Origin of the sequence: Tessaracoccus rhinocerotis, from assembly GCF_007197885.1 — a bacterium.
Taxonomy (GTDB): Bacteria; Actinomycetota; Actinomycetes; order Propionibacteriales; family Propionibacteriaceae; genus Arachnia; species Arachnia rhinocerotis.
Genome location: NZ_VKKG01000001.1, coordinates 791,208 through 848,052 on the forward strand (window position 1 = coordinate 791,208; position 56,845 = coordinate 848,052).

The 56,845-nt window shown below is 70.6% G+C and carries 48 protein-coding genes and 1 pseudogene (2 of these 49 only partly in view); 21 read left to right on the forward strand and 28 right to left on the reverse strand.

Annotation, left to right across the window (positions count from 1 at the left end):
• The 10 genes from FOJ82_RS03840 to FOJ82_RS03885 all read left to right on the forward strand — a co-directional run.
• Window positions 1-1,029: the end of an NADP-dependent isocitrate dehydrogenase gene (locus tag FOJ82_RS03840; RefSeq protein WP_143937093.1), read on the forward strand. It extends 1,185 nt beyond the left edge of the window; only the last 1,029 of its 2,214 coding nucleotides appear in the window; its start codon lies beyond the left edge, outside the window; its stop codon occupies window positions 1,027-1,029.
• 223 nt (window positions 1,030-1,252) lie between these two features.
• Window positions 1,253-3,790 (forward strand): glycogen/starch/alpha-glucan phosphorylase, encoded by a 2,538-nt coding sequence (locus FOJ82_RS03845; protein WP_221933007.1) that lies wholly within the window; start codon window positions 1,253-1,255, stop codon window positions 3,788-3,790.
• Between the two features lie 37 nt (window positions 3,791-3,827).
• The gene (locus FOJ82_RS03850) at window positions 3,828-4,634 is read left to right on the forward strand and encodes an SDR family NAD(P)-dependent oxidoreductase (RefSeq protein WP_143937094.1); all 807 of its coding nucleotides are present in this window, start codon (window positions 3,828-3,830) and stop codon (window positions 4,632-4,634) included.
• Complete coding sequence (locus tag FOJ82_RS03855; RefSeq protein ID WP_143937095.1) at window positions 4,627-5,817, forward strand: AMP-binding protein; 1,191 nt, start codon at window positions 4,627-4,629, stop codon at window positions 5,815-5,817. The genes FOJ82_RS03850 and FOJ82_RS03855 overlap by 8 nt, the downstream gene beginning before the upstream one ends.
• Before the next feature lie 40 nt (window positions 5,818-5,857).
• Window positions 5,858-6,262, forward strand: a complete 405-nt coding sequence (locus FOJ82_RS03860) for a YciI family protein (protein WP_143937096.1) — start codon at window positions 5,858-5,860, stop codon at window positions 6,260-6,262.
• A gap of 1 nt (window position 6,263) precedes the next feature.
• Window positions 6,264-7,097: a DUF6596 domain-containing protein gene (locus FOJ82_RS03865; RefSeq protein ID WP_143937097.1), complete on the forward strand. Its 834-nt coding sequence runs from the start codon at window positions 6,264-6,266 to the stop codon at window positions 7,095-7,097.
• 9 nt (window positions 7,098-7,106) lie between these two features.
• Window positions 7,107-7,517, forward strand: a complete 411-nt coding sequence (locus FOJ82_RS03870) for a hypothetical protein (RefSeq protein ID WP_143937098.1) — start codon at window positions 7,107-7,109, stop codon at window positions 7,515-7,517.
• A 115-nt stretch (window positions 7,518-7,632) separates the two neighbouring features.
• Window positions 7,633-10,002 (forward strand): ABC transporter permease, encoded by a 2,370-nt coding sequence (locus tag FOJ82_RS03875; RefSeq protein ID WP_185975604.1) that lies wholly within the window; start codon window positions 7,633-7,635, stop codon window positions 10,000-10,002.
• A gap of 4 nt (window positions 10,003-10,006) precedes the next feature.
• The gene (locus FOJ82_RS03880; RefSeq protein ID WP_143937100.1) at window positions 10,007-10,741 is read left to right on the forward strand and encodes an ABC transporter ATP-binding protein; all 735 of its coding nucleotides are present in this window, start codon (window positions 10,007-10,009) and stop codon (window positions 10,739-10,741) included.
• Window positions 10,742-10,772: 31 nt separating this feature from the next.
• The gene (locus tag FOJ82_RS03885) at window positions 10,773-11,267 is read left to right on the forward strand and encodes a GNAT family N-acetyltransferase (protein WP_143937101.1); all 495 of its coding nucleotides are present in this window, start codon (window positions 10,773-10,775) and stop codon (window positions 11,265-11,267) included.
• A gap of 6 nt (window positions 11,268-11,273) precedes the next feature.
• Here FOJ82_RS03885 and purM read toward each other — a convergent pair whose 3' ends face one another.
• From purM to FOJ82_RS03900, 3 genes are all read right to left on the reverse strand, one after another.
• Window positions 11,274-12,314 carry a phosphoribosylformylglycinamidine cyclo-ligase gene (gene purM, locus FOJ82_RS03890; protein WP_143937102.1) on the reverse strand — a complete coding sequence of 347 codons (1,041 nt, stop codon included), beginning with the start codon at window positions 12,312-12,314 and terminating at the stop codon, window positions 11,274-11,276.
• Complete coding sequence (purF, locus tag FOJ82_RS03895) at window positions 12,311-13,774, reverse strand: amidophosphoribosyltransferase (RefSeq protein ID WP_143937103.1); 1,464 nt, start codon at window positions 13,772-13,774, stop codon at window positions 12,311-12,313. The genes purM and purF overlap by 4 nt, the downstream gene beginning before the upstream one ends.
• Before the next feature lie 68 nt (window positions 13,775-13,842).
• On the reverse strand, window positions 13,843-15,177 hold the full coding sequence (locus FOJ82_RS03900) for a dipeptidase (protein ID WP_143937104.1): 1,335 nt from the start codon (window positions 15,175-15,177) through the stop codon (window positions 13,843-13,845).
• Between the two features lie 130 nt (window positions 15,178-15,307).
• Between FOJ82_RS03900 and FOJ82_RS03905 the strand changes: the two genes are divergently transcribed.
• Together FOJ82_RS03905 and FOJ82_RS03910 are read left to right on the forward strand one after the other, a co-directional pair.
• On the forward strand, window positions 15,308-16,303 hold the full coding sequence (locus FOJ82_RS03905) for a LacI family DNA-binding transcriptional regulator (RefSeq protein ID WP_143937105.1): 996 nt from the start codon (window positions 15,308-15,310) through the stop codon (window positions 16,301-16,303).
• Window positions 16,300-17,913, forward strand: coding sequence for a glycoside hydrolase family 13 protein (locus tag FOJ82_RS03910; RefSeq protein ID WP_143937106.1), 1,614 nt, complete (start codon window positions 16,300-16,302; stop codon window positions 17,911-17,913). The genes FOJ82_RS03905 and FOJ82_RS03910 overlap by 4 nt, the downstream gene beginning before the upstream one ends.
• Here FOJ82_RS03910 and FOJ82_RS03915 read toward each other — a convergent pair.
• Window positions 17,906-19,402 carry a DHA2 family efflux MFS transporter permease subunit gene (locus FOJ82_RS03915; RefSeq protein WP_143937107.1) on the reverse strand — a complete coding sequence of 499 codons (1,497 nt, stop codon included), beginning with the start codon at window positions 19,400-19,402 and terminating at the stop codon, window positions 17,906-17,908. The genes FOJ82_RS03910 and FOJ82_RS03915 overlap by 8 nt on opposite strands.
• 68 nt (window positions 19,403-19,470) lie before the next feature.
• On the opposite strand from FOJ82_RS03915, the gene FOJ82_RS03920 reads away from it, so the two are divergent.
• Window positions 19,471-21,387, forward strand: coding sequence for an LTA synthase family protein (locus tag FOJ82_RS03920; RefSeq protein WP_143937108.1), 1,917 nt, complete (start codon window positions 19,471-19,473; stop codon window positions 21,385-21,387).
• A gap of 6 nt (window positions 21,388-21,393) precedes the next feature.
• On the opposite strand, the gene FOJ82_RS03925 is transcribed toward FOJ82_RS03920, so the two are convergent.
• Window positions 21,394-22,656 (reverse strand): MFS transporter, encoded by a 1,263-nt coding sequence (locus FOJ82_RS03925; protein WP_143937109.1) that lies wholly within the window; start codon window positions 22,654-22,656, stop codon window positions 21,394-21,396.
• A gap of 46 nt (window positions 22,657-22,702) precedes the next feature.
• On the reverse strand, window positions 22,703-23,881 hold the full coding sequence (gene xylA, locus FOJ82_RS03930) for a xylose isomerase (RefSeq protein WP_143937110.1): 1,179 nt from the start codon (window positions 23,879-23,881) through the stop codon (window positions 22,703-22,705).
• Window positions 23,882-23,949: 68 nt separating this feature from the next.
• Here xylA and FOJ82_RS03935 point away from each other — a divergent pair, with 68 nt between their 5' ends.
• Window positions 23,950-25,221 carry an ROK family protein gene (locus FOJ82_RS03935; RefSeq protein WP_143937111.1) on the forward strand — a complete coding sequence of 424 codons (1,272 nt, stop codon included), beginning with the start codon at window positions 23,950-23,952 and terminating at the stop codon, window positions 25,219-25,221.
• A 4-nt stretch (window positions 25,222-25,225) separates the two neighbouring features.
• Here FOJ82_RS03935 and FOJ82_RS03940 read toward each other — a convergent pair whose 3' ends face one another.
• Genes FOJ82_RS03940 through FOJ82_RS03955 form a run of 4 tightly spaced genes read right to left on the reverse strand, consistent with a single transcriptional unit; the run spans window position 25,226 to window position 29,352 of the window.
• Window positions 25,226-26,095 (reverse strand): SDR family NAD(P)-dependent oxidoreductase, encoded by an 870-nt coding sequence (locus tag FOJ82_RS03940; RefSeq protein WP_143937112.1) that lies wholly within the window; start codon window positions 26,093-26,095, stop codon window positions 25,226-25,228.
• Window positions 26,092-27,432 carry a flavin-containing monooxygenase gene (locus FOJ82_RS03945; protein WP_221933008.1) on the reverse strand — a complete coding sequence of 447 codons (1,341 nt, stop codon included), beginning with the start codon at window positions 27,430-27,432 and terminating at the stop codon, window positions 26,092-26,094. Before FOJ82_RS03945 ends, FOJ82_RS03940 begins: the two co-directional genes overlap by 4 nt.
• A gap of 40 nt (window positions 27,433-27,472) precedes the next feature.
• On the reverse strand, window positions 27,473-28,348 hold the full coding sequence (locus FOJ82_RS03950) for a diacylglycerol kinase catalytic domain-containing protein (RefSeq protein ID WP_143937113.1): 876 nt from the start codon (window positions 28,346-28,348) through the stop codon (window positions 27,473-27,475).
• Window positions 28,345-29,352: an SPFH domain-containing protein gene (locus FOJ82_RS03955; protein WP_143937114.1), complete on the reverse strand. Its 1,008-nt coding sequence runs from the start codon at window positions 29,350-29,352 to the stop codon at window positions 28,345-28,347. Before FOJ82_RS03955 ends, FOJ82_RS03950 begins: the two co-directional genes overlap by 4 nt.
• A 108-nt stretch (window positions 29,353-29,460) precedes the next feature.
• Here FOJ82_RS03955 and FOJ82_RS03960 point away from each other — a divergent pair, with 108 nt between their 5' ends.
• The gene (locus tag FOJ82_RS03960) at window positions 29,461-30,966 is read left to right on the forward strand and encodes a class I SAM-dependent methyltransferase (RefSeq protein ID WP_185975605.1); all 1,506 of its coding nucleotides are present in this window, start codon (window positions 29,461-29,463) and stop codon (window positions 30,964-30,966) included.
• 9 nt (window positions 30,967-30,975) lie between these two features.
• Here FOJ82_RS03960 and purL read toward each other — a convergent pair whose 3' ends face one another.
• From purL to pepN, 3 genes are all read right to left on the reverse strand, one after another.
• Entirely contained in the window at window positions 30,976-33,234 is a 2,259-nt protein-coding gene (gene purL, locus FOJ82_RS03965; protein ID WP_143937116.1) for a phosphoribosylformylglycinamidine synthase subunit PurL, read from the reverse strand.
• 195 nt (window positions 33,235-33,429) lie between these two features.
• Window positions 33,430-34,239 carry a DUF1206 domain-containing protein gene (locus FOJ82_RS03970; RefSeq protein WP_143937117.1) on the reverse strand — a complete coding sequence of 270 codons (810 nt, stop codon included), beginning with the start codon at window positions 34,237-34,239 and terminating at the stop codon, window positions 33,430-33,432.
• Window positions 34,240-34,274: 35 nt separating this feature from the next.
• The gene (gene pepN / locus FOJ82_RS03975; protein ID WP_221933009.1) at window positions 34,275-36,755 is read right to left on the reverse strand and encodes an aminopeptidase N; all 2,481 of its coding nucleotides are present in this window, start codon (window positions 36,753-36,755) and stop codon (window positions 34,275-34,277) included.
• An 89-nt stretch (window positions 36,756-36,844) separates the two neighbouring features.
• On the opposite strand from pepN, the gene FOJ82_RS03980 reads away from it, so the two are divergent.
• Window positions 36,845-37,591, forward strand: coding sequence for a glutamine amidotransferase (locus tag FOJ82_RS03980; protein WP_143937119.1), 747 nt, complete (start codon window positions 36,845-36,847; stop codon window positions 37,589-37,591).
• Between the two features lie 3 nt (window positions 37,592-37,594).
• Here FOJ82_RS03980 and purQ read toward each other — a convergent pair whose 3' ends face one another.
• From purQ to trxA, 4 genes are all read right to left on the reverse strand, one after another.
• Window positions 37,595-38,269: a phosphoribosylformylglycinamidine synthase subunit PurQ gene (gene purQ, locus FOJ82_RS03985; protein WP_143937120.1), complete on the reverse strand. Its 675-nt coding sequence runs from the start codon at window positions 38,267-38,269 to the stop codon at window positions 37,595-37,597.
• Window positions 38,269-38,508, reverse strand: a complete 240-nt coding sequence (gene purS, locus FOJ82_RS03990; protein ID WP_143937121.1) for a phosphoribosylformylglycinamidine synthase subunit PurS — start codon at window positions 38,506-38,508, stop codon at window positions 38,269-38,271. Before purS ends, purQ begins: the two co-directional genes overlap by 1 nt.
• Window positions 38,509-38,877: 369 nt before the next feature.
• Window positions 38,878-40,599: an FAD-dependent oxidoreductase gene (locus tag FOJ82_RS03995; RefSeq protein ID WP_143937122.1), complete on the reverse strand. Its 1,722-nt coding sequence runs from the start codon at window positions 40,597-40,599 to the stop codon at window positions 38,878-38,880.
• On the reverse strand, window positions 40,596-40,973 hold the full coding sequence (trxA, locus tag FOJ82_RS04000) for a thioredoxin (RefSeq protein WP_143937123.1): 378 nt from the start codon (window positions 40,971-40,973) through the stop codon (window positions 40,596-40,598). The genes FOJ82_RS03995 and trxA overlap by 4 nt, the downstream gene beginning before the upstream one ends.
• An 87-nt stretch (window positions 40,974-41,060) precedes the next feature.
• Between trxA and FOJ82_RS04005 the strand changes: the two genes are divergently transcribed.
• Complete coding sequence (locus tag FOJ82_RS04005; RefSeq protein WP_143937124.1) at window positions 41,061-41,336, forward strand: metal-sensitive transcriptional regulator; 276 nt, start codon at window positions 41,061-41,063, stop codon at window positions 41,334-41,336.
• A 7-nt stretch (window positions 41,337-41,343) separates the two neighbouring features.
• On the opposite strand, the pseudogene FOJ82_RS04010 reads toward FOJ82_RS04005, so the two are convergent.
• The 3 genes and pseudogenes from FOJ82_RS04010 to FOJ82_RS04020 form a co-directional block, all read right to left on the reverse strand.
• Window positions 41,344-42,204, reverse strand: a pseudogene (locus FOJ82_RS04010) (phosphoribosylaminoimidazolesuccinocarboxamide synthase); the annotation flags it as partial.
• Complete coding sequence (gene purB / locus FOJ82_RS04015) at window positions 42,204-43,634, reverse strand: adenylosuccinate lyase (protein WP_143937126.1); 1,431 nt, start codon at window positions 43,632-43,634, stop codon at window positions 42,204-42,206. The gene purB and the pseudogene FOJ82_RS04010, both read right to left, overlap by 1 nt.
• Window positions 43,635-43,644: 10 nt before the next feature.
• Window positions 43,645-44,040 carry a YchJ family protein gene (locus FOJ82_RS04020; protein WP_143937127.1) on the reverse strand — a complete coding sequence of 132 codons (396 nt, stop codon included), beginning with the start codon at window positions 44,038-44,040 and terminating at the stop codon, window positions 43,645-43,647.
• A 67-nt stretch (window positions 44,041-44,107) separates the two neighbouring features.
• On the opposite strand from FOJ82_RS04020, the gene FOJ82_RS04025 reads away from it, so the two are divergent.
• A complete protein-coding gene (locus FOJ82_RS04025; protein ID WP_143937128.1) occupies window positions 44,108-44,605 on the forward strand; it encodes a TspO/MBR family protein in 498 nt (165 codons plus the stop codon).
• A 4-nt stretch (window positions 44,606-44,609) separates the two neighbouring features.
• Here FOJ82_RS04025 and purD read toward each other — a convergent pair whose 3' ends face one another.
• Complete coding sequence (gene purD, locus FOJ82_RS04030) at window positions 44,610-45,836, reverse strand: phosphoribosylamine--glycine ligase (protein ID WP_143937129.1); 1,227 nt, start codon at window positions 45,834-45,836, stop codon at window positions 44,610-44,612.
• 88 nt (window positions 45,837-45,924) lie between these two features.
• Here purD and FOJ82_RS04035 point away from each other — a divergent pair, with 88 nt between their 5' ends.
• Both FOJ82_RS04035 and FOJ82_RS04040 read left to right on the forward strand, forming a co-directional pair.
• Entirely contained in the window at window positions 45,925-46,503 is a 579-nt protein-coding gene (locus tag FOJ82_RS04035) for a maltokinase N-terminal cap-like domain-containing protein (protein WP_143937130.1), read from the forward strand.
• 85 nt (window positions 46,504-46,588) lie between these two features.
• Entirely contained in the window at window positions 46,589-47,116 is a 528-nt protein-coding gene (locus FOJ82_RS04040; RefSeq protein WP_143937131.1) for a hypothetical protein, read from the forward strand.
• A 1-nt stretch (window position 47,117) separates the two neighbouring features.
• On the opposite strand, the gene FOJ82_RS04045 is transcribed toward FOJ82_RS04040, so the two are convergent.
• The 4 genes from FOJ82_RS04045 to FOJ82_RS04060 all read right to left on the reverse strand — a co-directional run bounded on the left by FOJ82_RS04045 (window position 47,118) and on the right by FOJ82_RS04060 (window position 51,810).
• Window positions 47,118-47,906: a maleylpyruvate isomerase family mycothiol-dependent enzyme gene (locus FOJ82_RS04045; RefSeq protein WP_143937132.1), complete on the reverse strand. Its 789-nt coding sequence runs from the start codon at window positions 47,904-47,906 to the stop codon at window positions 47,118-47,120.
• Window positions 47,907-47,924: 18 nt separating this feature from the next.
• Window positions 47,925-49,697 (reverse strand): serine hydrolase domain-containing protein, encoded by a 1,773-nt coding sequence (locus tag FOJ82_RS04050; protein ID WP_143937133.1) that lies wholly within the window; start codon window positions 49,695-49,697, stop codon window positions 47,925-47,927.
• Window positions 49,697-50,998: an exo-beta-N-acetylmuramidase NamZ family protein gene (locus FOJ82_RS04055; protein WP_143937134.1), complete on the reverse strand. Its 1,302-nt coding sequence runs from the start codon at window positions 50,996-50,998 to the stop codon at window positions 49,697-49,699. Before FOJ82_RS04055 ends, FOJ82_RS04050 begins: the two co-directional genes overlap by 1 nt.
• Before the next feature lie 191 nt (window positions 50,999-51,189).
• The gene (locus tag FOJ82_RS04060; protein ID WP_143937135.1) at window positions 51,190-51,810 is read right to left on the reverse strand and encodes a dihydrofolate reductase family protein; all 621 of its coding nucleotides are present in this window, start codon (window positions 51,808-51,810) and stop codon (window positions 51,190-51,192) included.
• Between the two features lie 66 nt (window positions 51,811-51,876).
• Between FOJ82_RS04060 and FOJ82_RS04065 the strand changes: the two genes are divergently transcribed.
• On the forward strand, window positions 51,877-52,716 hold the full coding sequence (locus FOJ82_RS04065; protein ID WP_143937136.1) for a CPBP family glutamic-type intramembrane protease: 840 nt from the start codon (window positions 51,877-51,879) through the stop codon (window positions 52,714-52,716).
• On the opposite strand, the gene FOJ82_RS04070 is transcribed toward FOJ82_RS04065, so the two are convergent.
• From FOJ82_RS04070 to FOJ82_RS04080, 3 genes are all read right to left on the reverse strand, one after another.
• Complete coding sequence (locus FOJ82_RS04070) at window positions 52,710-56,336, reverse strand: hydantoinase B/oxoprolinase family protein (protein WP_143937137.1); 3,627 nt, start codon at window positions 56,334-56,336, stop codon at window positions 52,710-52,712. The two genes, FOJ82_RS04065 and FOJ82_RS04070, sit on opposite strands and share 7 nt — an antisense overlap.
• A 25-nt stretch (window positions 56,337-56,361) precedes the next feature.
• On the reverse strand, window positions 56,362-56,580 hold the full coding sequence (locus FOJ82_RS04075; protein WP_143937138.1) for a dodecin: 219 nt from the start codon (window positions 56,578-56,580) through the stop codon (window positions 56,362-56,364).
• A 76-nt stretch (window positions 56,581-56,656) separates the two neighbouring features.
• Window positions 56,657-56,845 carry the 3' end of a VOC family protein gene (locus FOJ82_RS04080; protein ID WP_143937139.1) on the reverse strand. The gene runs 207 nt beyond the window's last position, so the window shows 189 of its 396 coding nt (coding positions 208-396); its start codon lies off the right edge, out of view; the stop codon is at window positions 56,657-56,659.

Here is a 56,845-nt window from a genome sequence, read left to right on the forward strand (position 1 = left end):
GACCCGACCACCATGGGGTCGGTCGCCAACGTTGGCCTGATGGCGCAGAAGGCCGAGGAGTACGGCAGCCACGACAAGACCTTCGAGGTTCCCGCCGCTGGCAAGGTCCAGGTGGTCGACTCCGCGGGCAACGTCCTGCTCAGCCACGAGGTGCACGAGGGTGACATCTGGCGCGCCTGCCAGACCAAGGACGCCCCCGTTGCCGACTGGGTGAAGCTGGCCGTCAACAGGGCCCGCGCCACCGGCTGGCCGGCCGTGTTCTGGCTCGACCAGACGCGTGCACACGACCGCAACGTGCTGGAGAAGGTGAAGACCTACCTGGCCGACCACGACACCGACGGCCTGGAGATCCACGTCAAGAACCCGGTGGACGCGACCACCTACAGTCTCGAGCGCATCCGCCGCGGGGAGAACACCATCTCCGTGACCGGCAACGTGCTGCGTGACTACCTGACCGACCTGTTCCCAATCCTCGAGCTGGGAACGTCGGCCAAGATGCTGTCGGTGGTTCCCCTGATGGCGGGTGGCGGCCTGTTCGAGACCGGCGCGGGCGGTTCCGCCCCGAAGCACGTCCAGCAGCTCGTGAGCGAGAACTACCTGCGCTGGGACTCCCTCGGTGAGTTCCTCGCCCTGGCCGCCTCGTTCGAGCACCTCGCGGGCACGGAGGACAACGCCAAGGCCCAGGTCCTTGCCGACACCCTGGATCGCGCCACCGGCACGTTCCTTGACAATGACAAGTCCCCCACCCGTCGCCTCGGCGGCATCGACAACCGCGGCTCGCACTACTACCTGGCCCGGTACTGGGCACAGGAACTGGCAGCCCAGGCCGAGGACGCGGAACTTGCCGACGCGTTCAAGGACGTGGCCCAGAAGCTGGCGGACAACGAGACCGCGATCGTGGACGAGCTCCTCGCCGTCCAGGGCTCTCCCGCCGAGATCGGCGGCTACTACCGCCCCGACCCAACCCTGGCCGGAACCGTGATGCGTCCGTCGAAGACCCTCAACGAGATCATCGACGCGATCAACTGATCCGGACACGACGACGGCGCCGCACCTCCGGGTGCGGCGCCGTCGCTGCTGTTCAAGGCGGGCGGGATCAGCCGAAGACCCGCTTCAGCCAGCCCTTGGAGCCACCCTGCACGGGCGCGGTCTCGACGGGACCGGCGGCGAGGCCAACCCTGCGTCGCCGCAACTTGCAGCAATTTTCGGGGGCGGCGGTGGCAATCTTTGCAAGTTGGCATAGTCTGGGCCCATGCCTGAGTCCCTGAACACCGACTCCGTGGCCAACCCCACGGATCGAATGCCTGTCTCCGTCCCGAACGGCAACGACCCGATCGCCGTGATCGCCGACGACCCACGCCACAGCGTGTCCGGTTTCACCACGGAGTTCATCCGCGAACTCCACAACCGCCAGGGCGTCAGCCTGCGGGACGCGAGCCTGCACGACAAGTTCCAGGCCACCGCCAGTGCCGTGCGCCACTACATGGTCGACGAGTGGCTGGAGACCAAGGACAAGAACGCCGCGGCGAAGCAGAAGACCGTCGGCTACCTCTCGGCCGAGTACCTCCTCGGCCCGCAGCTGGACAACGCCCTGCTGGCCACCGACCTGACCGAGATCGTCGAGGAGTCCCTCGCGCAGCACGGCATCGACCTCGCACAGGTCCGCGAGCAGGAGGTCGAGCCGGGCCTCGGCAACGGCGGCCTCGGTCGCCTCGCCGCCTGCTTCATCGACTCCCTCGCCACGATGGACGTCCCGTGCATCGGCTACGGCATCCGCTACGAGTACGGCATCTTCCGCCAGACTTTCGTCGACGGGCACCAGGTGGAGGAGGCCGACAAGTGGCTCGCCCTCGAGTCCCCGTGGGAGTTCGTGCACCCGGAGAACGCCGTCCAGGTGAACTTCGCCGGCCACACCGAGACCTGGACCGACGAGACCGGTCGTGAGCGCACCCGCTGGGTCCCGGGCTGGGGCGTCCAGGGCCTCCCCTACAACTACCTAGTGCCCGGCTACGGCACGCGCCGCGTGAACACGCTGCGGCTGTGGGGTGCACGCGCCAACAACCAGTTCGACCTCAAGACGTTCAACCAGGGCGACTACGTCGAGGCCGTCCGGGCGCAGACCTTCGCCGAGAACATCTCCAAGGTGCTCTACCCCGAGGACTCGACCCCGCAGGGCAAGGAGTTGAGGCTGCAGCAGCAGTACTTCTTCGTCGCGTGCTCGCTGCGTGACTTCATCGAGAACGAACTCGAGCCCGGGTTCGACCTGCACCGCCTCGGTGAGCGGATCATCTTCCAGCTCAACGACACCCACCCCGTCATCGCCGTGCCCGAGCTGATGCGCATCCTGATCGACGAGAAGGGCTTCGAGTGGGATGAGGCGTGGGAGGTCACCAAGTCCTGCTTCGCCTACACCTGCCACACGCTCCTCCCCGAGGCGCTCGAGGTCTGGCCGACGGAGCTGCTGGGACGCCTGCTCCCCCGCCACATGCAGATCATCAACCTCATCAACGTCTCCTTCATGGCCGAGGTGCGCGCCACGTTCCCCGGCGACGAGGAGCGCGCACTGCGCATGTCCATCGTCACCGAGCACCCCGTCCAGTCGGTCCGGATGGCCCACCTGGCCACCGTCGCCGGCTCGAAGGTGAACGGGGTCGCCGCGCTCCACAGCCAACTGCTGCGCGACAAGGTGCTCCCCGACTTCTCCGCCCTGTGGCCTGAGAAGTTCACCAACGTCACCAACGGCGTCACCCCCCGGCGTTTCGTGCGCCAGTCCAACCCGGGCCTGTCCGCACTGGTCACCAGCCGGATCGGCGGCGGCTGGGTCAAGCACCTCGACCAGTTCGACGGCCTCGAGCCGTTGGCCGACGACGCCGGCTTCCGCGAGGAGTTCCGAGCCGTCAAGGCCGCCAACAAGGAGCGCCTCCGGGAGGTGCTCCACAAGCGCGACGGCATCGACCTGCCCGAGGGCCACCTGTTGGACGTCATGGTCAAACGCCTCCACGAGTACAAGCGCCAGACCCTGAAGCTGCTGCACGTGGTCTCCCTGTACGAGCAGGTGCTCTCCGGCAAGCGCAAGGTCGAGGACCTGACACCCCGCACCGTCGTCTTCGGCGCCAAGGCCGCCCCCGGCTACCGTCTGGCCAAGGACATCATCCACCTCATCAACTCGGTGGCCGCCGTCGTGAACCGGGACCCGCGCCTTGAGGGACGTCTGGGGATCGCCTTCCCGGCGAACTACAACGTCACGCTGGCCGAGAAGCTGATCCCTGCCGCGGACCTGTCCGAGCAGATCTCGCTCGCCGGCATGGAGGCCTCCGGCACCGGCAACATGAAGTTCGCCCTCAACGGCGCGCTCACCATCGGCACGGACGACGGCGCCAACGTCGAGATCCGCGGCCTGGTGGGTGACGACAACTTCTTCCTGTTCGGCATGGACGAGCCCGCCGCGGCCGCGCTGCGCGAGCAGGGCTACCGTCCGCGCTCGATCTACGAGTCCGACGAGACGCTGCGCGCCACGATCGACCTGATCGAGTCCGGCATCTTCTCCGGCGGCCGTGGCGGCGCGTTCGGCTCCGTCACCTCTGCCCTGCTGGACGAGGACCGCTTCATGGCGTTCGCAGACTTCGCCAGCTACCTGGAGGCGCAGGAGGCCGTCGAGGCCAAGTACGCCGACCAGGAGGCCTGGACCCGCTCGGCGATCCTGAACGTGGCCCGCACCGGCTACTTCAGCTCCGACCGCTCGATGCGCGACTACCTCGACCGCATCTGGCACGCCGGGCCCGTCGTCTGATCGACTGCCCGCGCGGGCCCCTCGCTACGCTTCGGTCATGGACTTGATCAGGCAGGCGCGTGCTCGGCTGGCCGCACGGCTGGTCGTCGTCACGGGCGCGTCGTCGGGGATCGGGCGCGCGTTCGTCGAGGCGATGGCGCCGTCCGGTGCACGGTTCGTGCTGGTGGCCCGGCGCCGGGAACTCCTCGAGCAACTGGCCGACCACGTGCGCGACTCCGGCTCGCACGCGATGGTGCAGGCCCTCGACCTGCGCGACGTCGAGGCCGGTCGCGCCGCCGCGGAGGAGGTACTTGCCCACCACGGCATACCCGAGGTGCTGTTCAGCAACGCGGGCCACTCCATCGCGCGCGGGCTCCGCGGCCTGGTGGCCAGGCCGGACTCGGTGACGCGCTCCGTCGCGGCCAACTTCACCGGCCCGGTGTGCCACGCCCTACCCCTTCTGGGGGCGATGTGCACCCGGGGCGGCGGCCACTTCATCGCCACGACCACGGTCGACGCCCGCACCTCGGTGCCAGGCTGGTCGCCGAACGTCGCCTCGAAGGCCGGCTGGGACGCCTGGGCCCGCAGCGTCGCCCCCGAACTGCGCAGTGACGGGGTGGCGACGTCGCTGCTGGCGTTCCCGCTGGTCGCGACGCCGATGCTGCCGCCGGCCCGACGTGCGCGAGCACGTTGCGCGATGAGCCCCGAGGCGGCGGCCGAATGGGTGGCGCGGGCGGTGGTGACCCGGCAGGCTCGGGTGGCTCCATGGTGGCTGCGTCCCCACGAACTGCTCCACGCCGCCGCACCGGTCCTCACCGCCCGGGTGACCGCACCCTTTTCGATGCGGCTCGTGGACCGTGGCTGACTGGCTCCGGGGTTCCTGGCGGCCGACGGGGGTGGCGCTCCTGCGGATCGTTCGCGCGCAGCTGGACGCACGAGGCTCCGACCCGGCGTTCACCGACGAGATGGGGACACTGACTCGCCGGGCGCTCTGGGACGCGGTCCTGCGCCGACGGCGGGAGCTGCGCGGACACCGCGCCGTCCCACTCGTGGTGGACGGTGCCGAACCGCGCGCGGTGGTCATCGATGCCCTGGCGGGGATGTGCGCCGGGCGGACCGTGGTCGTCGTGTCCCCGCGCGCCGGCGCTCGGGCGCTGCGGCAGGCGCATGCGACCTGCGGAGGCCGCGTCGGTGTCTTCTTCACCACTTCCGGGACCACGGGAGCGGCTCGCGTGGTCCGCTCCCGCCGCGGCCCACGGGCCCTGGGCCAAAGTGTGGGACTGCTCGGGATGTTGCCCCGGTTCGACAGGCCGGTGGTGGCGTGCCTCGCCCCCGTCGGCCACGGCCACGGCTTCAGCACCTTCGCGGTTACCATGGCCCTCGGCGGCCACTTCGTGTCACTCGGGTCGGATCCGGCGGCCGAGCTGCCACGACTGGGACCGGTGGACGTCCTCACGGGTGTCCCCACGCAGTTGTCCGAGCTGGCCGCAGCCCTCCCCCGGCCCGTCCCGGTCGGTCTCGTCCTCAGCGGCTCTGACCGGCTCGTCGAGCGCGAGCTCGTGGAGAGGGCGTTCGCGGCTCCCGTGGTCGACGCCTACGGCGCCACCGAGACGGGCACCATCACGCTGGACGGCCGACCCCTGCCGGGCGTCCGGATCCGGGTGGAGGCGGGTCGGCTGCTCGTGCGCTCCCCGATGCTCGGTCCGGGTGTGTTCTCCGCCGACCGCGGGGAGCTCATCGACGGGCGCGTCCACGTCACCGGCCGCGCCGACGGGGTGCGCGTCACGGGAGGCGAGAACACGAGCCCGGAGGCGGTGCGGGAGTGGCTGCTGGCTGCTCCCGGAGTGCAGGCCGTCACGCTCGAGGAGCACCCCGACGTTCGCTTCGGTACCCGCCCGGCGGCCGTGGTGACGGCGTCGCTGCCCATCGACGGCGAGCAGTTGCGCCGCGGCATCCGCCAGGAGTTCGGTGCGGCGGCGACGCCGGCGGCGGTGGCGGTCACGGTCGTCGGTGTCGAGAACCGGGCACCGGCTGCGACCCAGTGGTGAGAGCGACCACAATGGTCGCACCAGCACAAGGAGAACCACCATGAAGTACCTACTGCTGAAGCACTACCGGGGCGCCCCGACCGCACCGAACGACGTCCCCATGGACAGGTGGTCGCCGCAGGAGGTGACCGCCCACATGACCTACATGTCGGACTTCGCGGACAAGTACCGGGCCACCGGGGAGTACCTCGACGGTCAGGCCCTCTCGCAGGAGGGCACGTGGGTCCGCTCCGACGGCGAGGGCCGGCCGCCTGTGACCGACGGCCCGTTCGCGGAGACCAAGGACCTGATCGCGGGTTGGATGGTCATCGAGGTCGACTCCCACGAGCGAGCACTGGAGCTGGCCGGCGAGCTCTCGGCGGCTCCCGGCGCGGGCGGCCGCCCGATCAACGAGTGGCTGGAGCTGCGTCCCTTCCTCACCGCTCCTCCCACCATCTCGGAGTGACGTGGACGAGGAGCTGCTCCGGCGCCTGACGCCTGAGGTGCTCGGAGTCCTCTGCCGACGCGGTGCGGATTTCGCGTCGGCGGAGGACGCCGTCCAGGAGGCGCTGCTGGACGCGTGGCGGACCTGGCCGTCGGAGCCACCGCGCGACCCGAAGGGCTGGCTGGTCACCACGGCCTGGCGTCGTCACCTCGACGCCGTCCGGGCCGACACCTCACGCCGCCGCCGCGAGGACGTCGTCGGCGCCGAGGCGATCCGGCTGACGCGCGCGCTCGCGGCCCTCGACGACCACCCCGAGACCGGCGGGCTGCTGGCGCTGATGTTGCTGCACCACGCGCGCCGCGCATCCCGTTGGACGCCGGAGGGCGCCCTGGTGCCCCTGGCGGAACAGGACCGGAGCCTGTGGGACACGGCGTTGGTCGCGGAGGGCGTGGCGGTGCTGCAGGCCGCCCTCGCCCGGGACCGGCTCGGGGAGTTCCAGGCGCAGGCCGCCATCGCCGCGCTCCACGCAGACGCCCGCACGGCGCAGGAGACGGACTGGGTGCAGGTGGTCGAGTGGTACGACGAGCTGGTCCGGCTCACCGACAGCCCGGTGGTCAGGCTCAACCGGGCGGTCGCCGTCGGGCAGGCTGACGGTCCGGGTGCGGGGCTGCGAGCACTGGCCGAGCTGGATCCGGCCCTGCCCCGGTACGACGCCGTCGCCGCCCATCTCCACGAGCGCAACGGGGACCCTCTCCGGGCAGCTACCCTCTACTCCGAGGCGGCCCTGCGGTCCAACAACCCCGCCGAGCGGGACCACCTGATGCGGCAGGCGGCGCGGCTCAACTCGGCGACATAGGCTTGGTCCATGATCGACCTCTCCCTGGCACTGCAGCTCCGGGAGGCGGGCCTCGAATGGCGGCCCGCCCCGGGGGACCGATTCGTCGTCACGGCGACGGAGATGATCGATGACCTGCTCTACCTCTCCGACATGGTGATCCAGCCCCGGGAGCTCGAGACCGGGACGATCTTCGCCTTCAACGGGACCACCGAGTGGGCGCTCGACTCCGTGGCGCAGGAGCGCACGGTGTGGCTCCCCCACGAGGGGCAGCTCCGGACGGCGTTGGGGGACGCCTTCGGCTCGCTCACGCGCTCCGACGGGTACACCGTCGGCGCGGTGGTGGACGGCCGCGAGGTCCAGTTCCACGACCACGACCCCGAGAACGCCTACGCCCGGGCCTTGGTGGCAGTACTGGGGTCGAGGGTGGAGGCACCCTAGGGGCCGGCACGGGGGCGGCTCCGGGCAGCGCCCGATACCCCTGCGACATCGGTCTCCATAGGTTGGTGCTGGCCGCTCAACTCGGTCTGTCAACCGGAGGAGAACCATGCCTGGCGTGCGGGAACTGCGAGCACTGACGTGGCGTTCACTCCGGCGCAACCGGGCGTCGGCCGCGATCCTGGTGGGCTTCATGGCGCTCGCGACGATGCTCGCGGCCTCAGCCGCGGCCCTCGTCGTCACGGCCACCGGAGCGAGCGAGTCGCTGATGCGGCAGGCCCGCACCCCCCATTTCCTGCAGATGCACGCCGGTGACGTCGACCTCGTCAGGATGGCGGCCTTCGCAATGTCCAACCCGTTGGTCGAGCAGTGGGCCGTCAGCGAGATCCTCAACGTCGACGGCGCCGCCGTCAGGATAGTCGGCGACGGCGTGGACACCACGCTGGCCGAGGCCCTGCAGGACAACTCCTTCGTCACCCAGAACGCCGGCTTCGACCTCCTGCTCGACACCGACGGCGAGGTCATCGCGCCCACGCCCGGGACGGTGTGGCTGCCGTTGTTCTACTTCGCGGAACTGGACCTGGCCGTCGGCAACGTGCTCTGGGTGACGGGCCCGGGCGGCCGCACCCAACTGGAAGTAGCCGGCTTCCTGCGGGACTCGCAGATGAACTCCTCCTACGCCTCCTCCAAGCGGCTGCTGGTCTCCGCCGGGGACCTCGAGCGCGTGCGCTCCACGGTCGCCGACGCGGGCGCCGTCGAGCACCTGGTGCAGTTCCGTCTCACCGACCCGGCCGCCGCCACGCAGTTCGAGGAGCAGTACCGCGCCGCCGGGCTGGAGGCGAGCGGCCCGACGGTGACCTGGGCGCTGTTCGTGCTGGTCAACTCCATCTCCGAGGGTGTGACAGCCGCGATCGCGATCCTGGTGACGGTCCTGCTGGTGGGGATCGCGCTGCTGTGCGTGCGTTTCACCCTGCTGACCACCATCGAGCAGGACCACCGCCAGATCGGCACCCTGATGGCTATCGGCACGCGTCGGCGCGACCTGCGGCGGCTCTACTCCCGCCGCTATCTGGCGATGGCCCTGGCCGGCGCCGTCGTCGGCCTCCTCGGGGCGCTCGGCCTGAGCCGGGTCCTGCTGGCGCGTGTGGAACTGTTCCTCGGCCCCTCCGGCCGGGAACTGCCGGCGATCGCGCTCGGGGTGGCACTGGCGGCACTGCTGGTGTGCGTCGTCGTGCTCTCGGTGCACCGCACACTGCGCGCGCTGGAGCGGATCTCGCCTGTGCGGGCCCTGCGCACCGACGGCGCCGCACCGGCCGGGGTGCCCCGCCGGCCACCCCGCTGGCTCTCCGTCGCCGACGGTGCGCTCGGGACGAACACGACGCTCGGACTCGGCGACCTGTGGCGCCGACCGGGACTATACGTGGTGCCCCTGGTGGTGCACACCCTGGCCGTCTTCGTCCTCGTGGTCCCACAGAACCTCTACACCACGGTGACTTCCCCCGGCTTCGTCACCAGCATGGGCGCCGGCGTCAGCGACATGCTGGTCGGCGTCCGCCCACCGGTCGAGGTGGAGCGCGCCGCCGAGCTGGCCGAAGAGCTCGCCGCCGACCCGCGGGTGGAGCGCCACACCATGCTCGTGACCGCCGCCTACTCGACGACAACCGTCGAGGGCACCCGCGCCAGCCTGCGGATCGAGTCCGGCGACCTGGGCATGTTCCCCATCTCCTACACGCGTGGGCGGGCGCCCGTCGAACCCGGACAGCTGGCAGTTTCCGCGCTCCAGGCGGACGCGCTGGGAGTCGACCTGGGCGACGTCGTCGTGGCCGAGCCGGTGGGCGGTGGCGAACCACTGGAGTTGGCGGTGGTGGGCGTGTACCAGGACATCACCAACGGCGGCCGCACGGCCAAGATGGTCATGCCCCACACCAGCTCCGAGGTGATGTGGAGCACCCTGCAGGCTGACTTCACACCCGGCTTCCACGTCGGCGCCGCGATCAGCGGCTACGCGGCCACCAATCCGGACGTGCGTGTCAGTTCGGTTCGTGACCACGTCGCCGCCTCACTCGGGGGCACGGTCGACGCACTCGGCTCCGCGGCCGTGGCCGCGGTTCTCGTCGGGCTGGCGGTCGCGGCTCTCGTGACTGCCCTGTTCATGCGGTTGCTGGTGGCCAGGGATGCAGCCCGCACGGCCACGCTCCGGGCGCTCGGGTTCAGGGACCACCAGATCCGACGCCAGAGCCTGGTGCGCTCGACCAGCGTCCTGGTGGCCGGCGTCCTGCTGGGTACCCTGCTGGCCCACGTCGTCGGAGGCCCTCTGGCCGGGTTCCTGCTCGCCCCCGCCGGCCTGACCGAGCTCACCCTCGGCACCAACCCCTGGCTCGCCCACGTGGCCAGCCCCGCTGCACTGCTGCTGGTGGTCGTGGGGACCACCCTCGCGAGCACCCGATCCGGCGTCGAGGACTCGATCGCCCTCACCACCAAGGAGTGACCCCGTGTCCACCGCACTGCTCAACGCCTCCGGGCTCCACAAGTCCTACGCCGAGACCCCCGTGCTGCACGGCGTCGACCTCCGGGTCGACGACGGCGAGTTCGTTGCCGTCATGGGCCCGTCCGGCTCCGGCAAGTCGACGCTGTTGCACTGCATCGCGGGCCTCGACGAGCTCGATGCCGGGGCCGTGTGGCTCGACGAGACCGATCTGACGGAGCTGGCCCGCGACCAGCTCGCCGATGCCCGTCGCGAACGGATGGGCTTCGTGTTCCAGCAACCGACCCTGCTGCGCGACCTGTCGCTCCTGGACAACATCGTGCTCACCAGCTCGCTCGACGGCATCGGGACGAGCAGGCAGCGCCGGGAGCGGGCCGAGGCGCTGCTGTCCCGGGCGGGGATCGGGGATCTCGGCGCGAGGATGCCGACGGAGGTCTCCGGTGGGGAGCTGCAACGCGCCGGCATCTGCCGGGCCATGATGAGATCCCCCCGGATCCTGTTCTGCGACGAACCCACCGGCGCCCTCAACAGCACCGCTGCGACGGCTGTGCTGGACCTCCTGGTGGAGCTGAACTCCGAGGGGACGGCGCTGCTGGTGGTCACGCACGACGCCACCGTCGCGGCCCGTGCGGACCGGGTGGTGTTCATGATCGACGGCCGCGTGGCGCAGCAGCTGTGGCTGGGCGAGACCAGGGACCCGGTGGCCGCCGTCGCGGCGACCATGCGCCACGTCGGGGTCTGACCACAGCGCTCGCCCCACATAAGATGGTCCGGTGATCGAGATCCTCGACGTCCGGACGGACTCCCCCATCGCCGTCGAGATCCTCGGCGAGTACGTCAGTGACCGGGTCTCCACCCGCCCCGTCGGTGCGGGCAACTACCGGCCGCCGCAGCCGGACCCGGCGAGGTTCATCCCTCCCGCCGGCGCGTTCGTCATCGCCCGCGACGGCGAGGAGGTGCTCGGCTGCGCCGGGATCCGCCTGATCACGCCCGGCCCGGAATGGGTGGACGACGGCTTCGGCGGCAGCCGCTGGTTCGAGTTGAAGCACCTGTTCACTCGCCGGGCAGCCAGGGGACGCGGCGTCGCGCGCCGGGTCGTGGACCACCTGACGGTGGTCGCCCGCGACCTCGGGGGCGACAGGCTGGTCCTGGACACCCACTCGTCGCTGGCCGCCGCCTCGGGCCTCTACGCGCGCGTGGGGCTCCGGGAACTGCCCCGTTTCAACGACAACCCCAACGCCGACCGCTGGTACGGCAAGGCGTTGTAGCCCCGCTCAGACCAGCTCGGCCGAGCCCTCGCCGTCGCTGGACTGGATCTCGCCGAGCACCCACGACCCGATGCCACGCTCGGTGAGCGCCGCGAGGGCGGTGTCGACACTTTCTGCCGGCAGGACCGCGACCATGCCGACCCCCATGTTCAACGTGGCGTCCACGTCGGCCTGGGAGAGGGCACCCACCTGCTGCACGAGCTGGAAGATGGGGCCGGGGGTCCATGAGTCGCGACGCAGGACGGCCTTGTGTCCGTCGGGGATCACGCGGGCGAGGTTGTTGACCAGGCCACCGCCGGTGACGTGGCTGAAGGCGTGCACCTCGGTCCGCCCGATGAGGTCCAGCACGTCGAGCGCATAGACCTTCGTGGGCTCGAGGAGCTCCTCGCCGAGGGTGCGGCCGAGTTCTGCGACGTCGCGGTCCAGCGCCCAGCCCGCCTGCTCGAGCAGGACGTGGCGCACCAGCGAGTAGCCGTTGGAGTGCAGGCCGGAGGAGGCCATGCCCACCACCACGTCACCGGCCACGATCCGGTGGGACCCGAGGATCTCGTCCTTCTCCACGACGCCGGTGGTGGCGCCGGCGATGTCGTACTCGTCGGGTCCGAGGAGCCCGGGGTGCTCTGCAGTCTCGCCGCCGACGAGAGAGCAGCCAGCCGCGACGCAGGCGTCGGCGATGCCGCCGACGATGGCGGCGATCCGCTCGGGGACCACCTTGCCGGTGGCGATGTAGTCGGTCACGAACAGCGGCTCGGCGCCCACGACGACGAGGTCGTCGACGAGCATGCCGATGAGGTCGAACCCGATGGTGTCATGCTTGTCCATCGCCTGGGCGATCGCCACCTTGGTACCGACGCCGTCGGTGGAGGTTGCCAGCACCGGGTTGCGGAACTCCTTGAGCGCGCTCGCGTCGAAGAACCCGGCGAAGCCGCCGAGCCCGCCGAGCACCTCGGGGCGTCGGCTGCGGGCCACGGAGGCCTTCATCAGCTCGACCGCGCGGTCTCCGGCCTCGATGTCGACGCCGGCGGCGGCGTAGGCACTCGTGTTCACTTCTCCTCCAGCTTCAGCAGTTCGGCCTGCTCGGGTGGGATGCCGACGGGGTAGTTGCCGTCGAAGCACGCGCGGCACAGGTTGTCCGGCGCGATGGTGGTGGCCCGGGTGAGGCCCTCCAAAGAGATGTAGCCGAGGGTGTCGGCGCCGATCGAGCGGCAGATTTCCTCGACGCTCAGCCCCGGCGCGATCAACTCGGCCCGGGTGGAGAAGTCGATGCCGTAGAAGCACGGCCACTCCACCGGCGGCGACGAGATCCGCACGTGCACCTCGGCCGCTCCGGCCTCACGCAGCATGCGGACGAGCGCGCGCTGGGTGTTGCCGCGGACGATGGAGTCGTCGACCACCACCAGGCGCTTGCCGGCGATGATCTCGCGCAGCGGGTTGAGCTTGAGCCGGATGCCGAGCTGGCGGATGGTCTGGCTGGGCTGGATGAAGGTGCGCCCGACGTAGGCGTTCTTGACCAGGCCCTGCCCGTAGGGGATTCCCGACTCCTCGGCGTAGCCGATGGCCGAAGGGGTGCCGGACTCCGGCACGGGGATCACGAGGTCCGCGTCGATGGCGTGCTCGCGGGCGAGTTCGCGCCCGATCTCGACGCGGGTGGTGTGGACGCCACGACCGGCGATGGTGGTGTCCGGACGGGCGAGATAGACGTACTCGAACAGGCAGCCCTTGGGTCTGGCCTCCGCGAACCGCTGCGAGCGCAGGCCGGCCTCGTCGATGGCGATGAACTCGCCGGGCTCCACCTCGCGCACGAAGCTGGCGCCGACGATGTCCAGCGCGGCCGTCTCCGACGCCACCACCCAGCCGTGCTCGAGCCTGCCGAGCACCAACGGACGGATGCCCTGCGGGTCCCGGGCGGCGAACAGGGTGTTCTCGTTCATGAAGGTGAGGCAGAAGGCGCCGCGCAGGCGGGGCAACACCTTCATCGCCACCTCCTCAAGCGGTGCGTCGCCGAAGGAGACCATCAGTGCGGTCACCAGGGAGGTGTCGTTGGTGGAGTCCATGGTCTTCTTCTCCGGCACCTTCTCGCCGGAGTCCAACTCACGCAGCCACTGCTCCAGTTCGCGCGTGTTGGTGAGGTTGCCGTTGTGGGCGAGCGCCAGCCCGCCGCGGGGGCCGGAGCGGAAGGTGGGCTGGGCGTTCTGCCAGACCGAGGCGCCGGTTGTCGAGTAGCGCGTGTGACCGACGCAGACGTGACCGCGCAGCGCGGTGAGGGTGGTCTCGTTGAACACCTGGGACACGAGTCCCATGTCCTTGAACACCATGATCCGCTGCCCGTTGGACACGGCCATGCCGGCGGACTCCTGGCCGCGGTGCTGCAGGGCGAAGAGTCCGTAGTAGGTCAGTTCGGCGACGTGCTCCCCGGGAGCCCAGACGCCGAAGACGCCACACTCATCCTGCGGTGCGCGTTCGATGGGATCGATGTCGAGGCTCAGTTGGCCGTCGGGACGTAGCACCGAATCAGCTTACCCCGAGCCGATCGGACGGCTCACATCCCGCGCAGCCCTGAGACCCGGCCGGGGCGTCAGCCGCCAGTTGCGAGGTTGACCAGCAGCAACGCCTCGGCCGTGGCCGCCTTCGCCAGGTCCGCGAGTTCGAGCGACTCGTCGATGCCGTGCATGCGAGAGTCAGGATCCGTGACGGCCGTGACGAGCACGAGCGCGTCGGGGTTGTGCTCGGCGAACTCCGCGACGATCGGGATGCTGCCGCCGCAGCCGATCTCCACCGGGGCGGTGCCGAAGGCCTCGGCGAAGGCCGAGCGGGCGGCCTCGGCCAGCGGCCCGTCGAGCACGAGCCGGCTGGGCGCACCGAGCTGGCCGTCGACGACCTCCACCCGTGCCCCCCAGGGGGCGTTGCGTTCCAGGTGTGCCCGCAGTGCTGCGCGCGCGACCTCCGGGTCCTGGCCGGGCGCGAGCCGGACGCTCACCTTCGCAGAGGCGGCCGGGACCAGGGTGTTGGAGGCGTCGGCGATCCGCGTGGTGTCGATGGCCAGGACGGAGGCCGCCGGTTTGTACCACATCCGCTGGACGGCGCTGCCGGTGCCGATCTGCCGGACCCCGTCGAGGATGCCGGTCTCGGACTGGATGCGCTCGGCCGGGTACTCCAGGTCCGGCCCGGGGAAGGAGTCGATGCCCTCGATGGCGACGTCGCCGGCCTCGTCGTGCAGCGTGGCGAGCAGCCGCACGAGCGCGGTGAGCGCATCCGGCACGACGCCCCCGAACTGGCCCGAGTGGAGCCCTTGCCGCAGGGTCGAGACGGTGACCACGGCGTCGACCACCCCGCGCAGCGCGGTGGTGAGGCTGGGTTCGCCGACCGCCCAGTTGACCGAGTCGGCGATCACGAAGACGTCGGCGCTGAGTTCGTCGGAGTACTTCTCGAGCATCGCGGGCATCGAGGGGGAGCCGATCTCCTCCTCGCCCTCGATGAACAGCTTGACCCCCACAGGCGGGTTGCCGTCGAAGGCGCGCAGGGTGGCGAGGTGGACCGCGATGCCACCCTTGTCGTCGGCGGACCCGCGGGCGTAGAGGCGGCCGTCGCGCTCGTCCGGGGTGAACGCGGGCGAGCTCCACAGGGCGTGGTCACCGGCGGGCTGGACGTCGTAGTGCGCGTAGAGCAGCACGGTGGGCATGCCCTCGGGCGCCGGGTAGTGCCCGTAGACGGCGGGCTTGCCGCCGGCCTGGAGGAGGCGCACCTCCGGGCAGCCGGCGCCCTTCAGGAGGCCCTCGACCCGGTGGGCGCACGCCAGTACGTCGGCGTCGTGCTCCGCCTGGGACGAGACCGACGGGATGGTGATGAGTTCGTGGAGGTCCGCGATGACCGATGGCAGGACGTTCTCGAGGTCCCAGGAGAGGTTCGTCATGCCCCCACCGTACTCGGCCCCCACGTCCCAGATGTCCGGCAGGGTGGGGACCAGTGCCCAGCATGCGCAACGGTTTCTGCAAATCTCACCGGCTTGTTGGTAGCGTTTGCGGATGGAGGAAGGAGCCGAGATGGCACCAACAAAACGGACGAGGATGTCCGATCTCGCCAAGGTCGCAGGCGTTTCGACCGCAACGGTCTCGCGCGTGCTCAGCGGCAGGCCTGGCGTCAAGGAGGAGACCCGTCGCGTCGTGCTCGACGCGATGAACGAACTCGGCTACGCCCGCGAGACCGCCAGTGGCAAGCGCAACGGCGTGGTCGCCGTCGTGGTTCCCGAACTCTCCAACCCGGCGTTCCCGGCATTCGTCGAGGAGTTGGACATCCTGCTGTTCGCCGCCGGCCAGGCCAATGTCGTCTGCCCGGCCGGGAACTCCGGAACCAGCGAGCTGCAGCACCTGGAGACCCTCCAGGGGCTGAACGTCTCGGGCGTGATCTCCGTCTCCGGCACCCCCGCCGACAGCCTCGGCTCCAACGAGCACTACCGCCGCCTGATCGAGTCCGGCGTGCCCACCGTGTTCATCAATGGCTACGCGCCCGACCTGCGCGGGGCCTTCTTCTCCTGCTCCGACGTGGAGGCGGTCTCCGCGTCGGTGACGCACCTGCGCACGCTCGGCCACGAGAGGATCGGCCTGGCCATCGGCTCAGAGCGATACCTGCCCGCCCGGCGCAAGGCCGAGGGGTTCGAGGCGCTCGGCTTCCCGCGGGACAGCATCGCCAGCACCATCTTCACCGTCGAGGGCGGTCAGCTCGCCGCGGCGCGCCTGATCGACGCCGGGCACACCGCCGTCATCTGCGGCTCCGACATCATGGCGCTCGGCGCCATCCGGGAGGCCCGCTCACGCGGTCTGTCGGTGCCCGGCGACCTCTCGGTGGTGGGCTTCGACGACAGCCCCCTGATGGCCTTCACCGACCCGGGGCTGACGACGATCCGCCAGCCCGTGCGCGCGATGTGCGAGGCTGCGGTCACGGCCCTGCTCGAGGGTCTGGGCGGCAGCCCGCTGGACCGCTCCGAACTCCTCTTCCACCCCGACCTGATCATCCGCAACTCGACGGGACCAGTCTCATGACCAAGAACAACTGGTGGCGCGACGCCGTCATCTACCAGATCTACCCCCGCTCCTTCGCCGACACCGACGGCGACGGCCACGGTGACCTGCCCGGCGTGATCGAGCGCCTGCCCTACCTGGTCGAACTGGGCGTGGACGCCATCTGGCTGTCCCCGTTCTACCTCTCCCCCATGGCCGACGGCGGCTACGACGTGGCCGACTACCACGTGGTGGACCCGATCTTCGGCGAGACCGCCGACGCCCACCGCCTGGTGGAGCGCGCGCACGAACTGGGGCTGCGGATCATCGTCGACCTCGTCCCCAACCACACCTCGGCGGAGCACGAGTGGTTCCGCGCGGCAGTGGCCGCCGGGCCGGGATCCACCGAGCGGGAGCGCTACCACTTCCTCGACGGTGAGGGCGACGGCAGCCTGCCCCCGAACAACTGGCACAGCGTCTTCGGCGGCTCCGCCTGGACCCGGCTGACCGCCCCCGACGGCACCCCCGAGCAGTGGTACCTCCACCTGTTCGACGAGAGCCAGCCGGACCTGAACTGGGCCAACCCAGAGACCAGGGCCCTGTTCGAGGGCATCCTGCGCCACTGGCTGGACGCCGACGTCGACGGTTTCCGCATCGACGTCGCCCACGGTCTGGTCAAGGCCCCGGGACTGCCCGACGAGGGCGCGGTCAACCCGGAGCTGCTGGGCATGCAGATGGGACCCGCCTGGGACCAGGACGGCGTCCATGAGATCTACCGCGCCTGGCACCGCGTGCTGGAGTCCTACGGGGGCGACCGCATCCTGGTGGCCGAGGCCTGGGTGCCGGCGTCCCGGATCGCGAACTACGTCCGGCCCGACGAGATGCAGCAGGCGTTCAACTTCGAGTTCCTCGAGTGCGCCTGGGACGCCGAGGAGTACCGGCGGGTGATCACCTCGTCGCTGGCCGCCACCAACCAGGTCGGCGCCCCCACCACGTGGGTGCTCAGCAACCACGACGTGCTGCGCCACCGCAGCCGCTACGGCCGCGCCGACACCTCGAACCGCCAGGGCATCGGCGCGGACGACCCCCAGCCGGACAACGAGCTCGGACTCGCGCGGGCGACTGCCGCGACGCTGATGATGCTGGCGCTGCCGGGCTCGGCGTACCTCTACCAGGGCGAGGAGCTCGGCCTGCCCGAGCACACGACGCTGCCCGACGAGCTCCGGCAGGACCCCACCTGGTGGCGCTCGGAGCACACCGAGGTGGGCCGCGACGGCTGCCGCGTCCCGATGCCGTGGGAGGCCGACGCCCCGGGCCTCGGCTTTTCGCCGACGGGCCGGACCTGGTTGCCGCAGCCCGAGTCCTACCGTGCGCTGGCGGCCGACCAGCAGGTGGGCGTGCCCGGGTCCACGTGGACCATGTACGCCGACGCGCTGCGCCTGCGCCGCGAGCTGGGGCTGGGCCGCGGGGACCTCGAGTGGCTCGAGCTCGGCGAGGGCGTGGTGGCCTTCCGGTGCGCGGGCGTGGCGGTGGTCACCAACGTGTCCGCACCGTCGGTGGCGCTGCCCGAGGGCGAGGTGCTGCTGGCCAGCGGCCACGTCGAGGGCGGGGCGCTCCCCACCAACATGACAGCTTGGCTGCGCGTCAGCTGAGCGGGGCGCCGTCGTTGTCGCGGCGGGTGAGGAACAGCGCGGCCGCGACGCCGACGAAGCTCACCGCCGCCGGCAGCAGCAGGCTCTGCCCCATGGCGTTCGAGAACGGCCCGGCCACCTCCGCTGGCACAGCGGCGCCTGCGCCCTGGATCGACGTCGGCAGCCCGTTGGCGACCAGACGGCCCTCCATCGTGGCCGCGATCCCGGCCGAGCCGATGACCGCCCCCACCTGCCGCAGGGTGTTGTAGACGCCGGCGCCGGCGCCCGCGCCGTCCATGGGCAGGTCCCGGGTGGCGGCCATCGAGAGCGCACCCCACATGCCGCCGTTGGCGAGCCCGAGCAGGGCCGACGGGACGAGCAGCAACAGGACCGGCACCTGCGCCTGCACCCACAGGGCGAACCAGCCCAGCCCGACTCCGAGGCAGGCGAGGGAGACCACCGCGATCCCCCTGCCCAGCCGTCCGTGCGCGAGCTTGCCCATGAACGGCGCCAGCACCCCAGAGATGACCGCCATCGGGACCAGCATCGCCGCCGCCCGGATCGGGCTGAGCCCGGCGCCGACCTGCAGGTACAGCATCATCGGCATCGACATGCTCGTGACCACGAAGCCCACCACGCAGATGCCCAAGCTGGCGAAGGTGAAGTCGCGGGTCCGAAAGAGCCTGAGCGGCAGCAGCGGCTCGGAGCGGTTGACGGCCTGCCAGGAGACGAACAGTGCAAGCACCACCACGCCGGCCACTACCAGCCCCACCGACGGCGGTGCGAGGCCGACCGGTCCGAGGGCGATCGGCACGGGGCCGAAGTCATGGGCAGCACCCTCCTGGATCCCGAACACCAGCAGGAACATGCCCACTGCGCTGAGGACGACGCCGAGGAGGTCGAAGGTGTGGGTGTGGCGGGGCAGCTGTGGCACCAAGAGGCTGACCGCCACGATCGCCACGATGCCGACCGGCAGGTTGATGAAGAAGATCCAGCGCCAGTCGAGTCCGTCGATGATCACCCCGCCCAGCATCGGTCCGGCCAGCGACGCGAATCCCGCCACGCCTCCCCACAGCCCCATGGCGGCGCCGCGCTGCTTCGGGGGGAACATCCGGGTGATCACCGCCATGGTCTGCGGCGTCATCATCGAGCCGCCGAGGCCCTGCACCACCCGGGCCAGGATGAGCTGCTCGATGCTCGTGGCGAACCCGCACCAGGCCGACGAGAGGGTGAAGGTCGTGATGCCGACGAGGTAGACGTTCTTCGGGCCGAACCGGTCCCCCAGCCGCCCCGTCACCAGCAGCGGCACTGCGAACGCCAGCAGGTAGGCGCTGGTCACCCAGACCACGTCGTTCACGTCGGCATCCAGGCCGGTCATGATGTGCGGCATGGCCACCGAGACGATCGTCTGGTCCACCAGGATCATGAAGAAACCGATCACCAGCGAGAACAGCGCGGGCCAGGCACGCTTGCGCTGGGACGGGTGGAGATCGGTCTGGGCGACGGACATGTCCCGAAGTCTGCCACCGCCCGGGAGATCGCCACGATGGTGCGCCGCGCCCGTCGTAGAATCGTGGGATGTTGTTTTCGCGGCGCCGGCCCCGCGGCGGTTCCCCGACGCCCGGGCCCGAGGGAGAGTCCTCGGCCCCGGCGCGTCCGGGCGTCGTGCTGCGCAACGTCGGCAGGTCGTTGTTCGGCCTGGCGCTGGCCGTCGTCCTCACGCTCGCGCTCGAGTTGACCCACGGTCTCGGCAAGGCACGGCCCGAACCGTTCGACCGGCTGCTCGACCTGGAGCCGGGCGTGCTGGCGATCGGCATCGGCCTGGTCTGGGCCGTGTTCGTGTTCCTGCGGGCGCTGTCCAACCGCACGTGGGTCGCCTCCGCGGGCGTGATCGTGCTGCTCGCCCTGATCGCCTGTGGTGACTACTTCAAGCTGCGTCTGCGCGGCGAGCCGCTGTTCGTCTCCGACGCCACCTACCTGTCCCAGACCGGCTTCCTGGTCGAGAGCGTGGGTTTGGGCCCGTTGCTGCTGCTCGCCCTGGCGTTGCTGGCCATCCCGATGCTCAGCTGGGGCGCCGCACGGCTCGCCCGGCCGGCCTCGTCGGGCCGACGGGTGCTGGCGCGCGTGGTGGCCGGCACGGTGGCCGGGACGATCATCCTCACCGCCGCCACCTTCAACGTGCCCGGCAACGCGGCCCGTGGCCTCTACGAGGCGGCCGGGGCCAAGTGGCGCCCCTGGAACCAGGGCCAGAACTACGACGACAACGGCGTGATCGCGGGGTTGCTGTACAACCTGCCTGCCGAGCCGATGGCGAAGCCCGAGGGGTACTCGCAGGCCGCCATGGCGGACCTGCTCGAGCGCTACTCCGGGATCGCCGAGGAGCACAACGCCACCCGCGACGTCTCGGCGCTGTCGGACACCAACGTCGTCCTGGTGCTGTCGGAGTCCCTGTCCGACCCGATGGCGATGCCCGGGATCACACCGGCGGAGGATCCGCTGCCGTTCCTGCGCGAGCTGATGGCCACCAACACCTCGGGAACCCTGCTGTCCGGGGCCTTCGGCGGCGGCACCTCCAGCATGGAGTTCGAGGTGGTCACGGGCATGGCCGTGGCCAACCTGCAGCCGCAGGTGGACAGCCCGTTCCCGGGGCTGGTGGCCCAGACCGAGCGGTTCCCGAGCCACCTGCGCACGTTCGAGGACTGGTCGCACAACAGCTACGCGATCCACCCGTACGCCCAGGAGTTCTACCGACGCAACGTCGTCTATCCCGCCCTCGGCTTCGACCGGGCGGACTTCCGGGACTCCCTGCGCGGACTGCGCAAGCTGCCCGGTGACGAGTACATCTCCGACGCCGCCGTCCTCGACCGGGTCGTCGACGAGCTGACCGCCTCCGACGAACCGATGGTGGTCAACGTCGTCACCATGCAGAACCACGGTCCGCAGAAGGGGTTGTCGAACCCGATGGAAGTGGACGGCCCGCTCTCGGAGGACCAGCGCGCCGCCGCCGGCCAGTACCTACGGGGCCTCAAGGCCTCCGACGAGGCCCTCGAGGCGTTCACCGAGGACCTCGCCGAGATCGACGAGCGCACAATCGTGCTGCTCTACGGCGACCACCTCCCCACGGTCTGGCCCGAGGAGGTACTGGCGGCCAGTGGTCCCACCGGGCGCTACGAGACACCTTGGGTGGTGTTCGCGAACTTCCCGACCAGCAAGCAGGACCCGGGCATGATCAGCGCCAACCAGCTGATGAACCAGGTGCTGGACGCCTCGGGCGCGGCCTACACACCGTGGACGGCGCTGCTCCACGAACTGGCGCAGGAGGTGCCGGCGATGGAGCGCACCGGGTGGCTCGGACCCGACGGTGCGGCGGTCTCGGAGGCCGACCTCTCCGAAGGAGCCCGACAACTCCTCGCGGACTACCGCCTGGCCCAGTACGACATGGCCGCCGGGCAGGGCTGGGCCACCGACGCGCTGCTGGCCGCCCCCGAGGACTGAGACCGCTCAGGCCTCGGGTTTGCGGTAGACGTCCAGGGTCAGCGGCCAGCGCAGCCGCAGCCGGGCGCGCAGGCCGCGGTAGACCACCAGGAACACCCCGACACCGAGGAACGTCAGCCCACAGGCCAGGGCACCGAACACGAGCGTGGAGCGTGGGCCGAGGACGTCGCCCACCCACCCAACCACAGGCGCGCCGATCGGCGTCCCGCCCATGAAAATGGCCATGTAGAGAGCCATCACCCGGCCGCGGAACTCAGGGGCGGTGGACAGTTGCACCGTCGAGTTCGCGCTGGTCATGACGGTCAGGGCGAACAGGCCGCACGGCACCAGGAGGATCCCGAACGAGATGTAGCCGGGAGCCAGTCCGGCCAGCAGGCAGAACAGCGAGAACAGTCCCAGCGCGCCCAGCAGGACCCGCAGCCTGGGGGTGCCGCGCCGGGCTGCCAGCAGCGCCCCTGCGAGGGTGCCGACGGCCATCGCCGAGCCCAGCAGTCCGTACTCCTCGGCGCCCTTGCCGTAGACCTCGGTGGCCATCAGCGCGATGGTGATCTGGAAATTCATGCCGAATGTTCCCAGCATGAACACGACGACGAAGATCAGCAGCAGGTCTGGTCTGGAGCGGACGTAGGCGATCCCCTCCCGGACGGTGCCGCGGTTCTTCGGCCTCGGCGCCAGCATCAGCTGTTCGTCGCGGATGAGGAGTAGTCCCAGGAGCACCGCGATGAAGCTGAGGGAGTTGACCAGCAGCGCCGGGGCCACGCCCCAGGCCCCGATCACGACGCCGGCGACGGCGGGCCCGACGAGCCGGGCCATGTTGAACGAGGCCGAGTTGAGGCCGATCGCGTTGGCGACCAGCTTGGGCCCCACGAGTTCGTTGACGAACGCCTGCCGGGCCGGGTTGTCGAAGGAGACCACCACCCCCTGCAGGAACGCCAGCAGGTAGGCGTGCCACAGGACGGCCAGGTCCGTCGCGACGAGGAACCACAGCGCCAGGCCCGTGAGCGCCATCAGGACCTGGGTGGTGAGCAGGATGTGCTTCTTGCTGAACCGGTCCGCGATGAGGCCGGCGTAGGGCGCCAGGAACGGCAACGGGAGGAACTGCAGGCCGGTGACGATGCCGAGCGCCGAGGCGGAGCCGTCGGTCAGGATGGTCAGGACGAGCCAGTCCTGTGCGGTGCGCGCCATCCAGGTGCCGACGTTGGACACCACCGCACCGGCCGCGAACCACCTGTAGTTGGGCACGGCCAGGGAGGCGAACGTTCTGCTCATTGTTCGCCACCCTAGCCCCCGTGACCGGCCGCGTGGTCAGCCGGAATCAGCCGATGAGGTGCTCCAGCGCCAGCTGCTGCAGCTGGACGAAGTGGTACTCCCGGGCGCCCTTGGCGTCGGCGTCGAACTCCTCGGTGGCGGCGAGGAAGTCGGCGACGGACTCCCCCTCGTCGAGCGTCGGCTGGGCGAGCTCGAAGATGGACGCCTTCTGCATCAGGTCCTGGACCGCCGGGTCCTGGCGGAACTTGCGAGCCTTCTCGGCGAGCATCAGGTAGCCCACCATGTTGGCGCGCGCGGATTCCCAGACGCCCTGCATGCCCTCGGTCCGGCTCGGCTTGTAGTCGAAGTGGATCGGGCCCTCGTAGCGGGTGGCCTCCGGCGAGGCGGGGAAGCCGTTGACCAGCAGGTCGACGGTGAAGAACGCGCTCATCAGGTCACCGTGGCCGAACGCCAGGTCCTGGTCGTACTTCAGGCCGCGCTGGCCGTTGAGGTCGATGTGGAACAGCTTGTCCCGGTAGAGCGCGAGCGCCAGCCCGTGGGTGTAGTTCAGGTTGGCCATCTGCTCGTGGCCCACCTCGGGGTTGAGGCCGACGATGTCGCCGTGCTCCAGCGAGTCGGCCAGCGCCAGGGCGTGGCCGATGGTGGGCAGGAAGATGTCGCCGCGGGGCTCGTTCGGCTTGGGCTCCAGTCCGATTCGCAGGTTGTAGCCCTGCGACTTGATGTAACCGGCGACGGTGTCCAGGCCCTCGGCGTAACGGGCGTGGGCGGCGAAGAGGTCCTTGGAGGAGTCGTACTCGGCGCCCTCGCGGCCTCCCCACATCACGAACGTCTCGGCGCCCATCTCGGCGGCGAGGTCGACGTTGCGCAGCACCTTGCGCAGGCCGTAGCGGCGCACCGCACGGTCGTTGGAGGTCAGGCCGCCGTCCTTGAACACGGGGTGGCTGAAGGTGTTGGTGGTCACCATCTCGACCACCAGACCGGCCTTGTCCGCGGCGTCCTTCAGCTTCTTGAAGGTGGCGCGTCGCTCCTCCTCCGGGGCGTCGTAGGCGACGACGTCGTCGTCGTGGAACGTGATGCCCCACGCTCCGAGCTCGGCAAGCTTGTCCGAGTACTCCCACGGGTCAAGGCTCGGGCGCGAGTCGCCACCGAACGGGTCGGTGCCCGTCCAGCCGACGGTCCAGAGGCCGAATGAGAACTTGTCTGTCTTTGAAGGCACAGGGGCCATGGTCCACTCCTCAACGAGTTTTGTTTCTATCAACAACTTAACGGTGGCAAGGCTGTAGAGTCAAGCGCATGCCAGAAGAAGAACCGTCGGGCGCGGCAGAGCCGCTCAAGCGCCGTGCACGTCCCACCTCCTCCCTGCGTTCCGGGCAGCCGGGAGCCAGGCAGTCGGACCTGCGGGAGCGCAACCTGTCCCTGGTGTTCCGGCAGGTCCTGGCCTGCACCGAGCCACCCTCGCGTGCGGACGTGTCCGCGCTGACCGGCCTGACCCGGTCCACCGTCTCACGCCTCGTCGACGAACTCCTCGGCGGCGGGATGCTGCTGGAGCTCGAGGCCCTCGGCACCGGGCGCGCCGGGCGGCCCGCCCTCCCACTCGTGCCGGCCGCCGGTGCGCTGCTCTCGCTCGGCATGGAGCTGAACGTGTCCCACATGGCCGTGTTCGTGATGGACCTCGACGGCACCGTGCTGGCCAGCGGCACCGAGGACGGCGACTACGCCCACTCCTCCCCCACGGCAGTGCTGGGCCGGCTCGCCGAGATCACGCGGAGCGCCCTCGCCGAGTCCGGCTCGGGCCACCTCGTCGGCGCCGCCATCGCGGTGCCAGGCCTGGTGGACTCGAATCGCGGCGTGCTCCTGCGCGCACCCAACCTGGGGTGGGTCGACGTCCCCGTCGCCGAGATCCTGCGCGCCGCGCTGGCCCTCGGCGACGACGTCGAGCTGGTGGTGGGCAATGAGGCGGACTTCGCCGCGGAGACCATCGCCATGGACGCCCCCGGGAAGCCCTCGGAACTGGGCGACTTCCTCTACATCTCCGGCGAGACCGGCATCGGCTCCTCAGCCGTCGTGGGCGCCGGGGTCGCCGGCGGCCGGCACGGCTGGGCCGGCGAGCTCGGCCACATCTGCGCGGACCCCAACGGCCCGCTGTGCGGCTGCGGCGCCACCGGCTGCGTCGAGGCGTTCGCCGGCGCCAAGGCCGTTCGCGAGCGCGCCGGGGTGGACACCATCGAGGAGCTCATGGCTGCGGCCGAGCAGGACCGACCCGCCGCGGTCGAGGCCCTCCGTCGCGCCGGCGCCGCACTCGGGGTGGGCGTCGCCGCGGCCCTCAACCTGCTCGACCTCCCGGTGGTCGTGATCGGCGGCCACCTCGGGAGGCTCGGGAAATGGGTCGTGCCCGCCATGCAGGAGCAGCTGGAGCACCGGGTGCTCGCCTACGAACTCTCCCCGCCGGAGATCATCCCCGTCGCCAACGACGTCAGCCCGGCCGCGCAGGGCGCCGCGCTGGCGGCGTTCACCCCGCTGCTGGCACATCCGAGCGCCTGGCTGGAGGTCGCCGGCGCGGCCTGACCGGCTACTCCACCAACTGCCAGCCGTCGGGACCCCTGACCGCGCGTCCCTCGGCCTCGAGCCGCCGCAGGTAGGCGGCCATGCCGCGCTCGCCCTTGCGCCGGAAGAGACGCATCAGTCTCGGCAGCTGGTTGGGCACCAGCATGGCCAACCGCACCAGCAGCGACTCCGACGCCTTGGGGTAGGCCTCCAGCCTCGGCCGGTCGAGCAGCGCCATCATCGCCCGCGCCACCGCCTCCGGTGGTTGCGGCGGGTCCTGGAACTGCAGCGCGTTGCCGCCCTCGACCGCCTCCTGCCGCAGCATCCGGGTGTCGGTGGCCGACGGCAGCACCGAGGAGACCGTGATGCCCTTCGCGGCCAGGTCCAGCCCGATGGCCAGCATCGCCCCCCGCAGCCCGAACTTGGAGGCCGTGTAGATGGGTGTCTCCCCGAGCGGGAAGATCCCGCCCAGCGACACCGTCGTGATCACCCGCGGATCTCGTGCCGCACGCAGCAGCGGCACCGCCAGCCGGGTGAGCACCAGCGGCGAGACGAGGTTGACCTCGAGCTCACGGCGGATCGAGGCCACGTCGCGCTCGTCGAAGCGCTCCTGGCTGGACATGCCGACGTTGTTCACCAGCACGTCGATGCGGCCGTGGTCCTCCTCCAGCCGGGCGACGAGCGCCTCCACCTGCCCGAGGTCGGTGAGGTCCACCGCGTGCCCGCGGTGCCCCGACCCCGGCAGCGCGGCCGCCACCCGTCGCGCCTCCTCACCGCGGATGTCGACGACGGCGATCCTCGCGCCGCGCCGCGCGGCCGGCCCGATGAGGGCGGCGGCGATGTCACCGGCCCCACCGGTCACGACCATCACCTTGTCCCGATAGTCGTAGCTCATCGCGTCCGCTCCCCCGCGCGCTCGCCCGCCCGCTGCCAGCCGAACTCGGCGGCGACAGCGTCGAGGTGGGCGACGAAGGCGTCGGAGTCGACGTAGCCCTTGTGGCGCGGTGAGGTGTCGAACTTGAGCCCGCTGGTGAGGTCCGGCCTGTCGGTGCGGATCCGCTCCTCGAAGCGGGCGGCGACGTCGGAGCCGCGGGAGCGCTCGTCCAGGTAGCCCGCCACGATGTGGGCCTGCCTGTCCAGCAGCTGGTAGGCGCCGGAGTTGGTCTCCACGAAGCCGACGGCACACAGGCCGGAGTGCCGGGTGGAGAACGAGTTCAGGTAGAGGTCGTCGGGATGCTGCGGGTCCCCGAACAGCTCCTGGGCGAACGGGACCGAGTGCCGGTAGCCGGTGGCGAGCAGGACCACGTCGAAGTCGGCGCTCGAGCCGTCGGTGAACGTGATCGTCATCCCGTCGGCCGAACGGATCCCGCGGCGGGGCGTGACGTCGCCGTGGCGCACGTGGTGGAGCAGTTGGTCGTTCATGATCGGGTGCGTCTCGAACAGCTTGTGGTCGGGCTTCTGGAAGCCGAGCCGGGACACGTCTCCGACGAGCAGCCGCAGGAACGGCTGGAGCAGGGCGCGCTCGACCCGCTTCGGGAGGAACGACCCCTTCCCACCCACCACGTCGGACGGCACCCCGAAGACGTGCTTGGGGATGAACCAGTAGCCGCGCCGCATGCTGATGCTGACCGCCTCGGCGGTGCGGGCGGCGTCGCACGCGATGTCGCAGCCCGAGTTGCCGCCACCCACCACGAGAACCCGTCTGCCCCTGAACTCGTCGGCGCTGCGATAGGTCACCGAGTGCCGGACCTCGCCGGTGTAGCCGGGCACGCCGACCTCGAGCGGGTCCCACTGCACCCCCGGGCACACGATGACGGCCCCGTACTCCTCGACGGTGCCGTCGGCCAGGGTGACCCGCCAGCTCCCACCGTCGGCCGCGAGTCGCTCGACGGCGGTGTTGAACCGGATCCGCTCCGTGAGGCCGTGGTGGTCGGCGAAGTCCCGCAGGTAGGCGAGGATCTGGCGGTGGTTCGGGTAGTCGGGGTAGTCCTCGGGCATCTCGAAGCCGCTGAAGCCCGAGACGGTCCGGCTGGAGATGAAGTGGGCGGACTCGTACATCGGGGTGCCGGGCGCGTCGATGTCCCAGACCCCACCCACCCCACTGTTGCGCTCGTAGTGGGTGTATTCCAGCCCCCTGGCCCCCAGGGCGCGCGCGGCGACCAGCCCGGCCGGCCCCGCCCCGATGATGCAGATCTCGTGCGCCAACGACTTCTCCCTCCCAACGCTCGACACCTCGCATCGTAGGAGCGCGGCGCCGTCGGCGGGCGAGAACTCAGTCCAACCGCAACAGTTGCAGTCGGCGCTCCGAGCGGCCGATGCTCACCTCCTGGCCCCACTCGAGGCGCAGGTGGTCCCGCTCGATGCCGTCACCGAAGACGACCAGGCTCCCCCGGGCACGCAGCCGCAACTCCGCGTCCGGGGCGAGCAGGCCCGCGACGAGGCTCGCGCCGGTGGTGGCAGAGGGCCAGGCCTCGCGGACGAACCAGGCGAGGCCGTCGGAGTCTGCATCCGGCAGTTCGAACCCCGGGCGGTTCTGCCCCCACAGCGAGGCGAGCCAACCCGTCGCCCCGGTGCCGGTGCCGACCACCAGCCCCGAGGACGACTGCTCCTCCGCCGCAGCACCGGACTCGAGGACGTAGCGCGCGGACTGGTGGCCCCGGTCCCCGAGGAAGACCTCGTTCAGTGCTACGAGTCGCTGGCCGTCGTCGACCCGGGCCTCGACCATGGCGCGGTGGCTGGTGCGGGTGGGCGTGCTTCCGGCGACCACACCCGCGAGGTCCTCGGCCCGGTGCCTGCACAGCACCCCGGGGGCACCGGGGCTGATGCCGAACACGAACTGCCCGTCGAGGTACTTGCCCACGTTCGGGACCAGGCCGTCCTGACCCACCACCACCACGAGGTCGTCCGGCTCGAACAGGAACCGGGAGAGCTCGGCCCGCTCGACGACCGCCTGGCGCCAGTCCGCCGGGGCGGCCCCGGAGGCGAGTTCCAGCGCACGCCGCTGCGCCTCGTCCGCGATCAGCAACGGCTGGACACGCTGCCCGCGTGCGGCCAGGAAGAACTCGACGGCTCCCAGCGTCGAGTGCTCCGCGAGCAACTCCTCGAGCTGGGTGCGGCGGTGCACGAGCACGAGTCGCGGCGCACTCATGCGGCCCTCAGCCCGGCGACGGCCCGAGCGAGGGCATCGCCCAACATGTCCGGGGTCAGGGTGATGGCGTCGATCTCAGGAAGTGCCCTGAGCACCTCGGGGGCGATGCTCGCCACGATCGCCGGCAGCTCGGCACCCCGGTACGCCTCGAGCCTCGCGACGAGTGCCGCGTTCTCCGCAGCCGCCACCCGCTCGATCTCGTCGACGCGGGCGTCCACCGCGAGCCGGTTGCTCTCCAGCAGTGCCTCGGCCCGCAGTTCCTCGCGCTCGAGTTCGTGCTGGGTGCGACGCCGCTCGTTCGTCCCGACGAGCTCCACCAGCTCGGCCTCCCGCCCTGCCAACTGCGTGCGGTTGTTGAGCTCGTTCTCCTTGATGGCACGCTCCCGGTCCACGGCCTGGGCTCGCCGTTCGTAGGTGGCCCGGTCCGCCTCGGCCTGGATGGCCTCGCGCACCCCGGTCTGCAGTGCCCGTTCCAGCTCCTCCTCCGGCCGCACGGCCACCACCCGAACGCCCACCACCTCGACGCCCGCGGAGCCCAGCTGCTCCTCGCCGAGGAGGCCGTCGAGCACCGCGTTCCGCACGAGCGCGAGGCCCTCGTCGAGGAGGACCTCAAGGGTGGTCACGGCGACGACGGCGGCCGCGAACTGCTGCGCGGTCTCGGCCACCCTGTTCTGCAGCGCCTGGAGCGGTCGGCCGGTCCATTCGCCGGTGGTGACGTCCACCGCGAAGTCCAGGTGACGCACCGCTCTTGCGGGGTCGGCGATCCTGACGGTCAGCGCCGTCTGCACGCTCACCTCCTGGCGGTCGCGGGTGGTGACCCGGAAGATGTGGCCGAACTCGAGGTCCTCGATCGGAACCTCGGAGATGCTGGCGCCCAGGGGGCGGAACCAGAACGAGGCCCCAGGGCCGCGGGAGATGAGCTCTCCACGGCGGCCCTGGATCAGGACCCTCGTGGCGGTGCCGGTGGCGTGGGACAGGAACGGGAAGCGACGGATGGTGGTCATGGTTCCTCCTTAAATGTCACTTCAACGTTAATTCCCAGCAGCTTAACTATCAAACCGACATCAATGGTGATGGGCGCCCTGGCCGACGAATGCGCAACAATCAGACCCGTGCGATACATCCTGTTCCCCGGCCGGCACCACCTCGTCACGCGGTTCCAGGTGGCCCACCTCAGGGACCTGCTGGCTCGGCACCCCGGTGCGGAGCTGGTCTGGGCCATCACCAGCGCCGACCACGGCGGCACGCAGCGCAACCCGGTGCCCGGCTCCCGTCGTCTGGGGATGCTCGAGGCCGTGGCAGCGGTGGAGCACCTCCCGTCGCTGACCTTCCGGATCGGCAACCGCTCCCCAAAGCCGGACTTCGCCCACTACGTGGTCGAGTCCATCCGCACCCAGAGCGGGGGCCGGGTCACCATGACCCCGACCAACACCGTCGTGGCCTGTTCGACCCCGGCCGTGATCGCGGGCTACGAGGCGCTGGGGTACGGCATCGACACGGTCGAACTGGGCACACGGCAGCTGCGGCCGTGGGACGTCGTCGAGGCGATCGTGGCCGCCGGGCCCGCCTGGCGCGACGACGAGGCGATCACGGCCGCGATGGACCCCACTTCACGGCAGCACTACCTGCGCTACGGCCTCGCGGAGCACGTCCAGCAGATCCACGCCGACCCGCTGATCGACTCCGACGACGGGGACATCACCGACACCCGCGACTACGCCACCTACCGCGCGGCGTTCGAGGACAACGCCTGGCGCAAGGTTTCGGAGTTCGCGCACGCGGTACGCCCGGGCCGCATCGTCGACGTCGGCTGTGCCACCGGGCAGACCATCAAGTTGCTGGCCGAGCGGCCGGACCTGTTCGAGTCAGACTTCTACGGCGTCGAGGTGGCCCGCCCCCTCTACGAGATCTGCCGCCAGCGGCAGTCCAACGGCGAGTTCGGGGACGCCAACGTCTTCTTCCACCAGCGCAACATCCTCACCACCCAGTTGTTCGAACGGGACTCCGTGGACACCGTCATCACGATGGCGTTGACCCACGAGGTGTGGTCCTACCTCGGCCCCGAGGCTCTCGCCGAGTTCATCAGGCACACCTTCGAGATGCTGCGTCCGGGTGGCGTGTGGATCAACTACGACGTCGTCGGCCCCGACGACCCGGACCGGGAGGTGCTCGTCCGGTTCACCACCGACGACGGCGCGGACGCCGGGGAACTGGCCGAGCTCTCGTCGCGGGCCCGCTTCGAACGGTTCGCGCAGGACTTCCGGGCCGAGGAGGGCGAGCGGATCAGCCACCAGGTCGTCCACGTCGACGGCGTGGAGCACGTCCGCCTGACCAGGCGCGCCCTGTACGAGTTCCTCGCGAAGAAGGACTACGTGGACTCCTGGCTGTCCGAGGCCCACGAGGCCTTCTGCTTCTACTCCCCGCAGGACTGGGTCCAGGTGCTGGAGGCCGCCGGCTTCCGCTGCACGGACGACACCCGCGGCGTGCGCAACCCGTGGCTGCTCGAGAACCGGTTCGCGCCCGCCGCGCAGGTGTTCACCGTCGGCGAGGACGGGGCCCTGGTGCCTGAGGAGTGGTCCTGGACCAACGTGCTGCTCGTGGCGGAGAAGCCCGCCTGAGGCGGGGCCTCAGGCCCTGAGGGCGTCCCGGATCGGGGCGCTCCAGGCGTCGCGGACCTCCGCGAGCCCGATCTCGAACCGGCCGACGAACTCGGCCGTCTCCCCGCCGGTGACCTCGCCGAGGCGGGTGACAGGCACGCCGTGCTCCGCGCAGAGCTCCTCGAAACGGGGCAGCGAGCCGCCCGGCAGCGAGACGACGGCGCGGGCGCCGGACTCGGAGAACAGGGCCACCGTCGGGTCCCCCTCGGGAAGGGTGACGGCGAAGCCGAGGCCGTCGCGCAGCGCGGACTCCAGGAGCGCGACGGCAAGGCCGCCCTCCGACAGGTCGTGCGCGGAGCTCACGAGACCCTCCCGCGCGGCGCTCGCCATGACGCGGGCGAGGGCACGCTCGGCGTCGAGGACCACCTGCGGCGGGACGCCACCGAGATGGCCGTCGTGGACGGCGTCGGCCCAGATTGAGCCGGACAGTTCCTCGCGGGTGGTCCCCAGCAGCAGGATGCCGTCGCCGGCGTGGGTGAAGCCGGAGCGGATGCGCGTGGCCACGTCGTCGATCACACCCATCACGCCGATGGTGGGTGTGGGGAGGATCGGGGTGCTGGCCGTCTGGTTGTAGAGGCTGACGTTGCCGCCGGTGACGGGAACCGCCAGTTCCTTGCAGGCGTCGACGAGTCCTGAGATGGCCTCGACGAAGGTCCACATCACCTCGGGGTCCTCCGGCGAGCCGAAGTTCAGGCAGTCGGTGACGGCCACGGGCTCCGCGCCCGTGACGGCGACGTTGCGGTACGCCTCGGCGAGCGACTGCTGCGCCCCGACGTAGGGGTTGAGGTAGGTGAAACGGGAGTTGGCGTCGAGGGACAGGGCGATGCCGAGTCCGGTCTCCTCGTCGATGCGCAGCATGCCGGAGTTCTCCGGCTGCGCGAGGACGGAGTTGCCACGGACGTAGCGGTCGTACTGGTCGGTGACCCAGGACTTGTCGGAGACGTTGGGGTGTGCCATGACCTGCAGCAGCGCTGCGCGCACGCCCTCGGCGGAGTTGTCCCGGTGGAGGTCCTCCGCACGATCGGCGGCCGCCGCGTCGAGGTAGGCCGGACGCTCGTAGGGACGGTTGTAGACGGGGCCCTCGTGCGCGACCGTCTTCGGGTCGACGTCGACGATGACCTGGTCGTCCCAGGTGATGACCAACCGGTCGCCGTCGGTGACCTCGCCGACGACCGTGGCCAGCACGTCCCACTTGCGGCAGATCTCCATGAAGCGCTCGACGTTGGCCGGCTCCACCACCGCCATCATGCGCTCCTGCGACTCGCTCATCAGGATCTCCTCCGGCTTGAGGGAGGGATCGCGCAGCGGCACGAGGTTCAGGTCCACCTTCATGCCACCGTCGCCGGCCGAAGCCAGCTCGGAGGTGGCACACGAGATGCCTGCGGCACCGAAGTCCTGGATGCCGTTGATGATGCCTGCACTGAAGAGCTCGAGGGTGCACTCGATCAGGAGCTTCTCCATGAACGGGTCGCCCACCTGGACGCTCGGGCGCTTGGCCGGGCCGGTCTCGTCGAAGGTCTCGGAGGCGAGGATGGAGGCGCCACCGATGCCGTCGCCGCCGGTGGCCGCGCCGAACAGGATGACCTGGTTGCCGACGCCCGAGGCGTGGGCGAGGTGAAGGTCCTCGTGGCGCAGCACGCCGACGCACAGGGCGTTGACGAGCGGGTTGCCGAGGTAGGAGTCGTGGAACTGGACCTCGCCGCCGATGTTGGGCAGTCCCAAGCAGTTGCCGTAGCCGCCGACGCCGGCGACCACGCCGGGCAGGACGCGCAGGGTGTCGTCCTCGTGGAGGGGGCCGAAGCGCAGGGAGTCCATCACGCCGATCGGGCGGGCGCCCATGGCGAGGATGTCGCGCACGATGCCGCCCACCCCCGTGGCCGCACCCTGGTAGGGCTCGACGTAGGAGGGGTGGTTGTGGCTCTCGGCCTTGAAGGTGACGGCATAGCCGTTGCCGACGTCGACGACTCCGGCGTTCTCGCCGATGCCTGCGAGCAGCGGTCCGCGCGGAGTCTCCTGGCTGAGCTCGCCGAAGCGCTTGAGGTGCACCTTCGAGGACTTGTAGGAGCAGTGCTCGGACCACATCACCGAGTACATCGCCAGCTCCGCGCTGGTGGGTCGGCGGCCGAGGATCTCGCGGATGCGCGCGTACTCCTCGTCCTTCACGCCGAGCGCCGCGTACGGCTGCTCGAGGTCCGGGGTGTCCATCGCGTTCGAAACAGTGTCTGCCACGAGCGACAATCTACCCTCCCTGCGCCGGGACCGCCCACACGCGCGCTCCGGCGTCCACCGCCGGAGGGAGGCTCGGCTGGGAACCGGCGGGGCAGTCGTCGACAGCGGGAGGCCGGGGCGGTGGTGACAGGGGCTCGCGACACGCCACGGCGCCCGTCGAGCAGTGCAGCCTCACTCGCGTGTGGCGAGCGCTGGTCACACCTTCGCGCGCTGCGACCAGAAGAAGCAGTACACGCCGTAGCCGGCGAAGCCGAAGGCGGCCGCTCCCAGCAGCCAGGGGCCGAACGGCGCCGCCCTCAGCGTCTGGAGGGCGGCGTCGAGGCCGCCGGCGGACTCCGGATCGTAGGTGATGGCCGCCCACACGAACAGGGCGCCGATCCCGGCGTAGGCGAGACCCTTGGTGAAGTGACCCACCCGGGCCGCCCACTTCCCCGCCGTGCCGAGACTGCCCGAGAGGTTCTCCTGCCACTTGTCCGTGAACGCCTTGGAGGCGAGATAGACGCCGAGGGCCACGACCACGAGGCCGGCGATCGCCACCAGGACCTGTCCGAAGGGCAGCGCCATCACGGCGCCACCGGCCGCCTCGGCTGCGTCACCCTCGGAGCGACCGCCCAGCGCGATGTTGGCGGCGCTCAGACCCAGCGCCAGGTAGATGACCGCCTTGCCCGCCGACGAGACGCGCTTGCGCGACCGCTGGGCGCCGTCGTACTCGCGGTGCCCCAGCAGGGCGGCCACCAGTTGCCAGATGACCAGCGCGAAGAACCCGACGGCCACGGCCCACAGGAGCACCGGGCCCATCGGGGTGTTGGCCAGTGCACGCAGGGCCCCGGTCTGCGAGGCCTCCTCGTCCGAGCCGCCGGTGGCGAGCCGCACGGTGAGGAACGCGATCAGCAGGTGCACGACGCCGTAGGCGATCAGCCCCACGCGCACGAGGGTGCGGTAAGCGCGCGAGTTCTCAACCTTGCGGGCCGCGCGCTTCGCGTCCGCCACGTCCGGGGTCTCCATCGGGCCACCCTAACCAGTTGCAGACCGGCGCGGGCTCAGTTGACCGTGGCGGCCTGCACCTGCTGGGCGATCCGGAGCTCCGCGTCGGACTCCACCACGAGCCGCCTCAGGGCGCCCGGGGCCTCTGGGTTGGCCTCCAGCCAGGCACTCGACCTCGGCAGGTGGTCGACGTCGCGTGGGAAGCCCCGCACCACGAGCCGGCGGGCGATCTCGATCGGGTGCTCCGCCCAGACGTCGAGCAGGCCCTCGAAGTAGGGTTCTGCGAACTGGTCGGTCAGCTCCGGCGCGCCGGGCGCGAACACGCCGGAGAGCAGCGCGTCCACGGCATCGTTCGACTCCCCGCCGACGACGTGGGCGCGTCGCCACGCCTCCTGCCTGAGCGCGGGGTCTGGGCGGGAATGGAAGGCCTGCAGGTGAGCAGTCTCACCGGCAGCGGTGCGGTCGGCCTCGAGCGCCGCCGCGAGGTCCTCGTCGCTGGCGCGGCCGTGCACCGCGCGGGCCTGCCATGCGAGCCAGCGCAGGTCGGCAGAGACCTCGAGTCCCACGAGCGAGCCGTCGAGCAGCCAGTCGAGGTCGGTGTCCACCAGCGTCGCGGCGCGTAGCAGTGCCCTCACCCACAGCAACTGCTCCGCGCTGCCCGGGGCCGCGCGGCGGGTGGCTTCGGCACAGGCGTCGCGCCAGTGCGTGGCGGCCTCCCGGCGGCGGTCGGCCGGGACGTAGCGCGCGACGGCGTCGACGGCATGGCCCAGCATCGCCGACAGGGTCCCGGGCCGGTCCTCGCCGGGGCCGTGCGCGACGACGGCGGCGACGTAGTCGGTCACCGGCAACGTTGCCGCGCGCACCTCGGACCACAGGGCGGACCACACCACCGCCCGGGTGAGTGGCTCCAGCTCGCCCACATGTCCGAGCAGCACCCCTCGCGTGGCGTCGTCGAAGGCGATCCGGGCGAAGGTCTGGTCCGTGTCATTCGGGATGATCGCAGCCGCCCCGTCCACCGGGGGCAGGCTGGTGCGGGCCCCGGTCACGACGACAGGGTGCCGCTGGCGCAGGACGAGGGCGTCGTCGACCAGGTCGTAGACACCCACCGTGGTGGCGTGGGGCCGGTCGGCGTCATGGCCCTCGCGGAGCAGGACGCCGTCGCCGACGCGCAGCGTGTCGTGGCCGCTGGTGCGCAACCACGCGTCGGACCAGGCCGCCAGGTCCTTGCCGGAGACCTCGGACAGCGCCGCGAGGAAGTCGGCCAGCGAGGCGGCGGCGTGGGCGTGGCGCGCGAAGTAGGTGCGGCAGCCGGCGAAGAAGTCCTCGAGGCCGACGTAGTGCACGAGTTGGGTGAGGGCGGAGGCGCCCTTGGAGTAGGTGATGCGGTCGAAGTTGTTCTTCGCGGCTTCGAGGTCCGGGATGTCCGCCACCACGGGGTGCGTCGTGGGTAGCGAGTCCGCGATGTAGGCCGAGGCCTTGCGCACCCCCGTGAAGTTGAGCCACGCGTCCTCGAAGCCTGCTGCCTCCAGGGACAGGTGCGCGCCCATGAACTCGGCGAACGACTCCTTGAGCCACAGGTCGCTCCACCACCGCGGCGTCACCAGGTCCCCGAACCACATGTGGCTCATCTCGTGGAGGACGGTGTTGGAGCGCCCCTGGTACTGCGCGGGCGTGGCCTGGGAGCGGAACAGGTACTGCTCGGTGAAGGTGACCAGGCCGGGGTTCTCCATGGCGCCGAGGTTGTACTCGGGCACGAACACCTGGTCGTACTTGCCCCACGTGTACTCGCCGAAGGCGGTGTGCAGGTACTCCAGGCCGCCGCGGGTGATGCGGAACAGTTCGTCGGCGTCCAGGTGCTGCGAGAGGGACTCGCGACACAGCAGCGCCAGTGGTACCTCGACGCCACCGTCGGGCGAGGTCCACGAGGACTCGACGCGGTGGTAGGGACCGGCGCAGATGCAGGTGATGTAGCTGGACAGGGGCGGGGTCTCCGCGAAGTCGACGCAGACCATCGCCTCCCCCGCGCCGGTGCGCGCCACCTCCGGCTGGTTGGACAGCAGCTGCCAACCGTCCGGTCCGATCACGCTGAACGAGTAGCGAGCCTTCATGTCCGGCTGCTCGAAGCAGGGCATCACGCGCCGGGCGTCGGCGGGCTCGTACTGCGTGTAGAGGTAGACCAGAGAGTCGGCCGGGTCCTGGAAGCGGTGCAGTCCCTCGCCGGTGCGCGAGTACAGGGAGGCGCCCTCCACCACCACCTCGCACTCCTGCCCCACCGGCAGGTCGCGGACGCGGACGCGGGCGCCGTCGAACTCGATGGGCCGCACCTGTCCGTCGACGAGTACTGCGGTGACGGAGTCACCGAGATAGTCGATCCAGGTCTCGGGCTGCGACGACGTGAGCCGGATGGCGGAGCGGACGGGGTACGTGGGCTGGCGGAGGTCCTGGCAGTCGCGCAGGTCGACGGTGACCTGCTGGGTGGACAGGGTCACGGCCTCGGCTCGGGCGGCGGTCTCTTCACGGGTGAGGTTGGCGGACATGGCCTCCATCCAACCATGGGTTCGATGCGGCTAGAGTGGCCACGAGAGTCACATCTGCGCCTCGAAGGCGCGTTCACAAGGGAGAATCAATGGCGAGGGTCCTGCTGGCGGGAGAGTCGTGGGTAAGCGCAGTCATCGATCACAAGGGATATGACGCCTTCCCCCACACCCAGGTCCACATCGGATGCGCGGAGCTGCTGCGCGTGCTCGGCGAAGCGGGGCACGACGTCACGCACCTGCGCTCGCACGACGTCGCCGCCGATTTCCCCCTCACGCTGGAGGAACTGGACGCCTACGACGTTGTGATCCTGTCCGACGTCGGCGCCAACACGCTGCTGCTGCCGCCGCAGGTCTTCGAGGAGGGGCGTCGCGCGCCGAACCGTGCGAAGCTGCTGCGGGAGTGGGTGCAGCGCGGCGGTGGGCTGATGATGGCCGGCGGCTACCTCAGCTTCCAGGGCTTCCAGGCCAAGGCCAACTACCACGGCACCGCCATCGAGGAGGTGCTTCCCGTGGAGATCCTCCCCTACGACGACAGGGTCGAGTCGCCCGAGGGCGTCGAGGGTGAACTCACCGGCGTCGAGCACCCGGTGGCCGAGGGCCTTGACCAGCAGTGGCCCGCGCTGCTCGGCTACCAGAAGCTGACGGCACGCCCAGACGCGACGGTGCTGGCCACCGTGGAGGCGCACCCGCTGCTGGTGGTCCGCACGGTGGGCGAGGGCAGGACGCTGGCGTTCGCCTCCGACATCTCGCCCCACTGGGCACCGCAGGAGTTCATGGCGTGGCCCGGCTACGCCCGGCTGTTCGACAACTCGGTGCGCTGGCTGGCCGGCAGCTGAGCCTCAGGCGCGGACGGCCAGGAAGTCCAGCACGGAGCTGAAGAACTTCCGGCCGTCCAGCGAGGGGCTCGTCAACTCCTCGACGTTGTGCTCTGGGTGGGGCATGAGGCCGACGACGTTGCCGCGGGCGTTGGTGATGCCGGCGATGTCGTTGGCCGAGCCGTTGGGGTTGTCGAGGTAGCGGAAAACCACCTGGTCGTTGCCCTCCAGTCGCTTCAGCGTCTCCGGGTCGGCCTGGTAGTTGCCCTCGCCGTTCTTCAGGACGATGGTGATCTCCTCGCCCTTGGTGAACGACTTGGTCCACACGGTGTCGATGGTCTCGACGCGCAGGCGCTGGTCGCGGCAGATGAAGTGCTGGTCGACGTTGCGGATCATGGCGCCGTCGAGGAGGTGGGCCTCGCACAGCAGCTGGAAGCCGTTGCAGATGCCCAGCACCGGCATGCCCCTGTTGGCCGCGTCGATGACGGTGTCCATGATGGGGCTGAACCGGGCGATGGCGCCGCAACGCAGGTAGTCGCCGTAGGAGAACCCGCCCGGCAGAATGATGGCGTCGACGCCGTCGACGGAGTCGGACCCGTGCCACAGCGGCACGGCCTCGGCGCCGCAGAGTTCCACGGCGCGCAGTGCGTCGTGGTCGTCGAGGGATCCGGGGAAGGTCACCACCCCGATGCGGGGCATCAGTCGGTCACCACTTCGAAGGACTCGATGACGGTGTTGGCGAGGAGCCGCTCGGCGGCCTCCTCGATCTCGGCCAGCTTCTCGGGGGTCACGTCACCGTCGACCTCGATCTCGAAGCGCTTGCCCTGACGGACGCTGAGGCCGTTGAACCCGAGGCGGCCGAGGGCGCCGGTAACAGCCTTGCCCTGCGGGTCCAGGATCTCCGGCTTGGGCATCACGTTGACGATCACACGACTCATGCGAGCCACAATACTGGACCGCGCCGCTGCCGCGCCCACTGCGCGTCCGCCCCGGATGGCACACCACAACCCGGAATGGAATCCCATCCCGGGTTGTGCGTGCTCAGTGCGGAAGAAGCTCGGTGAGGGCTCGGCCGCTCAGCCGAAGAGCTTGGACCAGAATCCCCTGCCGTCGCCTGGCTCGGGCGCGTGTCCGGGGCAACGATCGGCCTTCGGGACTCGGGCGAATACCTGGTCGACGTGCTGGCCGCATCCGGCCCAGGTGGTCTTCCCGCAGGTCCTGCACTTGACTGCACTGCACATGTTGTTTCTCCTTGGTTCGTCTACTGCTTGTTGGTTCTTGGTTCTTGGTGGTTGCGTCGAACGGCTTCAGTCGCCGACGGTCACCCTCTGGGAGGGTTCGATGGGGGTGGTGTGGAGACTGGGGCTGCCGGTCTCCAACAGGTCGTCCAGCCCCGGCCCCAGGGCGGCGCGCAGCGTCAGCATGCCGCCGGACAGGTTGGCCGAGTCGAAGCCGGCCTGGGCGAGTTGGCGGTGTGCCAGGTAGGAGCGCACACCAGATGCACACATGACACGCACGGGGCGGCCGGCCGCAGCGCGTCGGACCTCCTCCATCCGGTCCCGGAGCTCGACGTGCGGGATGTTCAGCGCGCCCGGCAGGTGTCCGTCGGCCACCTCTTCCCTGCTGCGGACGTCGAGCAGCAGCGCGCCGTCGGTGACCACGTCGAGGTCCGGTGCGTGCCACAGCCGCAGCGTCCCGTCCAGGACGTTGGTGGCCATCATCCCGGCCATGTTCACCGGATCCTTGGCGGAGCCGTAGGGCGGCGAGTAGGCCAGGTCGAGGTCCACCAGGTCCGCCACCTTCAGGCCGGCCCTGATCGCAACGGCGAACACGTCGATCCGCTTGTCCACGCCGTCACGGCCCACGGCCTGGGCCCCCAGGACCTTGCCGTCGGTGCCGAAGTGGAGGACCAGGTGGATCTGCGAGGCCCCCGGGAAGTAGCCCGCGTGGTTGAGCGGATGCAGGTGGACGGTGTGGTACTCGATCCCCGACTCGGCAAGTGCCCGACGATTGGCGCCGGTGAGCGCGGCCGTGAGTTCTCCGACGCGGACGATCGCGGTGCCGAGGGCCGTGGGAACGGTGTGGCCCACGCGCCCCATGACTGCATCGGCCACGATCCGCCCGGCACGGTTGGCCGGTCCGGCCAGCGCGATCGGCCGACGGGTTCCGGTGACGCCGTCGACTGAGCGGGTGGCGTCGCCGACGGCCCAGATGTGCGGGACGCTGGTCCGTCCGAGCTCGTCGACCTCGATGGCACCGGCGACGGATCCGACTCCGGCGGCCTCCCACACCGAGACGTCGGGGCGGACGCCCACGGAGAGCACGATGACGTCCGCGTCCAGACGGGTGCCGTCGGACAGGACCACGGTGTCGTGGTCCGGGCCGTGCTCCACCTCGGTCGCGGACCGACCGTCCAGGACGTCGATGCCCAGACGGACGAGTTCCTCACGCACGAGCCTCGCCATCTCCGGCTCCAGCGGGGGCAGGACGTGGGGCGCCAGCTCGACGACGCTGGTCTCGAGACCACGCATGCGCAGCGCCTCGGCGGCCTCGAGCCCGATGAACCCGGCGCCGAGCACGACGGCGCGGGCACCGGCCTGCGCCCTGGCCTTCAGCGCCACCGCGTCGGAGACGGTGCGCAGCGTCAGGACCCGGGTGGAGTCCAGCCCGGGGATGGGTGGGCGCAGCGCCGAGGCCCCGGGGGACACGATCAGCTCGTCGTAGCCGAGCTCGTGGGCGCCCTCGGGATCGACGACGGTGAGGGTGCGGCTGACGGGGTCGCAGGCGACCACGTCGGAGTTGATCCGCACGTCCAGTCCGAGCGACTCCCTGAGCTTCTCCGGGGTCTGGACCAGGAGCGCCTCGGCGTCGGTGATCTCGTCACCGACGAAGTAGGGCAGGCCACAGTTGGCGAAGGACACCTCGGGGCCTCGCTCCAGGACGATGATCTCGGAGTCCTCCGAGACCCGACGCGCCCTCGCCGCGGCACTCATGCCACCGGCCACTCCCCCGACGACGACGAGCCTCACCGGGAGGCCTCCGCGGCCTGGTTCTGTGCCTCCATCTCGCGCCGCACGTCGTCCATGTCGACCGCGCGGAGTCCCTCGATCAGTTGCTCGAGCGCCTGCGGCGGCAGGGCGCCGGCCTGCGAGTGGAGCAGGATCCCGTCGCGGAACGCCATCAGGGTGGGGATGCTCATGATCCCGAGCGCCGCGGAAAGCTCGCGGTTCGCCTCGGTGTCGACCTTGGCGAAGACGATGTCTGGGTGCTTCTCCGAGGCCTCCTCGAACACGGGCGCGAACCCGCGGCAGGGACCGCACCAGGCGGCCCAGAAGTCAACGAGGACGATCGGTTCGGAGATGGTCGCCTCGAAGTTGTCGGCTTGCAGTTCGGTAGTTGCCATGGTCCCAGAATACCCCCGGGGGTATACTGGAGCAAATCGCGACGATACCTATGGGGGTATGCTGGGCGTGACAAGGGAGGTTGCTGAATGCAGATCAAGGACTCTGAAGCGCTCGAGGCTCAGCGGAAGGTGCTGAACCGTCTGAAGCGCGCTCGCGGTCAGCTGAACGCGGTGATCGACAGGGTCGAGGAGGGCGCCCCGTGCCGGGACGTCGTCACCCAACTGGCGGCCGTGTCGTCGGCGCTGGACAAGGCAGGTTTCCAGATCATCGCGACTGCCATGCGCGAGTGCCTGGTCGATGACTCCCCCGACGCGGATGTGACGCCGGCGGAGTTGGAGAAGCTGTTCCTGTCCCTCAGCTGAAGCTGGTGCCGGTCAGGCGGGAGTACGCCTCGAGGTAGCGGTCCCGCGTCGCCGCGACGACGTGCTCGGGCAGCGGCGGTGGTGGCGTGTCCGAGGCCCGGTCCCAGCCGGACTCCTTTGCCAGCCAGTCCCGCACGTACTGCTTGTCGAAGCTCGGCAGCGAGACGCCGGGCTCCCACGCCTGGGCGTCCCAGAACCGTGACGAGTCCGGCGTCAGCACCTCGTCGGCGAGCACGATCGTGTCGTCCGGGCGCAGCCCGAACTCGAACTTCGTGTCGGCAAGGATGATGCCCCGCTCGGCCGCGATCGTCGCGGCCCGGGAGTAGATCTCGAGCGTCAGGTCCCGCAGCCGCGTGGCGAGTTCCTCGCCGTGGATGCGGGCGATGGTGGCGAAGTCGACGTTCTGGTCGTGCTCGCCCACCCGGGCCTTGATGGCCGGGGTGAAGATCGGCTCCGGGAGCTTGTCCCCGTCCCGCAGGCCAGCGGGCAGTTCCACGCCGCAGACCGTCCGCGACTCCTGGTACTCCAGCCAGCCGCTGCCGGTGAGGTAGCCGCGAGCCACGCACTCGACCTCCACCATGTCCAGGAGTTCGACGACGGTGGCGCGGCCGCGCACGGCCGCCGGCACGTCGGTGGACACGACGTGGTTGGGCACGAGGTCTGCGAGCTGCCCGAACCACCACAGCGACAGCTGGGTCAGCACCGCACCCTTGTCCGGGATGCGGGTGGACAGCACGTGGTCGAACGCGGAGATGTTGTCGGTGGCCACCATCAGCACCCGGGGCAGGCCGTCGTGGGTCACGTCGTAGAGCTCGCGCACCTTGCCTGCATGGCGCAGCGGCAGGCCCAGGGACTCGAACTGCGCCATTACAGCACCGCCCCGGGGACGTAGGCGGCCTCGTCGGGGTTCGCGGTGACGATCTCGTCGATCCGGGCGACGATCCGCGCCACCTGGTCCTGCGCAGTGCCGGCCAACTCCAGCGGGCTGCCCACCAGGGAGCCCAACTCCTCGCGGCTGAGGCCGAGTCTGTCGTCGGCGGCGAGCCGGTCGAGCAGGTCGTTGGCGGCGAGGCCCTCGCGCAGGTCGAGGGCGACGGCCACCGCGTGCTCCTTGATGGCCTCGTGGGCCACCTCGCGACCCACTCCGGTGCGCACCGCTGCCATCAGCACCTTGGTGGTGGTCAGGAACGGCAGGTAACGCTGCAGCTCCGCCTCGATCACAGCTGGGAAGGCACCGAAGTCCTGCAGGACGGTGAGGAAGGTCTCGAACAGCCCGTCGAGCGCGAAGAACGCGTCGGGCAGCGCCACCCTGCGCACCACCGAGCAGGAGACGTCGCCCTCGTTCCACTGGTCACCGGCGAGCTCGCCCACCATCGCGACGTAGCCGCGCACGATGACCGACAGCCCGTTGACCCGCTCGCAGGAGCGGGTGTTCATCTTGTGGGGCATGGCCGAGGAGCCGACCTGGCCCTCCTTGAAGCCCTCCGTGACGAGCTCGAGGCCCGCCATCAGGCGGATGGTGGTGGCGAGGTTCGAGGGTCCCGCAGCCGTCTGCGCCAGGGCGGTGACGACGTCGTAGTCCAGCGAGCGGGGGTAGACCTGTCCGGTGGAGGTCAGGACGGCCCCGAACCCGAGGGCATCGGCGACGCGCCCCTCCAGCTGGGCGAGCTTGGCTGCGTCCCCGCCGAGCAGGTCCAGCATGTCCTGGGCGGTCCCGACCGGGCCCTTGATGCCGCGCGCGGGGTAGCGGCTGATGAGTTCCTCGATGCGGCGCAGCGCCACGAGCAGCTCGTCGGCCACGGTGGCGAACCGCTTGCCGAGGGTGGTGATCTGGGCGGCGACGTTGTGGGAGCGGCCGGTGAGGGGCTGGTCCGCGTACTGGGCGGCGAGGCGCGCGAGCTGCGAGAGGGACGCGATCACCCGGGTGCGGATGATCCACAGCGAGGCCAGCACCTGGTACTGCTCGATGTTCTCCGTGAGGTCGCGCGAGGTCATGCCCTTGTGCACGTGCTCGTGGCCGGCCAGCGCGTTGAACTCCTCGATCCGGGCCTTCACGTCGTGCCGGGTGACGCGCTCCCGCTCGGCCATGGACTGGAGGTCCACGTCGTTGACAACCCCCTCGTAGGCGGCGATCACCTCGTCGGGGTCGGCGCCTCCGAAGTCGACGCCGAGGTCGCGCTGGGCGCGCAGCACCTCGAGCCACAGCTTCCGCTCGGCGACCACCTTGGCCTCTGGGGCCCAGACGGCGCGCATCGGCGCGGAGGCATAACGGTTGGCGAGGACGTTCGGCAGGCTCATGGGCAACAGCTTATTGCGTCGGCGGGAGTGCCTCCGTGTACAGCCACCTGCCGGCCCGGTACTCGAACCCGGAGCGCTCGTGCATGGTCTTGGTCCGCCAGTTGTCGCGGTAGGTGGCGACGAACTCGACGACGCCCGTCACGTCGCCCGGCTGGCCGTCCACGACGTCGGCGACCTCCAGCTTGAGCCACTGGTTACCGCTGGGCAGCACCCGCTGCGGGCGGGTGCGGGGGTGCCAGGTCCGCCACAGGTGGTCGAGGTCACCGATCACGTTGGCCGTGAAGCGCGACCGCATGACGGCCTCCGCGGTCCAGGCCTTCGCGCTCTGGGTGATGATCGGCTCGCAGCAGGTCCCATAGGTCTCGCCCCCGCAGGGGCAGGGGGCTGCACTGTCAGGAGTGGGCATGCGGGAATGATGGCACACCTGACCCGGAAGTCGTGTTTGACTGGGGCCACACAGAAGGAGGTCGGACATGCCCCGAAAGAAGAACCACAGCCTCAGTTCGTTCCTGGGCGCAACGGCCGCGGTGGTCACCACGGCGGTCGCCGGTTCCGTGGCCACGGATCCCAAGACGGCCTGGTACAAGTCCCTGGACAAGCCGCGCTGGCAGCCACCGCCGGCCGTGTTCCCGGTGGCCTGGACGGCGCTCTACACGAGCATCGCCCTGGTCTCGGGCAAGGTCCTCGCCGACACGAAGGCCGAAGGGGACGACGAGCGGCACCGCGACTACAAGGCCGCGCTGGTGCTGAACCTGATCCTGAACGCAGGCTGGAGCTTCGCGTTCTTCAAGGCCAAGAAGCTGGGGCTGGCCTCGATCGTCGCCGGTGCGCTGGCCGCGAGCTCCGCCGACCTCTCCAAGCGGGCCGGGCAGCAGGACCCCAAGCTGGGCCTTGCGCTGAAGCCCTACTCCGCGTGGACGTCGTTCGCCACGGCGCTGTCCACCGACATCTGGCGACGCAACCGCGACTGACGGGTCAGTGCGGGATGCCGATGTCGGTGCGGTGGAAGCCGTCGGCGAAACCGACCAGGCCCAGCTGGGCGTAGGCGCGTTCCCGGGCCTCCTCGAGGTCCACTCCCCTGCCCACGGTGCCCAGCACCCGACCGCCGGAGGCCACCAGCCTGTCGCCGTCCAGCGTCGTGCCTGCCTGCAGCACCCAGGCGTCCTGCCCGTCGGCCGGCAGCTCGATGTGGCCGCCGCTGCGCGGTGTGCCGGGGTAGCCCTCCGCGGCCGAGACGACGACGACCGCCGCGCCGTCGCGCCACTTCAGTTCCCCGACGGAGTCGAGCTCACCCCGGGCGGCCGCACGCAGCACCCCACCGAGCGGGGTTTCCAGCAGCGCCAGCACGGCCTGGGTCTCCGGGTCACCGAACCGGACGTTGAACTCGACCACCCGCAGCCCCTTCGAGGTGAGCGCGAGACCGGCGTAGAGCAGCCCGACGAACGGCGTGCCGCGACGCCTCATCTCTGCCAGCGTCGGGTCGACGACGGCCGTCATGATCTCCTCCACCAGGCCCCGGGGGGCCCAGGGCAGCGGTGCGTAGGCACCCATGCCGCCCGTGTTCGGCCCGGCGTCGCCGTCACCGACGCGCTTGAAGTCCTGGGCGGGCAGCAGCGGCAGCGCGCGCTCACCGTCGCAGATGGCGAACAGGGAGACCTCGGGGCCGTCCAGGAAGTCCTCGATGACCACCCGGCCGCAAGCTGCGGCGTGGGCGAGGGCCGCAGCGCGGTCGTCGGTGACCACCACTCCCTTGCCGGCCGCGAGGCCGTCGTTCTTGACCACGTGGGTCGCCCCGAACTCGTCCAGTGCGGCCGCTGCCTGCTCGGGGGTCTCGCACAGCCTCGAGGCTGCCGTCGGGACCCCGGCCGCGGCCATCACCTCCTTGGCGAACGCCTTCGACCCCTCGAGCACGGCGGCCTGCGCCGACGGGCCGAAGCAGTCGATCCCCGCGGCGACCAGCGCGTCGGCGACTCCCGCCACGAGGGGCGCCTCGGGACCGACCACCACGAGGTCGACGCCGAGGGCCCGGGCGAGGGTGACCACTGCGTCGGGGTCAGCGGGGTTGATCGCGTGCAGCGTGCCGATGGCTGCGAGGCCGGGGTTGCCGGGGGCGACGTGGAGTTCGCTGACTTCCGGGTCACCGGCGAGGGCGCGGCCCAGGGCGTGTTCCCGGCCACCGTTTCCGAGGAGGAGGATCTTCACGCGGCCCACCCTATAGGCACCACGCCGGCACGACCGTCGCCATCTGGTTCACTGGGACACCACGCAGCCACGACGAGGGAGGCCCCCAATGACCCGCCGCGCAGAGATCCACAGCGGAGCTACGCTGACCCCCACGAAACGGGAGCTGGTGGTCGACTGGCTGGCCCGGCAGGACTGGTTCACCGGTGACCCGGCCGTCATCGAGCAGGTGGCCGCCTTCCGGTTCGTCGACCCCGAGGGTGAGGTGGGTATCGAGACCCTCCTGTTCAACGCCGACGGCTTCGTCTTCCAGATCCCGCAGACGTACCGCGCCGAGCCGCTCGACGACGACGTGGAGGGCCTCATCGGCGTGCTCGAGCACAGCGAGCTCGGCACCCGCTACGTCTACGACGCCATGACCGACCCCGTCTACCTGGCCGAGCTCGAGCGCGTGATCCGCGAGGGCGACACCGCCGTCGAGACCGTCTCGCTGCGCGACGGCAGCGTGAAGCCGGCAGGCATGGAGATCCGCGGCACGGGCGTCGCCGAGGGCGTGGCGACGGTGGGCGAACTGGAGGTGGTTGGGCTCCTCACGGACGAGCGCTACGAGGACGCACCGGGCCGCCTGCTGGGTCGTCTCGTCGACGACGCCGGCACCCGCGAGGTGGTGCTGGCCGTCCTCCGCTGACGTCGTCCGTCGGCAACTCGCGCGGCGCCTGCTTTGACACCGGCCGCCCACGACGTAGCGTGGGATGGTCGGGAAGGGGTGGGAGATGGTGCTCTCCAGACGCTTCGCGGTTCTCGGAGCGGCTTTGTTGCTGTGCCCGAACGTGGGAGCGGCCTTCGCCGACCCCACGCCGTCGCCGGTCCCCCCTGAGTCCTCGATGACCATCGAGTGCCCCGCGCCCGAGGACGTGGCGGCCGCGCTCGGACGGCAGGTGACCAGCAACATGGTGGCAGCCCGCGAGTGCCGGTACAGCGCGAGCGGCGCCGGCCCGGTCCTGTTCAGGTTCGAGTCCTTGACCCTGGCGGAGCTGCGGAGCGCCGCGGAGTCGGCCGGGACCACGCCCACGGAGGTCGACGACCTGACCCCGGGAGCCTTCGCCACCAGCGTCGGGAACAACTGGGTGGTCCGATTCCAGCTCGGCACCGAGGCCGCCACGCTGGTGGTGCCGACGGCGCTGCAGAGCGGCGCGGTCTCCCTCGCCGAGCAGTTCCTGGCCGCTGGTCCGAACCCCGTCCCGTCCACCTCCCCGCGCGATGAGAGGGAGCGGCCCGGGATGCCGGGCACGGGCAACTGACTCAGTTGATCGGGTGGTCGATCACGCTGCGGAACTGGTCGAAGATGCGCCGTTGCCCGTGGACGATCAGTTCTGATTCGTCCCCGCGGCGCCACAGCCAGGCGTCGATGGCCGCGGCGGCCCCGGTGAGGACGCCGTCAGGCTCCACCCCCGGGTCGTCGACGACGGCGATGTCCGGTTCCCTGAAGGACCTGCCCTCCGGGTCGGTTCCGCTGAACGTCCCCAGCTGAATCCACACCGGCCACCGGGCGTCGTCGGGATCCACGCGGAGCAGGCCCTCGCCCGGCGTGAACTTGCCCCACTCCGGCACGCTGCCGAACATGACGTCGAGGACCTCCTCCACGCCGTCGGCGGCGAGCTGGGGATCCACCGGGCTGACCGCACCGAGCGTCAGCTCCGCGTCGAGCCGGTGGACCAGCACCTCGTGCGCCTGGCGTCGCTGGATGAAACCCACCGTCTGCTCAGCCGCCCAGGTCCAGGCCGGCTCGGCCATGCCCGCGCCGGCCAGAACCTCGGAGAACTCGCCCGTCACCGTGTCGAAGCTCCGCAGCAGTTCAGGATGCGACGACGGCCGCGGCACCTCGAGCTCCTCAGGCTTGTCCGGGCGGGCCCGGACCGCCCGCGTCCAGAACCGCTGCACGCCCGTGAGGTGCCACAGCAGGTCAGAGGCGTCCCACTCGGGACACGTCGGGACGCGGGCGGCCGGGTCCACCTCGCCGAGGACCTCCCGGAACCGCTCGGACTCCGTGCGGATGAACTCGAGGTAGGTGGCTGGTTCCAGTCGGGGCATGGCCCCACGCTAGCCCCGTCAGCGGCTCACCGGCTCGAACCCGTCGGCTTCGAACGCGTCCGGAGCGCTCTCCCCGACCAGGACCACGCGTCGCCCGTCGCGGACCTTGACGGCGTCCACGAGAACACCGCGCCCCTGCGTGTTCGAGTCGGTGGTGTAGCGCCAGCGGACCAACTCGGTTCCCTCGGGGACCCGCGCCGTGGCACGTCCCCAGTCCCGGTTGCCCTGGTTGTTCCAGGTGCCGTCGATCTCCTCCCGATCGGCGTGCCTCCCCTTGCCCCGCTCCACCGTGAACGGCAGGAGCGTCCAGGTCTGGCCGCCGTCGGCCGAGGCCTCCAGCGCGAAGACGTCCGTCGGCTCGGCGTCGACGAATGCACTGAACTCAATGCTGACCCTGCGACCGTCGGGAACCTCGAGGGCCAGGGTGGTCTCCGAGCCGTCGCGGAGGCCACCGAACCAGGCCGTCCGGCCCTGCTGCGGCGGCACCGCCAGCGCCCGGGCGAGGCCGTCGGAGGCCGCGCGTCGCGCCGGGTTGTTCGATCCCCAGGACCGGCTGGGGTGCACGCGGTTGGTGAGCAGCACCACGAACGAGCGTGACTGGAAGTCGATCACCAGGGACGTGCCGGTGTAGCCGGTGTGGCCGGCAGTCGCAGGCCCGGACAGGCCACCCATGTACCACATCTGGTCCAGCTCGAAGCCGAGCCCGTGGGCGTCACCGTCGAACTCGGTGTTGAGGTTGGTGACCATCGCCCGCACCGAGTCCTCGCCCAGGATCCGGGCGTCGCCGTAGGCCCCACCGTTCAGGAACGTCTGGGCGAGGACGGCCATGTCCGGCGCGGTGGAGAAGATGCCCGCGTGCCCGGCGACACCGCCGAGGCTCCAGGCGTTCTCGTCGTGCACCTCGCCGTGGACGATCCCCCGGTCCGGGCTGGCCTGGTACTCGGTGGCGGCGATGCGGTGCAGCAGCGCCGGGTCCGGGTTGTAGCCGGTGTCCGCCATGCCCAGCGGAGCCGTGATGCCGTCGCGCACCAGCACATCCAGGGGCTCGCCGGTGAGGCGCTCGGCCAGCACACCCAGCGCGATCAGGTTGAGGTCCGAGTACTCGTAGACGGTTCCCGGCGGGTTGCTCACCTCCACGTCCATCACCGCCCGGATGCGGGACTCCACGTCCGGGTAGCGGCTCCACAGCGGCAGCCACGCCACGAGCCCGGAGGTGTGGGTCAGCATCTGGGAGACCGTGATCTCATCCTTGCCCCCGTTGCCGAACTCCGGCACGTACGAGGCGTAGGCGGCGTCGAGGTCGACCAACCCGTCCTCGACCAGCTGCATCACGACGATGGACGTGAACAGCTTGCTGACCGAGGCCATGTCGTAGATGGTCTCCGGCGTGGCGGCGATCCGTTCATCGGGCGGCAGCTCGGTGCCGTCGCCGTCGGCGTACAGCAGGGCGTGGCCGTCGTGGTGGCGGCTGACGACTGCGCCCGCGTGGCCCATGATGCCGACGCTGGAGGAGTACAGCGGCCGCACGTCGGGGTCCGACGGGTGGGCGTAGGAGTTGATCTCCTCCCAAGCCGCCTCGATGGGTGCGGGGTCGAGGCCGAGCCGCACCGGGTCCACGTCGGACAGCGTGGTGCGGGGGTCCATGAAACCATCATGGACGACGTCGAAGCGGCCGGTCTGGCCGTTCCCGTCGTCGGCGCGCGCGGGTGCGAGGGATCCGACGGCGACCATGGCCGCCGTCGTCACCCCCACTGCCGACGCGCCGAGGAGCTTTCCCAGCGCGCCCCTCATCAGCGCGGCCCGGGGTACAGGAGGTACCCGCGGGTGTCCTTGACGAACTGCTGCAGCTCAGGTTGCCACGCCTCGATGATCTCCTCGGCGGAGGCACCGGCCTCGAACTGGGTGCGGAACCTGTCGGAACCGGTGAGCAGGTCGATCCAGCGGCCACCGTCACCGCGCCAGTCGAAGCCCTCGTAGAGGTCTCGCGCCTCGACGAGCATGTGGGTGGCCACCGCGATGGCGTCCACCTTCTCCTCGTCGATCAGGTGCACCTGCACGCCGGCGCACACCTGGCCCTGGTTCTTCGAGAAGGTCGGGACGAAGTAGGCCTCGCGGAACTCCACGCCCTTCAGCCCGCGCTCGTTGAGCGCCGCGGCCCACTGGTGGTCCACGTACGGGGCGCCGATCAGCTCGAACGGGCGGGTGGTGCCCCGTCCCTCGGAGAAGTTGGTGCTCTCGAACATGCCCGTGCCCGGGTAGATCGTCGCCGTCTGAGGGGTGGGCATGTTCGGCGACGGCGGGATCCACCTGTCGGCCTGGTCCGGGCCCACCATCTCCCGCCGCCAGCCCCGCACCTCGATCACGTCGAGGTCCGCGAGCGGCACCTGCCCGGCACGCTCCATGAACACGCCGTTGAAGAAGCGGGCGAGCTCGCCCACCGTCATGCCGTGCTGCTGCGCGATCTCCAGGACACCGACGCCGGAGGAGAATCCCTCCTGCAGCACCGGTCCACGGGCCCGGCCGCCGAGGGGGTTGGGCCGGTCGAGCACGACGAACGCGATTCCCACCTGGGAGGCCGCCTGCATGGCGGTCCACATGGTCCAGATGTAGGTGTAGAAGCGGGCTCCGACGTCACGGATGTCGAAGACCACCGTGTCCACCCCGGACTCCGTGAAGAAGCCGGCGAACTTGGCGACGTTGGCCCCGTAGGCGTCGTAGACGGTGACCCCGGTGCGGGGGTCGACGAAGGTCTCCTCGCTCTCGCCGGCCTGTGCGGTGCCGCGGAACCCGTGCTCGGGCCCGAACACCGCCCCGACGTCGACCCCGCGAGCCACCATGTCATCGACGATCGAGGTGAAGTCCTCGAGCACTCCGGTCGGGTTGGTGATCACGCCAACCTTCCGACCGGAGAAGACACGCCACTGGTCTGCGGCGGCGACGTCGGCACCCGTCCTGAGGCCGCGCCCCCGGCCGCCGCCCTTGCTGCCCCGGCCGCCGTCGGCCCGGGCAACTCCCGCGGTCAGTGCCGAGCCGGCAACCGCTGCTGCGCCGATCCCGACGCCACGAAACATCCCTCGTCTGCTGACAGTCATTCAACCGTCCCTTTCCGTTTGCGACGGGCAGGATCGCCGGACTGCGTTGCTCATACGACGAACCGCCTCATCGAGTTTCGTCCCCCGAGCGTCGCCCACGTCGGCGACGTCGCCAACGTACACAGCCGAGGGGTCACCCACCCCCGCGGCACGATCGCCGCCATCGCGCGGCGCGGCTGACCGCGGAGCGATCAGGCGTCCATGGCGCCGGTCGCGACCTCGCCCCCGGGCGCGTAGCGCAGCATCACCGCGCCGCCGTCACCGGTCACCGCCGGTGCGAGGAGCCGCAGGGTGGAGGGTGCGGCGCCGTCGGGGAACACCTTCTTGCCCTGACCGAGGACCACCGGGTACACCCACAGCTTCAGCTCGTCGAACAGCTTCTCCGCCAGCAGCGTCTGGACGAAGTCGATGCTGCCGATGACGTGCACGTCGGCGTGGCGCTCGCGCAGCCCGGAAACTGCGGCCGCGACGTCGGCGCCCAGGAGGCTGCTGCCCTCCCAGCCGAGCTCCGGGTTGCCGCGGGAGGCGACGTACTTCGGGATCCGGTTGAACAGCCGCCCGATGCCGCCCTCCTCCCCGGTCACGTGGTGCGGCCAGTAGGCGGCGAAGATGTCATAGGTCCGCCTGCCCAGCAGCAGCGCGTCCATGTGCTCCATCCCGGCCTGCACCTCGCGGCCCACCATGTCGTCGGGGAGCGGCGCCTGCCAACCCCCGAACCTGAAGCCGCCGCTGGTGTCCTCCTCCGGCCCGCCGGGACCCTGGCCGACGCCGTCGAGGGTGGTGAACAGGTCGATGCAGATTCTTCCGGTCATGCTGCCTCCTGCGTTCGTGCCGGATGGAACATACCTCCGGACGGGGCCATCTGGAATGCTGGTGGCATGGCCACGTCCCCGGCGTCGACCACCGCCCCCGAACCGCCCGCAGACGGGCAGTGGCGGCTCCGAGACCTGCCGCCGGCCGCAGGCGTCGCGATCTCTGCCCTCCTGCTGTTCGGGTTCCAGCTGGCCGGCTGGGGACACGCCCTGCTGGTGCTCAGCCTGCTCGGCGCCCGGTGGGCGGGCCGCGAGCTCGCCAAGGACCTGCTCCTGATCGGGATCGGGGTGGCGATCGTCAGCACCACCTCCGTGGAGGCAGACGTCAACTGGGACCGGTTCTTCACCATCGGCGCCGTCCTGGTCCTCGCGGTGGCCGCCCCGCTGCTGGTGGACCGTCTGCTGTACCGGCGCCGCGCCATCGGCTTCCCGTGGATCGGGGAGCACCGCTGGTCCAAGGTGGAGATCACCTACGTGGTGGCGGTGCCCTTCCTGGGCTGGGCCATCCTGCCGTTCTACTTCATCCGTTCGGGCGCCTACCTCAACTGGCCGCACATCACCGACGGGAGCGAACTGGTCCGGTTCTTCGTCGGGGTCAACTTCGTCGGAACCTGGGACGAGCTGTTCTTCATCTGCACCTGCTTCGCCCTGCTGCGGCGCCACTTCCCGGTGTGGCTGGCCAACCTGCTGCAGGCCACGATCTTCGTTTCCTTCCTGTGGGAGCTCGGCTACCGGGAGTGGGGACCGTTGCTGACCTTCCCCTTCGCGCTGGTGCAGGGCTTCCTGTTCGCCCGCACCGGCTCGCTGCTGTACGTGCTCGTGGTGCACCTGCTGTTCGACGCCATCGTGTTCATGGCCATCGTGCACGCCCACAACCCGCACCTGTTCGCCATCTTCCTCTACTGAGTCGGGGCCCGTTCGGCCACGGCGGGCAGGCCGTAGCCGCCACCGCCCGGGGTCTCCACCACGAGGACGTCACCGGGCCCCACCTCCACGACGTCGTTGCCCGCCATCGGCGTGAGCGTCCCGTCGGCGCGCTCCACCCGGTTTGCGCCGAGCGCTCCGGGCGAGCCGCCGGCCATCCCGTAGGGCGGCACCCGGCGGTGCCCCGAGAGCATGCTGACCGTCATGGGCTCGAGGAAGCGCAGCCTGCGCACGCCGCCGTCCCCACCCCGCCACCGCCCGTCTCCGCCGCTGCCGCGGCGGATCCCGTAGGACTCGAGCAGGACCGGGTAGCGCGTCTCGAGCACTTCCGGGTCCGTGAGTCGGGAGTTGGTCATGTGGGTCTGGACCACCGCCGTGCCGTCGAACCCGTCTCCGGCGCCGGAGCCCGAGGCTAGGGTCTCGTAGTACTGGTGGTCGGCGTTGCCGAAGGACACGTTGTTCATGGTCCCCGCCCCCTCCGCCTGCACCCCGAGCGCCGCGTAGAGGGCTCCGGTGACGGCCTGGGAGGTCTCGACGTTGCCGCCGACCACCGCGGCCGGGAACTGCGGGGAGAGCATCGAGCTCTCGGGGAGGATGATCTCCAGCGGACGCAGGCAGCCGTCGTTGAGGGGGATCTCGTCGTCGACGAGGGTGCGGAACACGTACAGCACGGCGGCCGTGGTGACTGCGGCCGGTGCGTTCAGGTTGTCGGCGAGCTGCGGTGAGGTGCCGGTGAAGTCGAGGGTGGCGGAACGGGATCCGCGGTCCACCCGCACCCGGACCCGGATGGTGGCGCCGGAGTCGGTCTCGTATTCGTGCTCACCGTCAGCGAGGGTGGACACGACGCGGCGCACGGCCTCCTCGGCGTTGTCCTGCACGTGCCCCATGTAGGCGCGCACCACGTCGAGCCCGAAGTGCCGGATCATGGCCGCGACCTCCGCGGCGCCCCGGGCATTGGCCGCCACCTGGGCGCGCAGGTCGGCGAGGTTGCCGTCCGGGTTGCGGGAGGGATGGGCACCCGAGGTGAGCAGTCGCCTCGTCTCCGTCTCCCTGAGCCTGCCCTCGGAGACCAGCAGCCAGGCGTCGAACAGGATCCCCTCCTCCTCGACGGTGCGGGAGCGAGCAGGCATCGAGCCCGGGGTGATACCCCCGATCTCCGCATGGTGGCCGCGGGAGGCCACCCAGAACAGCACCTCGCCCCCGCCCGCGTCGAAGACGGGACTGATGACGGTGATGTCGGGGAGATGGGTGCCGCCGTGGTAGGGGTCGTTGACCGCGTAGGAGTCGCCGGGCCGGATCGAGCCCGCGCGTGCGATCACCTCCCGGACGCTCGTGCCCATCGACCCCAGGTGCACCGGGATGTGGGGGGCGTTCGCGATCAGGTGGCCCTCCGCGTCGAAGAGCGCGCAGGAGAAGTCCAGCCGCTCCTTGATGTTGACCGACTGCGAAGTCTGCTCCAGCGCAGTGCCCATCTGCTCGGCCACCGCCATGAAGAGGTTGTTGAAGATCTCGAGCATGACGGGATCGACGTCGGTGCCCACGTCGGGGGCCCCGTAGCTGCTGCGGACCCGGTCCAAGCGCAGTTCCCCGAGACGCCCCGCCACGCCGCGCCAACCGTCCTCCACAACGGTGGTGGCGTTGGCCACCACGATGGCCGGCCCCGTCACCTCGTCCCCGACGGCCAGGCGCCCACGGTGGTGCAGCGGCACGTCGCGCCAGCCGTCGCCGACGTACATCGCCACCGCTCCGTCCGGACGGGCCGGGCCGCCCTCACCCGTCGGGGGCGCGGCGGAGGGGCCCGACGGATCGGGCGCCCCGGAGCGTGCGACCACCTCGACGGAGACGGCCTCCACCACCAGGCGCCGGTCCAGCAGGAACGAGTAGAGCCGCCGGTGCGCTGCCTCGAACTCCGACCGCATGGAGTCCGGGTCGGCCAGCCGGACCTGCAGCGAGGTGTCGGTGCCGTCGTATCGGACGTGGGCGGTGCGGTTCACCTCGGTGCGGCCGCGGGCGTCCGCCAACTCGGCCCCGGCGTCGGCCTCCAGCGAGGCGGCGACGGCCTCGAGCCGACCGACGACGCCGTCGTCCAGGTACTCCCCCACGGACTGCTCCCGCATGGTGGTGACGTCGGCGAGGCCCATGCCGAGGGCCGAGAGCACGCCGGCCATGGGAGGGACCAGGACCGTGCGCATCCCGAGGGCGTCGGCGACTGCGCACGCGTGCTGCCCGCCCGCGCCCCCGAACGTGGTCAGTGCGTAGGCGGTGACGTCGTGCCCCTTGGCCACCGAGATCCTCTTCACGGCGTTGGCCATGTTGGCCACGGCGATGCGCAGGAATCCGGACGCCACCTCCTCCGGTGTGCGCTCGTCACCCGTGGCCCGGGTGATCTCGCCGCAGAGTTCTGCGAACCGGGCGCGGACTTCCTCGGCGTCGATCCGCTGGTCCCCGCCGGGCCCGAACACGGCCGGGAAGTGGTTGGCCTGGATGCGGCCGAGCATGACGTTGGCGTCGGTCACGGTCAGCGGCCCGCCGTGCCGGTACGAGGCGGGCCCGGGCATCGCGCCGGCGGAGTCGGGTCCGACGCGGTAGCGGGCGCCGTCGAAGTGCAGCACGGAACCGCCCCCGGCTGCGACCGTGTGGATGTCCAGCATGGGTGCCCGGAGCCGGACGCCGGCCACCTGCGTGTCGAAGACGCGTTCGTAGGTGCCCGCGTAATGGGAGACGTCGGTGGAAGTGCCGCCCATGTCGAAGCCGATCACGCGGTCCAGCCCGACAGCCTGCGACATCCGCACCATGCCGACGATGCCGCCCGCCGGTCCGGAGAGGATGGCGTCCTTGCCCCGGAAGTGGCTCGCCCCGGTGAGACCGCCGTGGGACTGCATGAACAGCAACTCGACGCCGGGCAGTTCCCCGCCCACCTGCTCCACGTAGCGGCGCAGGATCGGCGAGAGGTAGGCGTCGACGACGGTGGTGTCACCCCGCGGCACCACCTTCAGCAGCGGGCTCACCTCGCTGGACAGGGACACCTGGGCGAAGCCGAGACGGCGCGCCAGGGCGCCGATGCGCTGTTCGTGGGCCGGGTGGAGGTGGCTGTGCAGGCACACCACCGCCACCGCCGTGATGCCGTCGGCGAGCGCCTGCAGCAGCGGTTCGGCCAGGCCTTCCAGGTCCGGCTCGAGGAGCACCTCCCCGTCGGCGGTGATGCGCTCGTCGACCTCGACGACGCGCTCGTGGAGCAGGTCGGGCAGCACGATGTGCCGCTCGAACAGGCGGGGCCTGTTCTGGTACCCGATGCGCAGCGCATCGGCGAACCCGCGGGTGATGACCAGCACAGTCGGCTCCCCCTTGCGCTCCAGCAGCGCGTTGGTGGCGACCGTGGTGCCCATCCTGACCACGTCGATCTGCTCGACGGGCAGCCGTTCGGCCGGTCCCACGCCGAGGAGTTCCCGGATGCCGGCGACGGCCGCGTCGCGGTAACGCGGCGGGGTGGCGGTGGCCTCGGACAGGACCTTGTGGGAGACGAGTTCCCCGTCGGGGCGCAGTGCCACGACGTCGGTGAACGTGCCGCCACGGTCGATCCAGAACTGCCACTTCGACGCCATGGCCCCAGAGGTTACCGGGCAGGGCTCAGCCGGCGTGGTCCTCCAGCCGGAAGCCCAGCTTCAGGCCCACCTGGTAGTGCGCCACCCGGCCGTTCTCGATGTGTCCCCGGATCTCGGTCACCTCGAACCAGTCCAGGTTCTTCAGCGTCGTGGAGGCCCGTTCGATCGCGCCGTCGATGGCCTGCTGCAGACCAGCCGTCGAACTTCCGACGATCTCGGTCACCTTGTACGTGTTGTCGCCCATCTCGAACTCCTTCGTCCAGTGGTTACGACCTCCACACTAGGCGTCGGATGCAATCCTGAACACCCCGACGGAGGCGTCAGTGGGGCTCGAAGCCGATCAGCCAGCGGATGCCGAAGCGGTCGACGACGGTGCCGTCGTGCGCTCCCCAAGGCCGTTCCTGCAGGGCGTCGACCACCCTGCCGCCGTCGGAGAGTCGCTCGAACCAGCCGGTGAGCACCGCCGGCTCGGCGGTCCCGAGCAGCGAGAAGAACGCACCCACGATGTG

Coding starts and splice junctions, on each gene's coding strand:
- FOJ82_RS03845 (WP_221933007.1), top strand. CDS start 1,253: ATGCCTGAGTCCCTGAACACCGACTCCGTGGCCAACCCCACGGATCGA.
- FOJ82_RS03850 (WP_143937094.1), top strand. CDS start 3,828: ATGGACTTGATCAGGCAGGCGCGTGCTCGGCTGGCCGCACGGCTGGTC.
- FOJ82_RS03860 (WP_143937096.1), top strand. CDS start 5,858: ATGAAGTACCTACTGCTGAAGCACTACCGGGGCGCCCCGACCGCACCG.
- FOJ82_RS03870 (WP_143937098.1), top strand. CDS start 7,107: ATGATCGACCTCTCCCTGGCACTGCAGCTCCGGGAGGCGGGCCTCGAA.
- FOJ82_RS03900 (WP_143937104.1), bottom strand. CDS start 15,177: ATGACGAACCTCTCCTGGGACCTCGAGAACGTCCTGCCATCGGTCATC.
- FOJ82_RS03905 (WP_143937105.1), top strand. CDS start 15,308: ATGGCACCAACAAAACGGACGAGGATGTCCGATCTCGCCAAGGTCGCA.
- FOJ82_RS03910 (WP_143937106.1), top strand. CDS start 16,300: ATGACCAAGAACAACTGGTGGCGCGACGCCGTCATCTACCAGATCTAC.
- FOJ82_RS03915 (WP_143937107.1), bottom strand. CDS start 19,402: ATGTCCGTCGCCCAGACCGATCTCCACCCGTCCCAGCGCAAGCGTGCC.
- FOJ82_RS03920 (WP_143937108.1), top strand. CDS start 19,471: ATGTTGTTTTCGCGGCGCCGGCCCCGCGGCGGTTCCCCGACGCCCGGG.
- FOJ82_RS03925 (WP_143937109.1), bottom strand. CDS start 22,656: ATGAGCAGAACGTTCGCCTCCCTGGCCGTGCCCAACTACAGGTGGTTC.
- xylA (WP_143937110.1), bottom strand. CDS start 23,881: ATGGCCCCTGTGCCTTCAAAGACAGACAAGTTCTCATTCGGCCTCTGG.
- FOJ82_RS03935 (WP_143937111.1), top strand. CDS start 23,950: ATGCCAGAAGAAGAACCGTCGGGCGCGGCAGAGCCGCTCAAGCGCCGT.
- FOJ82_RS03940 (WP_143937112.1), bottom strand. CDS start 26,095: ATGAGCTACGACTATCGGGACAAGGTGATGGTCGTGACCGGTGGGGCC.
- FOJ82_RS03950 (WP_143937113.1), bottom strand. CDS start 28,348: ATGAGTGCGCCGCGACTCGTGCTCGTGCACCGCCGCACCCAGCTCGAG.
- FOJ82_RS03955 (WP_143937114.1), bottom strand. CDS start 29,352: ATGACCACCATCCGTCGCTTCCCGTTCCTGTCCCACGCCACCGGCACC.
- FOJ82_RS03970 (WP_143937117.1), bottom strand. CDS start 34,239: ATGGAGACCCCGGACGTGGCGGACGCGAAGCGCGCGGCCCGCAAGGTT.
- pepN (WP_221933009.1), bottom strand. CDS start 36,755: ATGTCCGCCAACCTCACCCGTGAAGAGACCGCCGCCCGAGCCGAGGCC.
- FOJ82_RS03980 (WP_143937119.1), top strand. CDS start 36,845: ATGGCGAGGGTCCTGCTGGCGGGAGAGTCGTGGGTAAGCGCAGTCATC.
- purQ (WP_143937120.1), bottom strand. CDS start 38,269: ATGCCCCGCATCGGGGTGGTGACCTTCCCCGGATCCCTCGACGACCAC.
- purS (WP_143937121.1), bottom strand. CDS start 38,508: ATGAGTCGTGTGATCGTCAACGTGATGCCCAAGCCGGAGATCCTGGAC.
- trxA (WP_143937123.1), bottom strand. CDS start 40,973: ATGGCAACTACCGAACTGCAAGCCGACAACTTCGAGGCGACCATCTCC.
- FOJ82_RS04005 (WP_143937124.1), top strand. CDS start 41,061: ATGCAGATCAAGGACTCTGAAGCGCTCGAGGCTCAGCGGAAGGTGCTG.
- purB (WP_143937126.1), bottom strand. CDS start 43,634: ATGAGCCTGCCGAACGTCCTCGCCAACCGTTATGCCTCCGCGCCGATG.
- FOJ82_RS04020 (WP_143937127.1), bottom strand. CDS start 44,040: ATGCCCACTCCTGACAGTGCAGCCCCCTGCCCCTGCGGGGGCGAGACC.
- FOJ82_RS04025 (WP_143937128.1), top strand. CDS start 44,108: ATGCCCCGAAAGAAGAACCACAGCCTCAGTTCGTTCCTGGGCGCAACG.
- FOJ82_RS04035 (WP_143937130.1), top strand. CDS start 45,925: ATGACCCGCCGCGCAGAGATCCACAGCGGAGCTACGCTGACCCCCACG.
- FOJ82_RS04040 (WP_143937131.1), top strand. CDS start 46,589: ATGGTGCTCTCCAGACGCTTCGCGGTTCTCGGAGCGGCTTTGTTGCTG.
- FOJ82_RS04045 (WP_143937132.1), bottom strand. CDS start 47,906: ATGCCCCGACTGGAACCAGCCACCTACCTCGAGTTCATCCGCACGGAG.
- FOJ82_RS04050 (WP_143937133.1), bottom strand. CDS start 49,697: ATGAGGGGCGCGCTGGGAAAGCTCCTCGGCGCGTCGGCAGTGGGGGTG.
- FOJ82_RS04055 (WP_143937134.1), bottom strand. CDS start 50,998: ATGACTGTCAGCAGACGAGGGATGTTTCGTGGCGTCGGGATCGGCGCA.
- FOJ82_RS04060 (WP_143937135.1), bottom strand. CDS start 51,810: ATGACCGGAAGAATCTGCATCGACCTGTTCACCACCCTCGACGGCGTC.
- FOJ82_RS04065 (WP_143937136.1), top strand. CDS start 51,877: ATGGCCACGTCCCCGGCGTCGACCACCGCCCCCGAACCGCCCGCAGAC.
- FOJ82_RS04070 (WP_143937137.1), bottom strand. CDS start 56,336: ATGGCGTCGAAGTGGCAGTTCTGGATCGACCGTGGCGGCACGTTCACC.
- FOJ82_RS04075 (WP_143937138.1), bottom strand. CDS start 56,580: ATGGGCGACAACACGTACAAGGTGACCGAGATCGTCGGAAGTTCGACG.